We start from the raw sequence: 54,867 nt of genomic DNA on the forward strand, positions 1-54,867 counted from the left end.
CACGCCGAGGTCCTCACCCTCGCAGGCGAGTCCTACCGCACCAAAGCCCGCCGAGAACTCCTCGCGAAAGACCGCGACAAGTAGGACAAACGACCCCCGGGGGGTCAATCCCAATCCGTCGCTAGGGGGTCAGTTCCAGTCCGCCGTTGACACCTTTCCTTCAAGACGGCGTTGCTGAGGGTGACGTGGTGCGCTTCACCGTGAGTCCGGACGGACTTTGCTGGGCAACCGGGCGGGTCGAGGCGTCGGGCAACTGCACCGTAAGGGTCCTGCCGAACCCCCGTGGCCCCCTCGGACCAAGCGCCCAAGCTGTCTACGACCGCCTGGCGCACTTCGGCTTCGGCGGCGAGACGTTCAGCAAGGAACTTCCTCTTGTCGCTTTCACCCTGCCGGCGGGTGCAGACCTCCCGGCCATCAAGGCGACCCTGCAACAAGGCGAGGTAGAGGGCTGGTGGAGCTTCGAGGTGGGTTGCGCGACCGACGAATGGGAAGCGGCCTGAACATCGGGCTTCTCCTGGCAGCGTGCCGTGGGCGTGGGCACATGGTGGGCGGCTGACCTATCGGTGTCGGTGAGACGGCAAGAAACAGCAGCTCAATGCCACTGACTCAGCCAAGATCACGAACGCCCTGTAAATCCGTCGCGAAAGCTTCAGAGGTTCGAATCCTCTACCCGCCACCAGGGAACGGCAAGGCCCTTGACCTGTGGAAACGCAAGTCAAGGGCCTTTGTTGTGTTCCCGCGCAACGGGCACGGCCAGCCATCTTCTGAACCGAGGGGCACGCCGAAGAGAGCGGCGGTCTGGTCGAGTGGGCAGCTATCCGACCAGTGCCTGGGTGCCGAGCACGGTGAGCAGGGCGAGGCGGTCGGCGTCGTCGGTGCCGGGCTCGGCTGTGTAGATCATGATGCGCAGGTCGCTGCCCGCGACGGTGAGCACGTCGCAGTCCAGCGTCAGGGGGCCGACGTGGGGATGGTCGATGGTCTTGCGGGCGGCCTCGTGACGGCCGACAGTGCCGGAATCCCACAACGTCGCGAACCGGTCGTTGTTCGCGCGTAGTTCCGTGACCAGTTGCCGTAGCTGCTGGTCGGCCGGATAGCTGCCCGCGGCCGTACGCAGGTCGGCGACCAGCGCCGTCTCGAACGCTCGCAGGGACTGCGGGGTGTGCCGGGCTCGGGTACCCGGGCCGAGGAAATGCCGCCACACCGCGTTGCGTTGGTTGCCACGCCATCCGGACGGATCGCCCATCAACGCGGCGTACGGCGGATTGGCCACCAGCAGCGTCCAGGACGCGTCGTAGACGCCGACGGGTGTCCCGGTCAGCCTGTCCAGCAGCCGCTGGACGCTCGGGGTGATGTGGGCGGGCACCGTTTCCGGGCCCGGCGGTGCCAGCCCGGCCAGCCGGAACAGGTGTGCGCGCTCGGTTGCCGACAGCCGTAGGGCCCTGGCCAGGGCTTCGACGACCTGCGCCGACGGATGGGACGCGCGGCCCTGTTCGAGGCGGGTGACGTAGTCGACGGAGACTCCGGCCAGCAGGGCAAGCTCCTCACGGCGCAGTCCGGCCGTACGCCGGTTCCCGCCAGCGGGCAGCCCGACGGCCTCGGGTGAGATCCGGTCGCGCCAGCGGTGCACCGCCTGCCCGAATTCCGTCGCCGTCATGCTCACCAGTGTGCGCCGTTCAGTTGTGGTGTTTCCTGGTACTGGCAGTCCCAGGAAAACGGGACGACTGGGCGACCGCACCGCCCGGCCGCAGCATGGAGGCATGACAACAACGCTGATCACCGGAGCGAACAAGGGACTCGGCTTCGAGGCCGCCCGTCGACTCATCGCCGCAGGTCACACCGTCTACGTCGGCAGCCGGGATGCGGAACGCGGGCGCCGCGCCGCCGAGCAGTTGGGCGCGCGGGCCGTCCAGCTCGACGTCACCGACGACGCGTCCGTGCAGGCCGCGGCGAATGCCATCGAGGCTGATGGAGGGCTGGACGTACTGATCAACAATGCGGGCATCGAGGGAAGGGGTGCCGGCAATGTCGTGATCGGCGCTGCGGACGTGACTGCCGACATGATGCGGGAGACGTTCGAGACGAACCTCTTCGGCACGGTCCGTGTCACCCACGCGTTCCTGCCGCTGCTGCGGCGTTCGGCCGCCCCGGTCATCGTCAATCTCAGCAGCGGCCTGGCCTCGCTGGCCCGGGTCACCGACGCGGGCACCCCTACGTACGCCTACCCAGGGGTCGCCTACCCGGCGTCGAAGACCGCGGTCAACATGATCACCGTGCAGTACGCGAAGGCGTTCCCGAACATGCGGATCAACGCGGTCGAGCCCGGCTTCACGAAGACCGACCTGAACGGAAACACCGGTATCCAGACTGTTGAGCAGGGCGCCGAGATCATCGTCCGCATGGCGCAGGTGGACCCCGACGGCCCCACCGGTGGCTACTTCGACGCCGAGGGTCACCTCCCCTGGTAGGAGGAGGGGCAACCAGGTGGAGAAAACCGGCCTGGCCGGCCCGCGCACGTGGGGCCGGCCAGACCGCGAAGCTCTGCGGACACCGCCAGTGTCCGCCGTCGCTCAGGCGGCCGGGATACGCACGCCCGCGACGAGACGCCGGACAGCCTCGGGATCGCCGATGATGGCGGCGCCGGCCGCGGCGAGTCCGGCCAGGTCGTCGCTGCCGAAGGCGGTGAGGAGCGCGTCGGTCGTGGTGGCCAGGGCGGCGTCCGGCTGCTCGGGGGGTTCGTGGGCGATGTCGGCGCCGGCCGATGTGAGGTGGACACCGAACACCCCGGCGGGTCCGTGGTCGCGGAGTTCGATCCGGAGCGCCACCGAGGGCTGCTGCGGGGTTGGCACGTAGAAGCTGCGGATGCTCAGCATGGCGCTGTCGGCGCTGACGAAGCGTTGTTCCGCGGTGGGCGGGGCGGCCAGTGCCCAGGTGCCGAGCGCGACCACTATCGGTTCGAGGCCGCGACCCCAGGTGGTCAGCTCGTAGACCCGAGTGTTGCCGGGCGGCGGCAGCTGCCGGCGGCGTAGGACGCCCGCGTCGGTCAGCTCGCGTAGCCGGTCGGACAGCGCGTTCGGGCTGGCGTGGGGGAGCGCTTGCTGGAGGTCGGTGAACCGTTTGGGCCCGAGCAGCAGTTCGCGCACGACAAGCAGCGACCACCGTTCGCCCACGATGTCGAGGCCGCGCGCGACTCCGCAGGCCTGCCGATAGCCCCGCTGGATTGGCATCTGACATCTTCCCTTTCTGCTTGCTCGACCCTAGCAGCCACTATTAGGCTCATAGCTTCCTATGCGAGGAGGAGCCCGATGGCCGCGCCTGCGACACCCCCGCTCACCGACCGCGAAACCTGGCAGAAGCAGCTCGACGAGCTCGGGCTCCGGGAGCGGGCGCACACGCGTGAGGGTGACGCCATCGCCGCGGCCCGCCGGCGGCTGCCGATGGTCGAGGTCGATCCGAGCGCTGTTCTGACCGGTGTCGACGGTCCGGTGCCCCTGCTCGACGTCTTCGAGGGGAGGCCCCAACTGCTCGCGACGTACCACATGTGGCACTCGGGAAGGTCGGCCGCCGACCAGTGCGAGGGCTGCACGTTCTTCACCGGCCATGTGCTCGAACTGTCCTACCTGCACTCGCGCGGCGTCACGTTCGCGGTCTTCTGTCAGGGGCCGATCGGGGCGACGTTGCGCTACCGGGATTTCATGGGCTGGCAGGCACCGTGGTATTCGGTGCCCGAGGAGTCGCTCGACTCCCTCGTCGCCGGGCGTGGCTTCGGGATGAACGTGTGTTACCTGCGCCAGGGCGACCGGGTGTTCGAGACGTACTGGACCACAGGTCGGGGCGTCGAGGCGATGGCGCCGTCGTACGGCCTGCTCGATATGACCGTCTACGGCCGTCAGGAGGTCTGGGAGGACTCGCCGGAGGGTTGGCCGCAGCCCTTCCGGACCGACGGCGATCAGTTCCGGCTCGACGGACGCCCCACGTCGCAGTGGTCGCGCCTCGCGGCCGGTCGTGACGACGACCTTGGCGTGACCGGGCCCGCCAGCGGCGAGCACCACTGCCACTGAGCCACCGTGGCAGAGACGGGCGTCTTCCCGCCGTCATCTGCCGCTGCCGCCATCTACGTCCCCTGGCCGAACCGTTGTCGCTCGGCTTCTTGTGCCGAGCCCTCTAGAAGGTATGGTGGTCGATGTCTGGGCTCCCGTCGGGGCGTTTCCAGCCCGTCATGACAGCTACGGAGAGTGACCCGGCCCAATCAGGCTGGCGAGCGCCTCAGTGGTGCGGGCGAATTGTGCCGAAGGTCGCATCAAGCGCTCTGCGAAGCACTGATGTCGCAGGAAGGGGCCCTGATCTGGTCCAGCTTGTCGAGGCGGAGTGGGCCGAAGGTCGCAACCTCGCAAACGCTCGGACCGGTCCCGCCCTCGCGGCTTTTCTGCGTACCGACCGTGTGGCACGATCGTGGAATCTCCACCATCCCTGTGACACTTCCCCGACAGGAGCAAACATGTCTGGTCGAAGGCTGGGCCGACTGGTCGGCTCGCTCCTCTTGCTCGCCGCTGTCCTCGGTGGACTGAGCGGCGCCGGTTCGCTGGCCGGCGGCAAGGCGCAGCTGGCTGATGTCGTCTGGGGCGCGAGCCAGGGCGACGTCGTCTGGGGCTCAGCCCAGGGCGATGTCGTCTGGGGCACGAGCGAGGGCGACGTCGTCTGGGGCGTCGAAGTCCCTCGGTAACCCGCGAGGTCGTCGCCCGTGAGGGCAGCACCTACGGGCGGCGTCTCTTCGAGGGAGCGGTATGGCCAGGCGTGACCAACGACGTAAGTCCACGGACCACGCTTGGCTCATCACTGGCCCGCTGGCTCTGATCGCCATCCTCTGCTGCACCGCCATCAGCGTCATCGCCGAGCACCCGTTCGGTAAGTGGGGCTTGGCGTTCCTGATATTCCTGGCGATGGCGGGCATCAGCATTCCGGTGCTGAACTTCGTCGTCCGGCGGCAGTCCGTGGGCGTGACGCTCACCGAGATCCCGCTCGTGGTGGCGCTGTTCTTCCTGCCGCCGCTGACCGTCGTTCTGATCTACACGCTCGCCTCGTTGATCTGGAGCGCCTCGCAGCGCTTCCCACCGGCGAAGTTCTGGTTCAACGTCGCGAAGGCGGCAGCCGCCACGTCGCTGGCCAGTCTGCTGCTCCTGCGCCTGCCGCCGCTGCTCGACGTCGGGCCCGCGACGTGGGGCAGCCTCTTCCTCGCGGTCAACACCATCACCCTGGTCAGTCTCGTCTCGGTTGTTGGTGTCCATGTGCTCCTGCAGGGTTGGCAGGCGGGCCGGGAGGCTCTGCGGACGACGCCCTCGGTGTTTCTCACCACCTCGATCAACGCGTCCGTCGGCCTCCTCGTGCTTATCGCACTGCACAAGACGTGGTGGTCGGCGTTTCTGCTGGCAGCCCTCTTCGCCGCCCTCGCCCTGGTCTACCGGTCCTACGCCCAGTTCTTCCGGCAGCACCGCACCCTGACCGGGATGTACGACCTGGCCCGGCTGATCACGACCAGCGGTGCCGACGCGACGCTCGCCGACGTCCTGCTCGACCGGGTTCGTGCCCTCATGCAGGCGGAGTCCGCCACCCTCTGGCTGCCCGCCCAGGGCCGACATCCGGAGGTGCTGCTGACGGCCCGGGTCGACACGCCGGGCCTGCTGGACGTCGCCCCGACGCCGGCGATCCTCCGCATCCGCACGCGGGAGCTGGCGAAGACATTGTCGATGGGGCGCCTGCTCGGTGACGAGAGCGCCCTGCGCCGCGAGATCAGCGCCCGCGAGATCAAAGACGTGATCGTGGTGCCGCTGCGCTCCGGGCAGGCAGTGATCGGCACCCTGGAGGTGGCGAACCGCCTCAGCGACATCGGGCACTTCGCCCCCGGCGACATCCCCATCTTCGAGACCGTGGCGGCGCACGCGGCGGTCGCGCTGGAGAATTCCCGGCTCGTTGACCGGCTGCGGCACGACGCGTACCACGACGCGCTGACGCGCCTGCCCAACCGGCGGCGGATCATCGGGGCGCTCGACGAGTCGGTGAAGATCGGGGCGCCCGACGAGGTGGTGGCGCTTCTGCTGTTCGACGTCGACGGGCTGCGCCAGGTCAACGAGTCCCTCGGTCACGCGGCCGGTGACAAGGTCCTCATCGAGGTCGCCAACCGGTTGCGGGCCAGCGCGCCGTCGTCGGCCCTTGTCGGGAGGGTCGGCGGGGACGAATTCCTGGTGACGCTCCGGTTGGAGAGCGCCGACGCGGCACTGGAGCTGGCCGGCCAACTGCGCGACCAGATCCGCGACGAAATGGTCTTCGACGCGCTCACCCTCGACGTGAACACGGCCGTCGGGGTTGCCGTATACCCGGATCATGGCAGCGACGCCGCGACCCTGTTGCTGCGGGTCGACCTGGCGGCGACCGCCGCCAAGTCGGTGCCGGGCAGCGTGCAGCTGTTCAACCCTGCCCTGGAGTCCCGGTCGTTGCGCCGGCTGGGCCTCGCCGGCGACCTACGTCGGGCACTGGACCACGACGAGCTGGAGGTCTACTTCCAGCCCAAGGTGACCTTGCGGGACCGGCGACTGGTCGGTGTGGAGTGCCTGGCCCGGTGGGAGCATCCGACACACGGCACAGTCGCCCCCGAGGACTTCGTCGCGGTGGCCGAGCACACCGGCCAGTTGAGCCGGCTCACCGAGGTGGTGCTCCGCGAGGGGCTGCGGCGGAGCCGGGACTGGGCCCAGGCCGACCAGACGCTGCACATCGCGGTCAACCTCGCCGCCCGTACGCTCACCGACAAGCACTTCCCGGACCGGGTGCAGGAGCTGCTGACCGAGTACGGCGTGCCTGCGCAACGTCTCACCCTGGAGATCACCGAGGCGGGGGTGCTGGACGGCACCGACCGGCCCATCCCGACCCTGCACCGGCTGCGCGATCTCGGCATCCGGCTGTCGGTGGACGACTTCGGCACCGGTGACTCGTCGCTTGCCCACCTGCGCCGGCTGCCGGTGCACGAGGTGAAGGTCGACCGTTCCTTCGTGCAGGGCATGGCTACCGACCCGGGGGACCTGGCGATCGTCAACGCGGTGGTGACGCTCTCCCAGCAGTTCGGTCTGGCCGTGGTCGCCGAGGGCGTGGAGAGCGAGTTGACCCTGGAGCTTCTCCAGGACATCGGCTGTGAGATCGGTCAGGGCTTCCTGTTCAGTCGACCGCTGCCGTACGAGCGGCTGGCGGCCTGGTTCGGCGCACAGGCCGACCCGGAGGCGACCTCCGGGACGGAGCTTCCGCGCCTCCGTGTCGTGCCCTGAGCTGGGCGGAGAGGATCACCGGGGATCCGATTTCACCTGCCGGCGGGTGCCGTGTACTCTTACTTCTGCGCGCCCCACGGGGAGATCGCGCAGGCCCCCTTAGCTCAGTCGGCAGAGCGTCTCCATGGTAAGGAGAAGGTCTACGGTTCGATTCCGTAAGGGGGCTCGAGGGTTCAGCTGGACCCACCGCGGCGGTGTAGCTCAGATGGCAGAGCAAGCGGCTCATAATCGCTGTGTCGCCGGTTCAAGTCCGGCCACCGCTACTCTCGTCTTCCGGGCTCATTCCCGGTGGTCGTGGGATTGGGCGCCAATGGCGCCCACTTTGCATGTCCGCGCCGTCAGCGTCTAGGCTGACGCGTCGTAGTTGTTTCCGTTAGCGAGGAAGGCACTCCGCCGTGGCGAAGGCTACCGATGTCCGGCCGAAGATCACTTTGGCGTGTGTGGAGTGCAAGGAGCGCAACTACATCACGCGCAAGAACCGCCGGAACGACCCCGACCGCATCGAGCTGAAGAAGTTCTGCCCGCGCGACGGTCGGCACACCGTTCACCGCGAGACCCGCTGACCCGTGGCCGGCTCCGCGCCGGCCACCGTCGAAGCTTCCCGATCGCCGATCTGAGCGGTACGACGCGGCTCTGCCGCCGTCGACCGACCAGGTCGGCGATCGTGTTGTGCGTGTAGGTTCGCGGCATGTCTCTGGACCCTTCCTTCGTCGGCCGGACATATCCGCCGACGGCCCCCTATCAGGTGGGCCGAGAAAAGATCCGTGAGTTCGCCACGGCCATCGGCGCGACCGATCCGGCTCACCATGACCCGGCGGCGGCCCAGGCGCTGGGCCACCCGGACGTGGTCGCCCCGCCCACCTTCCCGGTGCTCATCACGATGGCGGCGAGTCAGCAGATCGTCGAGGACCCGGCGCTTGGCGTCGACTACAGCCGCGTGGTGCACGGTGACCAGCGTTTCGCGTACACCCGGCCGGTCGTGGCGGGCGACGAGCTGGTCTGCACGAGCACCATCGAGGACGTCACCACCCGGGGCGGGCACGGCTTCCTGACCACCCGCACCGACGTGAGCACCGTCGCCGGCGAGCCGGTGGTCGCCGTCTGGATGAAGATCGTCGTACGCGGGGAGGCCTGAGATGGATTTGCCAGCCAAGACGTTCCGGGTGACCCGCGCCGACCTGGTCCGCTACGCGGGTGCCTCGGGTGACTTCAACCCGATCCACTGGAGCGACCGGGTCGCCACGAAGGTGGGACTGCCCGGGGTGATCGCGCACGGCATGTTCACGATGGCCCTTGTCGGCCGGGCGGTCACCGAGTGGGCCGGCGCGCCCGACGCGGTGGTCGAGTACGGGGTGCGGTTCACCCGGCCGGTGGTGGTCCCCGACGACGACGAGGGGACCGAGATCGAGGTGACCGCTGTGGTCCGCGAGGTGACCGAGGACGGCCTCACCCGACTCGACGTGACGGCCACCTGCCTGGGGGACAAGGTGCTCTCGCAGGCACGCGCGACCATCCGGACGACACGCTGAATCCGGTCCGCCACGCGTGGCGGGCAGACCGGTTGGGAAAGTCGGGCGGCTACCCGTACACTGGTCCGCCGTGGGGCAAGTGACCCCTGCTCGGTCGTCTGTGACCGCGTGGGGCGAGTGTTGCCGCACAGGGGTGTAGCTCAATTGGCAGAGCAGCGGTCTCCAAAACCGCAGGCTGCAGGTTCAAGTCCTGTCACCCCTGCGCCTCAGGCCTGACCGTTCCCGTGGGTCGCGCCGCCGAGATGGCGGCGTCCGGCCCGTGGTGGTGGCATCGGCGGGGTGGTCCCGAGGCATTCGGGCCCTCCTGTTGATCCACCGGCCGCGGCCCGTCGCGGGACGGTTGGGCCCGGCTGGCGTGACCAGCGCCGCGTACGCCACCCGGCGTGCGACCCGAGATTCCGCGACGGAGGGCGAAGTGGCCGACAACAAGCGCCGCGGCGACGACGACGGCGACGATCGTCTTGACGACGAGATCGTCGACGAGGTTGCCGACGACGACGACTCCAGCGCGGACGAGCCTGTTTCCCGGGGGGGCACCGCTACGCGGTCCCGCGCCCGGGCCGAGTCGGCCGACAGCCGGCCGACCACCCGCTCGGAAACGTCCCGGGTGGGCGTGTTCGGTCGCATCGCCCGGTTTTTCCGCGAGGTCGTTGCCGAACTGCGTAAGGTCATCTGGCCGACGCGCAAGGAGTTGCTGACCTACACCGGGGTCGTGGTGACGTTCGTCGCGGTGATGCTGACGATCGTTGCCCTGCTGGATTACGGGTTCGCCAAGGTCGTGCTGTTTGTCTTCGGCAACTCGGACTGACCGGCTGCCTCCAGAGCCGATAGTGACGGAAGTGAGCGAGCGTGCCTGAGTACGACGAGACCGCCGGACCGGTGGACGAGCAGTCCACCGTCGCGACGGCGGCTGGTGACGAGTCGATTGAGGCCGCCAGCGAGCCGGAGTTCCCCACCACCGAGCCTGCGCCGGACGAGGAGTACGACCCGGTCGCCGAGCTGCGGCAGAAGCTGCGCTACGCGCCGGGTGACTGGTACGTGGTGCACTCGTACGCCGGTTACGAGAACAAGGTGAAGACCAACCTCGAGACCCGGATCACGAGCCTCGACATGGAGGACTTCATCTACCAGGTCGAGGTGCCGACCCGGGAAGAGGTCGAGGTCAAGAACGGCAAGCGTTCGCAGATCCAGGCCAAGGTCTTCCCCGGCTACATCCTCGTCCGGATGGAGCTGACCGCCGAGTCGTACTCGTGTGTCCGCAACACCCCCGGTGTGACCGGTTTCGTCGGCGCGACCGACCGGGCTGACCGGCCAGCGCCGCTCTCCCTCGACGAGGTGCTGAAGTGGCTGGCACCGGCCGTCGAGACCGAGCAGCAGAAGAAGTCGAAGCCGGAGATCAAGGTCCTCGACTTCGAGGTCGGCGACTCCGTCACCGTCACCGACGGCGCGTTCGCGTCGCTGCCGGCCACGATCAGCGAGATCAACGCTGACCAGCAGAAGCTCAAGGTGCTGGTGTCGATCTTCGGTCGGGAGACCCCGGTGGAGCTCAACTTCAACCAGGTCGCCAAGATCTGATCGGTCGTCGGCGGCGGGTCCGGCCCGCCGCCGACGTCGGCGTGCGCCCTCCCGCTCGACCTCGGCGGACGAGTGGGCTGCGGCCTGCGCTACTCTTGAACGTCGTCGCTGTGGCGCCGCGCTGACCGTGCGCGCCCGCCTGCGGTGACGTCAGCCGCATTTTCCCAGCTCCAAGCCCCAGGAAGTGACATGCCTCCGAAGAAGAAGCTCGTCAAGACGTTCACGCTTCAGTTGCCGGCGGGCCAGGCCACGCCGGCGCCGCCGGTCGGCCCCGCGCTCGGCCAGCACGGCGTGAACATCATGGAGTTCTGCAAGTCCTACAACGCGCAGACCGAGTCTCAGCGGGGCGACATCGTCCCCGCCGAGATCAGCGTGTACGAGGACCGGTCCTTCACCTTCGTGCTGAAGACCCCGCCCGCCGCCCGGCTGCTGATCAAGGCTGCCGGTGTGCAGAAGGGCTCGGGCGTTCCGCAGTCGGAGAAGGTCGGCTCGGTCAGCCGCGCCCAGCTGCGTGAGATCGCCGAGAAGAAGATGGCCGACCTCAACGCCAACGACCTGGCCCAGGCCGAGAAGATCATCGCCGGCACCGCCCGGTCGATGGGCATCACCGTCAACGACTGACGTCGGCCCCGCCGACGATCTGACCGTGGGAGGGCCCGCGCCGAGCGGCCCGCCAGAGACCACAGGAGTATTAAGCAATGCAGCGCAGCAAGAGCTACCGCAAGGCCGCCGACGTCATCGACCGGTCGAAGCTCTACACCCCCGCCGAGGCCGTGAAGCTGGCCAAGGAGACCACCAACGTCAAGTTCGACGCCACGGTCGAGGTCGCCATGCGCCTCGGCGTCGACCCGCGCAAGGCGGACCAGATGGTTCGCGGTGTGGTCAACCTTCCGCACGGCACCGGTAAGACCGCCCGCGTGATCGTGTTCGCCGGCGGCGCGAAGGCCGAGGAGGCCGTCGCGGCGGGCGCGGACGAGGTGGGCACCGACGAGCTGGTCGCCCGCATCCAGGGTGGTTGGCTCGACTTCGACGCGGCGATCGCCACGCCGGACCAGATGGCCAAGATCGGCCGGATCGCGCGGATCCTGGGCCCGCGCGGTCTCATGCCGAACCCGAAGACCGGCACGGTGACCATGGACGTCACCAAGGCGGTTCAGGACATCAAGGGCGGCAAGATCACCTTCCGGGTGGACAAGCACTCCAACCTGCACCTGATCATCGGCAAGGCCTCCTTCACGGAGACCCAGCTGGTCGACAACTACGCGGCGGTGCTCGACGAGGTGCTGCGCGCCAAGCCGTCGGCGGCGAAGGGTAAGTACCTCCGCAAGGTCATCCTCACCACCACGATGGGCCCGGGCGTTCCGGTCGACCCCAACCTGGTGAAGAACCTTCGTGAGGACGAGACCGACGCCTGATCCGACAGTTCGCTCGCGCCGGGGCGCCGCCACCACCGTGGCGGCGCCCCGGCGCGTTTGTGTTGTGGCAGTCTCGGCCCATGCGCTTGGAGAACGTCTGGTTGCGCTACCGCAGGCGTGGGCCGTGGGTGCTGCGACGCGTGGACGCGCGGATCGGTCCCGGCGAGGTCGCGGTCGTGCTGGGCCGCAACGGGGTGGGCAAGTCGACGCTGCTCCAGGTGGCCGCCGGGGTGCTCCGGCCGAGCCGTGGTCGCGTCGCCGACCGCCCCGCGCGGGTGGGCTGGGTGCCGGAGCGCTTCCCTGCCGACCAGCCCTTCACAGTGGCCCGCTACCTGACCGGCATGGCCCGGGCGGCCGGCCTTGGTCGGACGGCCGCCGCCGAGGCGGTGGCGGTCTGGACGGAGCGGCTCGGGCTGGGCGCGTTCCGCGCGGTGCGGCTTCCGGAGCTGTCCAAGGGCACCGCGCAGAAGGTGGGCCTCGCTCAGGCGATGCTGCGACCTCCGGGCCTGCTGGTCCTCGACGAACCGTGGGAGGGCCTGGACGCCGCGACCCGCGACCTGGTTCCCGAGCTGATCGACGAGGTGGTGGCCGGCGGCGGCGCCGTCCTGGTCAGTGACCACCGGGGCGAGACGGTCCGGCTGCCGGGCGCGCGTCGCTGGTCGGTAGCCGACGGCTCGCTTACCGAGGAGACGTCGCCGGGCGAGGCGATAGCGGTGGTCGAGGTCGCGGTGCCGGCCGCGCGGGTCGCCGGCACCGTCGCCCGGTTGCGGGCCGAGGGCCACCAGATCCTTCGAGTACGCGCCGACGCCTCCATCCCCGCACCCCAGGCGCAACGGCCCACCCCGTCGACAGTGACGGCGCGGCCGGCAGAGTCCGACGCGGTGGTCGAGCCGACCACGGGGGAGGGCCGATGAACGCCCTGGTGCGGCTGCGGTTGGCCGGTTTCCTGCGTACCGGGCGGGCGGTGGCGCCGCTGCTCGTCGGCCTCGTCGCGCTCGGCACGTTGTACGGCGGCGGCCGGGCCCAGCCGGCGGAGGCGTACGGCGTCTCCGCCGTGGCGCTCTTCCCGGTGCTCGCCTGGCAGACCAAGATCCTGCTGGACATCGAGCCGGACGTGCAGCGTCGGCTTGCCCAGGTGACGGTCGGGGTGGCCCGGGAACGGGCGGCGGGGCTGCTCGCCGCCGGCCTGGCGGCGGTGGTGGCGGTGGCCGTGGCGCTGCTATTTCCGTGGCTGGTCGGCGGGGTCACCGGCCCTGTCGATCCGGGGGACCGATCGGTGCCGGTCGGGCTCGCGCTGGGGCTCTGGGCGCACCTGCTTGTCGTACCCGCTGCTGTTGCCCTTGGCGCTCTCGCCAGCCGGGCATCGGTCGGCGGCGCCGGGTACGGCGTCGCGGTGCTGGCCGTCGGTGGCGTCGGCGCTGTGGTGCTCGGCCTGAGCGGTTCGGTGGCCCCCTGGCTGGCGCCGCCGATCATGGCAACGGCCCGGACGACCGCGGGCGACGCCGCCGCGCTCACACTTGTCGGGCTGACCGTGTGGGCGCTGGCCTGGAGTGCCGGGGCCGTCGGCGGTTACCTGTGGCGGCGGCGGGCACAGGGCTGACCTCGGGGGCAGCAGGTGACCTGGCTCACCGGGGGCGATTTGGTGCTGGTGGGAGGGGACGCGTACTCTTCAAACGTCATCCGTGTTGTCACGGATGAGGAACCACCCAGAGACCGCTGGTCACCGTGCTCCGGCACGGTCGAAGGTCCCGCGACACACGGGCGACCCGCGTAGGGCGGCAAGCGTAACTCGGCAGTGAGCATGGTCCGCCGACCATGTCGATCCGCCGGCCCTCGCCCCGTGCGCCCTGCGCCGGGGCTTTTTCGTTGTCGCGCTGCCCTCGCCTGACGTTCCGGCTTCGGCCGAGACGGGGACCAGCCTCGAGTAACGAGAGAGGAGGGACATGGCGGACAAGCCGATCCGGGCCGACAAGGCCACGGCCGTCGCTGAGCTGACCGAGAGCTTCCGTAGCGCGGGCGCCACCGTGCTGACCGAGTACCGCGGTCTGACGGTCTCCCAGCTCACCCAGCTGCGGCGCTCACTCGGCGCCGAGACCAGCTACACGGTCGCGAAGAACACGCTGGCGAAGCGTGCTGCGTCGGACGCGGGCATCACCGGCCTCGATGAGCTGTTCTCCGGTCCTACCGCGCTGACTTTCGTTTCGGGCGACGTCGTCGAGGCGGCGAAGGGGCTTCGCGACTTCGCGAAGGCCAACCCGAAGCTCGTCATCAAGGGCGGTGTCTTCGAGGGCAAGGCCATTTCCGCGGCCGAGGTCACGAAGCTCGCCGACCTGGAGTCCCGTGAGGTGCTGCTGGCCAAGCTGGCCGGCGCGATGAAGGGCAACCTGAGCAAGGCCGCGGCCCTGTTCCAGGCTCCGCTCTCCAAGGCCGCCCGTGCGGCGGCCGCCCTGGCGGACAAGAAGCGCGAGCAGGAGGGCGCCGAGGCGGCCTGAGGCCGCGCGGCGCACCCACGTTCTTAAACAACCTTTAGAAAGGACGCCAGATATGGCGAAGCTCAGCACCGACGAGCTGCTCGACGCGTTCAAGGAGATGACGCTGATCGAGCTCTCCGAGTTCGTGAAGCAGTTCGAGGAGACCTTCGAGGTCACCGCCGCGGCTCCGGTCGCGATCGCCGGCCCGGGTGGCGGTGGCGGCGGCGCTGCTGCTCCGGTCGAGGAGGAGAAGGACGAGTTCGACGTCATCCTCGAGGCCGACGGCGGCAAGAAGATCCAGGTCATCAAGGTCGTGCGTGAGCTGACCGGCCTGGGCCTCAAGGAGGCCAAGGACGCGGTTGAGTCCGCGCCGAAGGCCATCCTGGAGAAGGTCAACAAGGAGACCGCCGACAAGGCGAAGGCCAAGCTCGAGGGCGAAGGCGCCAAGGTCACCCTCAAGTGACCTGAGCTCCACAAGCGCTGTGTCCGGCTCGTGAGCCGCGACACGAATCGCGTCACGGCGGGGGGGGGGGCCCCCCCCCTCTCCCCCCCCCCCCCCGGCGGGGGCCGGGGGGGGGGGGGGGGGGGGGGGGGGGCCCGCGGGGGGGGGGGGGGGGGGGGGGTCCCCCCCCGGGCCCCCCCCCCCGCCGTGTTTGTGGATCGGGTGGCAGCCGTCCTGAGCTGCGCCGATGAGTGACGCCCGACCACCCGGACGAGCGTCGCGGGTCGCCCCCAGGTGGGAAAGAAGTGACGACCCGGATACCGGGCCTTGACGCGGCCCCGGCCTGCCAGGCACGCTGACACCAGCAAGACACCGCGCTTGCGACGGCCACGATGCGGGTATGACAACGGCGGCTCCATCGCCGCAGCATCCCCGCGCGGCCCGGCGGGAACGTTGCGTTCCGAGCGGCCCGGCAGCCCCGGTTAACGGGGGCCGAGGCGCGTTCCGCAACGACCTGCGGGTTGGGCTGGACAGCGGTTAGCCTCTCGGCTACACTGCTAGTTTGCGCTGCCTTCCGACTAGACCCCTGCTCGGAAATGTCCGGTTACGGATATTTCTGGTGGGGTCATTGGAGTGCACGCGTACCAGCCGTTCTGCAGCACCGGTCCTCGGAAGGACGCATCTTGGCAGCTTCCCGCCCTGCGAAGACCAGTCGTACGTCGAGCGCATTCGCTCCCCGCCGAGTTTCATTCGGCAGGATCACCGAACACCTCGAGGTCCCCAACCTCCTCGCCATTCAGAACGAGTCCTTCGACTGGCTCGTCGGCAACGAGGGTTGGCAGGGCCGGTCGGCGGACGACCCGCACGCACGCTCGGGTCTCGCGGAGATCCTCGAAGAGATCAGTCCCATTGAGGACTTCTCCGGCACCATGTCACTCTCCTTCTCGGCGCCGCGCTTCGACGAGGTCAAGGCCTCGATCGAGGAGTGCAAGGAAAAGGACCTGACCTACTGCGCTCCGCTCTTCGTGACCGCGGAGTTCACCAACAACACCACTGGCGAGATCAAGAGCCAGACGGTGTTCATGGGCGACTTCCCGATGATGACGCCCAAGGGCACCTTCGTCATCAACGGCACCGAGCGCGTCGTGGTCAGCCAGCTCGTCCGGTCCCCGGGCGTGTACTTCTCCAAGGAGCCGGACAAGACCTCCGACCGCGACCTCTCCAGCGTCAAGGTCATCCCGAGTCGGGGTGCCTGGCTGGAGTTCGACATCGACAAGCGCGACACGGTCGGCGTACGCATCGACCGCAAGCGTCGGCAGGCCGTCACCGTCCTGCTCAAGGCCATCGGATGGTCGGCTGAGCGGATCCGTGAGCGGTTCGGCTGGTCCGAGCTGATGATGACCACGCTCGAGAAGGACCACATCGCCGGCCAGGACGAGGCCCTGCTCGACATCTACCGCAAGCTCCGCCCTGGCGAGCCGCCGACGCGCGAGAACGCCCAGACCCTGCTCGACAACCTCTTCTTCAACCCGAAGAGGTACGACGTCGCCAAGGTCGGGCGCTACAAGTTCAACAAGAAGCTCGAAGTCAACGTGCCGATCACCACCGGCACGCTGACCGAGGACGACATCGTCGCCACCGTGGAGTACCTGTGCCGGCTGCACGCCGGTGAGGACGGCTACGAGGCCGACGACATCGACCACTTCGGCAACCGGCGCCTGCGGACCGTGGGTGAGCTGATCCAGAACCAGGTTCGGGTCGGCCTGTCCCGCATGGAGCGGGTCGTCCGCGAGCGGATGACCACGCAGGACGTCGAGGCGATCACCCCGCAGACCCTGATCAACATCCGCCCGGTGGTGGCGGCGATCAAGGAGTTCTTCGGGACGTCGCAGCTGTCCCAGTTCATGGACCAGACCAACCCGCTGGCGGGTCTCACCCACCGGCGTCGGCTGAGCGCGCTCGGCCCGGGTGGTCTGTCCCGGGAGCGGGCCGGCTTCGAGGTCCGCGACGTGCACCCGTCCCACTACGGCCGGATGTGCCCGATCGAGACGCCGGAAGGCCCGAACATCGGCCTGATCGGCGCGCTGTCCACATTCGCCCGGGTCAACCCGTTCGGCTTCATCGAGACGCCGTACCGGAAGGTCGTCGAGGGTCGGGTCACCGACCAGATCGACTACCTGACCGCGGACGAGGAGGACCGGTTCGTCAAGGCCCAGGCCAACGCGCCGCTGCAGGCTGACGGCACGTTCGCCGAGGAGCGGGTGCTGTGTCGTCGTAAGGGCGGCGAGACCGAGGACGTCGTCCCCGGTGCCGTCGACTACATGGACGTCTCGCCCCGGCAGATGACCTCGGTCGCGACCGCCATGATCCCGTTCCTCGAGCACGACGACGCCAACCGGGCACTGATGGGCGCGAACATGCAGCGCCAGGCGGTGCCGCTGGTCAAGGCCGAGGCGCCGCTGGTGGGCACGGGCATGGAATACCGGGCCGCGGTCGACGCTGGCGACGTGGTGGTCGCCGAGGTCGGCGGTGTGATCGAGGATCTCTGCGCCGACTACGTCACCATCCACCAGGACGACGGCCACCGCCGGACGTACCTGCTGCACAAGTTCCGCCGCTCCAACGCCGGCTCCTGCGTCAACCAGAAGCCGGTCGTCTTCGAGGGCGACCGCGTCGAGGCCGGTCAGGTCATCGCCGACGGGCCGTGCACGGACGAAGGCGAGATGGCGCTCGGGCGCAATCTGCTCGTGGCGTTCATGTGCTGGGAGGGCCACAACTACGAGGACGCGATCATCCTGTCGCAGCGCCTCGTGCAGCAGGACGTGCTCACCTCGATCCACATCGAGGAGCACGAGGTCGACGCTCGGGACACCAAGCTCGGCCCGGAGGAGATCACCCGCGACATCCCGAACGTCAGCGAGGAAATGCTCGCGGACCTCGACGAGCGCGGCATCATCCGGATCGGCGCCGAGGTCGTCCCCGGCGACATCCTGGTCGGCAAGGTCACGCCCAAGGGCGAGACCGAGCTGACCCCGGAGGAGCGTCTGCTCCGCGCGATCTTCGGTGAGAAGGCGCGCGAGGTTCGGGACACCTCGCTGAAGGTGCCGCACGGCGAGACCGGCACGGTCATCGGTGTGCGCACGTTCTCCCGCGAGGACGGCGACGAGTTGCCGCCGGGTGTCAACGAGCTGGTCCGGGTCTACGTCGCCCAGAAGCGCAAGATCCAGGACGGCGACAAGCTCGCCGGCCGCCACGGCAACAAGGGCGTCATCTCGAAGATCCTGCCGATCGAGGACATGCCGTTCCTGGAGGACGGCACCCCCGTCGACATCGTGCTCAACCCGCTGGGTGTGCCGAGCCGGATGAACATCGGCCAGGTGCTGGAGACGCACCTCGGCTGGGTGGCCAAGACCGGTTGGAAGGTCGAGGGCGACGACGCGGACTGGAAGCGGCAGCTGCGCTCGATCGACGCGCACGAGTCCGAGGGGGACACGAACGTGGCCACCCCGGTCTTCGACGGTGCCCGCGAGGCCGAGATCTCCGGCCTGCTGGCGTCGACGCTGCCGAACCGTGACGGCAACCAGCTGATCGGTTCCAGTGGCAAGGCGCAGCTGTTCGACGGTCGCTCCGGCGAGCCGCTGCCGGACCCGATCGCGGTCGGCTACATCTACATCCTGAAGCTCAACCACCTGGTCGACGACAAGATCCACGCTCGTTCGACCGGCCCGTACTCGATGATCACGCAGCAGCCGCTGGGTGGTAAGGCGCAGTTCGGTGGTCAGCGTTTCGGTGAGATGGAGTGCTGGGCGATGCAGGCGTACGGCGCCGCGTACGCCCTGCAGGAGCTGCTCACGATCAAGTCCGACGACGTTCTTGGCCGGGTGAAGGTCTACGAGGCCATCGTCAAGGGCGAGAACATCCCGGAGCCGGGCATCCCGGAGTCGTTCAAGGTGCTGCTCAAGGAGCTGCAGTCGCTGTGCCTCAATGTTGAGGTGCTGTCCAGCGACGGTGTGGCCCTGGAAATGCGCGAGACCGACGACGAGGTGTTCCGGGCCGCTGAGGAGCTGGGCATCGACCTGTCCCGGCGCGAGCCGAGCTCGGTCGAAGAGGTCTGAGGTGAGCGGTCGGGGGCCGGTACGCCGGCCCCCGACCCCGCCCGAGAATTAGCAGTACAGACGACGACATAGGGGACATAGTGCTCGACGTCAACTTCTTCGACGAGCTGCGCATTGGTCTCGCCACCGCCGACGACATCCGTCAGTGGTCGCACGGCGAGGTCAAGAAGCCTGAGACGATCAACTACCGCACCCTGAAGCCGGAGAAGGACGGGCTCTTCTGCGAGAAGATCTTCGGCCCCCAGCGGGACTGGGAGTGCTACTGCGGTAAGTACAAGCGCGTCCGATTCAAGGGCATCATCTGTGAGCGCTGCGGCGTCGAGGTGACTCGCTCCAAGGTCCGTCGTGAGCGGATGGGGCACATCGAGCTCGCCGCTCCGGTGACCCACATCTGGTACTTCAAGGGCGTGCCGAGCCGGCTGGGTTACCTGCTGGACCTCGCCCCCAAGGACCTCGAAAAGATCATCTACTTCGCCTCGTACGTCGTGACGAGCGTTGACGCGGAGTCGCGTCACCGTGACCTCTCGACGATCGAGAACGAGATCCTCGCCGAGAAGCGGCAGTCCGAGAACAGCCGCGACTCGGAGATCGAGAAGCGGGCCGCCAAGCTCGAGGCCGACCTGGCCGAGCTGGAGGCCGAGGGTGCCAAGGCGGACGTCCGGCGCAAGGTCAAGGAGGGCGGAGAGCGCGAAATGCGCCAGATCCGCGACCGGGCCCAGCGCGAGATCGACCGCCTGGACGAGGTGCTGGACACCTTCCGCAAGCTGGAGCCGAAGCAGCTGGTCACCGACGAGCTGCTCTACCGCGAGCTGCGCGACCGGTTCGGTGAGTACTTCACCGGCTCGATGGGCGCCGAGGCGATCAAGGCGCTGGTCCAGAACATGGACCTCGACGCCGAGGCCGAGAGCCTGCGGGAGACCATCCGGTCCGGCAAGGGTCAGCGGAAGATCCGGGCGCTCAAGCGGCTCAAGGTCGTGGCGGCGTTCCTGAACACCCGCAACTCGCCGCTCGGCATGGTGCTGGACTGCGTCCCGGTCATCCCGCCGGACCTGCGCCCGATGGTGCAGCTCGACGGTGGCCGGTTCGCGACCTCGGACCTGAACGACCTGTACCGCCGCGTGATCAACCGGAACAACCGCCTCAAGCGGCTGATCGACCTCGGCGCTCCCGAGATCATCGTCAACAACGAGAAGCGGATGCTCCAGGAGGCCGTCGACGCGCTGTTCGACAACGGCCGTCGCGGCCGGCCGGTCACCGGTCCGGGTAACCGTCCGCTCAAGTCGCTGTCCGACATGCTCAAGGGCAAGCAGGGCCGGTTCCGCCAGAACCTGCTGGGCAAGCGCGTCGACTACTCCGGCCGTTCGGTCATCGTGGTCGGCCCGAAGCTCAAGCTGCACCAGTGCGGTCTGCCCAAGCAGATGGCGCTGGAGCTGTTCAAGCCGTTCGTGATGAAGCGGCTGGTCGACCTCAACCACGCGCAGAACATCAAGTCCGCCAAGCGGATGGTCGAGCGTCAGCGCCCGGTCGTGTGGGACGTGCTGGAAGAGGTCATCGGCGAGCACCCGGTGCTGCTCAACCGTGCACCGACCCTGCACCGTCTGGGCATCCAGGCCTTCGAGCCGCAGCTGGTCGAGGGCAAGGCCATCCAGATCCACCCGCTGGTCTGCACCGCGTTCAACGCGGACTTCGACGGTGACCAGATGGCGGTGCACGTGCCGCTGTCCGCCGAGGCCCAGGCCGAGGCGCGGATCCTGATGCTGTCGTCGAACAACATCCTCAAGCCGGCCGACGGCAAGCCGGTCACCATGCCCACCCAGGACATGGTCATCGGTCTCTACCACCTCACCCACCGCACCGCCGGTGAGAAGCAGGGTGAGGGCCGGGCGTTCAGTTCGGACGCCGAGGCGCGGATGGCCTTCGACAACGGTGAACTGCACCTGCAGGCGCTCGTGAAGATCCGCCTGCGCGGCGTGGTCGGTGTCGACAACGGCGCCGGCGCCGAGCCGTGGACCGCCCCGGAGGGCTGGGTCGAGGGTGACCCGCTGACCGTGGAGACCACTCTGGGTCGGGTGCTGTTCAACGAGACGCTGCCGCAGGGCTACCGCTTCGTGAACTACGAGATCCGCAAGGGTCAGCTCTCCGCGATCGTCAACGACCTCGCCGAGCGCTTCCCCAAGGTGGCCCTCGCGGCCACCCTGGACGGGCTCAAGGAGGCCGGCTTCCACTGGGCCACCTGGTCCGGCGTGACGATCGGCATGGAGGACGTCATCGCTCCGCCGCGCAAGGCGGAGATCCTGGCGAAGTACGAGAAGGAAGCCGACCGGATCGACAAGCAGTACCAGCGTGGTCTGATGACCGCCGAGGAGCGTCGCGGCGAACTCATCGAGATCTGGACCAAGGCGACCAACGAGGTCGCCAAGGAGATGGACACCGCGCTGCCGCAGGAGAACCCACTGTGGAAGATGATCAACTCGGGTGCCCGCGGTAACCTGCTCCAGCTCCGGCAGATCGCGGCGATCCGTGGTCTGGTGGCCAACCCCAAGGGTGAGATCATCCCGCGGCCGATCAAGGCCAGCTACCGGGAGGGTCTGTCCGTGCTGGAGTACTTCATCTCCACGCACGGTGCCCGTAAGGGTCTCGCCGACACCGCGCTGCGGACCGCCGACTCGGGTTACCTGACCCGTCGTCTGGTGGACGTCTCGCAGGACGTGATCATCCGCGAGGAGGACTGCGGCACCGACCGGGCGATCCCGATGCAGATCGCCGAGCGTCTGGAGGGCGGCAAGCTGGTCGTGCACGAGCACGCCGAGACCAGCGTGCACGCCCGTACCCTGGCCGACGACATCAAGGGGCCGGACGGCACCGTCGTTGCCGAGCGGGGTCAGGACATCAACTCCATCGGTGTCGACAAGATCGTCGCGGCCGGGGTGGAGACGGTCCGGGTGCGCAGCGTGCTCACCTGCGAGTCGAAGCTGGGCGTCTGCGGTGCCTGCTACGGGCGTTCGCTGCCGACCGGCAAGACCGTGGACGTCGGCGAGGCGGTCGGCATCATCGCCGCCCAGTCGATCGGTGAGCCCGGTACGCAGCTGACGATGCGTACCTTCCACACCGGTGGTGTCGCGGGTGAGGACATCACCCAGGGTCTGCCGCGTGTGCAGGAAATCTTCGAGGCCCGGGTCCCGAAGGGTAAGGCGCCCATCGCCGACACCCCCGGCCGGATCCGCATCGAGGACGGCGAGCGCTCGCGGAAGATCATCGTGGTGCCGGACGACGGCAGCGAGGAGATCGTCTACGACAAGATCTCCAAGCGCGTGCGGCTGCGTACCCACGACGGCGGTCACGTCGCGGTCGGCGAGAAGCTGACCGAGGGCACCATCGACCCGCACGAGCTTCTGCGGATCATGGGTCCGCGGGCGGTCCAGGTCCACCTGACCAGTGAGGTCCAGGAGGTCTACCGCTCGCAGGGTGTGCTCATCCACGACAAGCACATCGAGATCATCATTCGCCAGATGCTCAAGCGCGTGACGGTCATCGACTCCGGCTCGACCGAGTTCCTGCCGGGTGTGCTCGTCGACCGGGCGCTGTTCGAGTCGGAGAACCGCCGGCTCGTGTCGGAGGGCGGCGAGCCCGCCGCCGGCCGTCCGGTGCTGATGGGTATCACCAAGGCCTCGCTGGCCACCGACTCCTGGCTCTCCGCGGCCTCCTTCCAGGAGACCACCCGGGTGCTGACCGACGCTGCGATCAACTCGCGCAGCGACTCGCTTGTCGGCCTCAAGGAGAACGTGATCATCGGTAAGCTCATCCCGGCCGGTACGGGCATCAGCAAGTACCGCAACGTCCGGGTGGAGCCGACCGAGGAGGCCAAGGCCAAGGTCTACTCGATGACCGGTTACCCGGAGACCGACTACGGGTTCGGGCCGGCCAGCGGACAGGCTGTGCCGCTGGACGACTTCGACTTCGGGTCGTACCGCTAAGCACCGACAACGACGAGGCCCCCGGCACCTGCCGGGGGCCTCGTCGCGTCCGGACCGCCCCGGCCGGGGACCGGGTTCGGCATGATGGAGGCATGACGACCGCACCCGGGCAGGTGTCCGTCGCGCAGCATGGCCTGCGCCACCCGCTGGATCCCGATCCGGCCCGCGCCACGAAGGCACGGGCGGTATTCGCGTTGGGGCTGCTCGGCATGCTCACCGGCCTGTTCATCGGCGGGGTGGTGCCGGCGACTGTGGCGCTCCAGTTGGCGCGGCAGGCCCGCCGGGAGGCGTACGCCTCGGGCGGCTTCCTGACCGGCGGCGCCTGGCTGCGGCGCGGTGAGCAGTTGGCGTGGGCCGGCTTGGTGCTGGTCGCGGTCAGCCTGGTTGTCGCGGTGGTGATCGGCGTGGTCCGGTTGTCCGGCTCGCCGTTCGGCCATGACTACCCGACGAACATGGACTGACCCAGCCGTGGTTGCGCCGGTCGTGGGCGGCGTCGCGCCCGACGGTAGCCTGGCCGGTGTCCGCCGCGCGGCGTTGGCGGCCCTGTCGACAGGAGGACCTCGTGACGGAACCGGCGCGGCCCCCGGCGGATGAGCCGGCCGGGCATCCTGGCGCGCCGGCCTCAGGCCCGGCCCGCTCCGAGCCGAGCGGCTGGGCGCGACCCTCGGCCGTCCCCGATCCGGGTACGTCGCCGGCGTCCCCGCCCGGCCAGACCACGCCAGCGGCATCGTCGCCCACCTGGGGTGAACCTCCCCGTTCGGCGCCCCCGTCCGATTGGGGTGCGCCTTCGGCCGGTTGGGGTACGCCCCAAGCGCCCCACTCCGGCCACCCCCATCCGGTTTCCGCCGCGTCGGCCCCGCAGGGGTGGGGGGAGCCTCAGCCCGGTCCGGGTGGGCCGGGTTGGGGGCAGCCGCACTCCGCGCCCGGTGGGCCGCAGGGGTGGGGGCAGCAGCCGTCGTCGGGTCAGGCTCCGGGGTGGGGGATGGCGGCGCGGCCCGTGCCGCCGCCGAGTGACGATCAGCGCCGGCCGCCGAAGCGGGTGGAGCCGGTGCCCGGCACACCGTTCGGCGTGGTGCACCTGGATGTGCCGCCGGTCACCTCCGGCCTGGCCATCGGTGCGCTTGTGGCGGGGATCGCCTCGATCCTTGTCGCACTGCTGGTGATCTGTTTCGGGGTGGCCTTCGCGGGCAACGGTGGGGCCTGGGCGTCGGGTGCGTTCACGGTGCTGGGCGTGCTGGCGGGGGTCGCCGCGACCGTGGCAGGCCTGCTCGGCCAGCGGCAGATCCGCCGGCCGGCCGCACCGCCGGCGGTGCTGTTCACAGGTCGAGGGCTGGCGGTGGCCGGGATCAGCTGTGGGGCGGCGGGGGCGCTACTCAGCCTCGTGGGGCTGGGCCTGGCGCTGCTGTTCACCATCGCGTGAGGCAGGTCACCGGCGGGAGCCCGTCGGAGTGACTCGCGCACCGGGTCAGCGGTGCCCGCTCCGGGGGCGACGGGTGGTCCGGCGGGGGAAGCCGGTACACTTGTATTCGTAGGTGCCCATCGCGGGCGACGAGGCAGGGCGAGATCCGGCCGGCGAGTGTGAGACGGTCGCCGGGCCATTCCGTTTTGACCTGGGCGGCTGTGGTAGGTACTCTTTCCCCTTGTGCCCGGGCGTGCCCGGGCAACTCGTGCGTGCGCTGGTTCCGGAGTCCGGACGGCGGCACGACAAAGCCAGAGATCCGGGGCGGGGCGACCCGCGTGCCGGTGACAGAAAACCCCGGTGCGCCTGCGAAAGCGTCCGCACCGGGACCGTGAGCTGGGCGACACGCCCGACCGCGGGTGCCGGGGCCTCCGGAAGGTGGCCCTGGTCGGAATGTAGGAGAGCCGGTCATCAGGCCGGCTAACGAGCAGACGGCGCGGCCGCTACAGAGCGGCCGAAGGGAGCGGAGAAACCCGGTGCCCACGATCCAGCAGCTGGTCCGAAAGGGCCGCCAGGCAAAGACGAGTAAGACCAAGACCCCGGCGCTGAAGGGTTCCCCTCAGCGGCGCGGCGTGTGCACCCGTGTGTACACCACTACCCCCAAGAAGCCGAACTCGGCGCTGCGCAAGGTCGCTCGTGTGAAGCTCAGCAGCCAGATCGAGGTGACCGCCTACATCCCGGGCGTCGGTCACAACCTGCAGGAGCACTCGATCGTGCTCGTTCGCGGCGGCCGGGTGAAGGACCTCCCCGGCGTGCGTTACAAGATCGTCCGCGGTTCGCTGGACACCCAGGGTGTCCGCAACCGCAAGCAGGCGCGCAGCCGTTACGGCGCCAAGAAGGAGAAGAGCTGACATGCCGCGTAAGGGACCCGCTCCGCGGCGGCCGCTGGTCGCTGACCCGGTGTACAACTCGCCGCTGGTCACCCAGCTGGTGAACAAGATTCTGCTCCGCGGCAAGCGTCAGCTCGCCGAGTCCATCGTGTATGCGGCCCTCGAGGGCTGCCGCGAGAAGTCCGGCACCGACCCGGTCGTCACCCTCAAGCGGGCGATGGACAACGTCAAGCCGACCCTCGAGGTGCGCAGCCGTCGTGTCGGTGGCGCCACCTACCAGGTGCCGGTCGAGGTTCGTCCGACCCGGGCGACCACGCTGGGCCTGCGCTGGCTTGTCACGTACTCCCGCGCCCGTCGCGAGAAGACGATGGTCGAGCGGCTGATGAACGAGCTGCTGGACGCGAGCAACGGCCTCGGTGCCGCCGTCAAGCGGCGCGAGGACACGCACAAGATGGCCGAGTCCAACAAGGCCTTCGCGCACTACCGCTGGTAACACCCTGGTTCCGGCGCCCGCACGGGCGCCGGAACCGCCACCAGTTGAGTCGAGACGACGATAAGTAGGGATTGAAGTGGCCGCCGCAGACGCGCTCGCCAACGTACGCAACATCGGCATCATGGCGCACATCGATGCCGGTAAGACCACGACCACCGAGCGAATCCTCTTCTACACCGGCATCACGTACAAGATCGGTGAGGTCCACGAGGGCGCTGCCGTCATGGACTGGATGGAGCAGGAGCAGGAGCGTGGTATCACGATCACCTCTGCTGCTACCAAGTGTGAGTGGAAGGGCCACACGATCCAGATCATCGACACGCCCGGTCACGTCGACTTCACGGTCGAGGTCGAGCGGTCGCTGCGGGTGCTGGATGGTGCGGTAGCGGTCTACGACGGTGTCGCCGGCGTGGAGCCGCAGACGGAGAACGTCTGGCGGCAGGCCGACAAGTACAACGTCCCGCGTATGTGCTTCGTCAACAAGCTCGACCGGACCGGCGCCGACTTCTTCCGCTGCGTGCAGATGATGATCGACCGGCTGAACGCCACCCCGCTGGTGCTCCAGATCCCGATCGGGCTCGAGGGCGACCACATCGGTGTCGTCGACCTGATCGGCATGCGTGCGCTCACCTGGCGTGGGGAGACCCAGAAGGGTGACGACTACGCGGTCGAGGAGATCCCGGCCGAGCTGGCCGACTCCGCCGCCGAGTGGCGCGAGAAGCTGATGGAGACCCTCGCCGACGTCGACGACGCGGTGATGGAGAAGTACCTGGAAGGCGAAGAGGTCTCCGTCGAGGAGATCAAGGCCGCCATCCGGCGTGCCACAATCGCTGGCAAGGCCAACCCGGTGCTGTGCGGCTCGGCGTTCAAGAACAAGGGCGTCCAGCCCATGCTCGACGCCGTTGTCGACTTCCTGCCGTCGCCGCTGGACGTTCCGGCGATCGAGGGTACGGCCACCGACGGCGAGACCCCGCTGGTGCGGAAGCCGTCCAAGAACGAGCCCTTCGCCGGCCTGGCCTTCAAGATCCAGACGGACAAGCACCTCGGCAAGCTCACCTACGTCCGGGTCTACTCCGGCACGCTCGATTCCGGCTCCCAGGTGGTCAACTCCACCAAGGACCGCAAGGAGCGGATCGGCAAGATCTACCAGATGCACGCCAACAAGCGGGAAGAGCGTCCGTCGGCGCAGGCCGGCGACATCATCGCGGTGCAGGGTCTCAAGCAGACCACCACCGGCGACACGCTCTCCGACCCGGCGAACCCGGTGATCCTGGAGTCGATGACGTTCCCGGAGCCGGTCATCTCGGTGGCGATCGAGCCGAAGACCAAGTCCGACCAGGAGAAGCTGGGCACCGCGATCCAGCGCCTGGCCGAGGAGGACCCGACCTTCCGCGTCCGCCTGGACGAGGAGACCGGTCAGACGGTCATCTCCGGCATGGGCGAGCTGCACCTGGACATCCTGGTCGACCGGATGCGCCGCGAGTTCAACGTCGAGGCCAACGTCGGCAAGCCGCAGGTGGCGTACCGCGAGACGATCCGCCGCAAGGTGGAGAAGATCGAGTACACCCACAAGAAGCAGACCGGTGGTTCCGGCCAGTACGCCCGCGTGATCGTGAGCGTCGAGCCGCTGCCGCTGGACAACGAGTCGCCGACGTACGAGTTCGCCAACGCCGTCACCGGTGGTCGCATCCCGCGGGAGTTCATCCCGTCCGTCGACGCCGGTGCCCAGGACGCCCTGCAGTACGGCATCCTGGCGGGCTTCCCGCTCGTCGGCGTGAAGTTGACGCTGCTGGACGGCCAGTACCACGAGGTTGACTCCTCGGAAATGGCATTCAAGATCGCCGGCTCGATGGTGATGAAGGAGGCGGCTCGCAAGGCCGACCCCGCACTGCTCGAGCCGATGATGGCCGTTGAGGTCACCACTCCTGAGGAGAACATGGGTGACGTCATCGGCGACCTCAACTCCCGCCGCGGCATCATCCAGGCGATGGAGGAGCGCAGCGGCGCCCGCATCGTGAGGGCTCTGGTGCCGTTGTCGGAGATGTTCGGCTACGTCGGCGACCTGCGGTCGAAGACCCAGGGCCGGGCTAGCTACAGCATGCAGTTCGACTCCTACGCCGAGGTTCCGCAGAACGTCGCGAAGGAGATCATCGCCAAGGCTACGGGCGAGTAACTTCCCCGAGCAGGTGATTCGTGGTCGGTCGCGGGTGGTTTTCACCCACCTGCGGCCACCACGATCGGATCGCGTGAGACCGGGCCTGTAGGCTTCATCGCCGCAGAACCCACAAAAGCTCTCCGGCCGTCAGGCCGGAAAGGCTGTCGACAGAGTCCTAAGCGCCGACCTGGCGCGCCGGGCGCACGAACCAAGAAGTCCACAGGAGGACACCAGTGGCGAAGGCTAAGTTCGAGCGGACTAAGCCGCACGTCAACATCGGCACCATTGGTCACATCGACCACGGTAAGACGACGCTGACGGCGGCCATCACCAAGGTCCTGCACGACCAGTACCCCGACCTGAACCCTTACACGCCGTTCGACGAGATCGACAAGGCGCCGGAGGAGAAGGCCCGCGGTATCACGATCTCGATCGCGCACGTCGAGTACCAGACCGAGTCGCGGCACTACGCGCACGTCGACTGCCCCGGCCACGCGGACTACATCAAGAACATGATCACCGGTGCCGCGCAGATGGACGGCGCGATCCTGGTGGTCGCGGCGACCGACGGCCCGATGCCGCAGACCCGCGAGCACGTGCTGCTGGCGCGTCAGGTTGGCGTGCCGTACATCGTCGTGGCGCTCAACAAGAGCGACATGGTCGATGACGAGGAGCTCCTGGAGCTCGTCGAGCTCGAGGTGCGCGAGCTGCTCTCCTCGCAGGAGTACCCGGGTGACGACCTGCCGGTCGTTCGGGTTTCGGCGCTGAAGGCCCTCGAGGGTGACCCCGAGTGGACCGGCAAGCTGCTGGACCTGATGACCGCTGTCGACACCTCGATCCCGCAGCCGGAGCGCGATGTCGACAAGCCGTTCCTGATGCCGGTCGAGGACGTGTTCACGATCACCGGTCGTGGCACCGTCGTCACCGGTCGTGTCGAGCGCGGCGTTCTCCTGCCGAACGAGGATGTTGAGCTCGTCGGTATCCGGGAGAAGAGCTTCAAGACCAAGGTCACCGCGATCGAGATGTTCCGGAAGACCCTGGACGACGCCCGCGCAGGCGAGAACGTCGGCCTGCTGCTGCGTGGCACCAAGCGCGACGAGGTCGAGCGCGGCATGGTCGTCGTGAAGCCGGGCTCGAACACCCCGCACACGGAGTTCGAGGCGACGGTCTACATCCTCTCCAAGGAGGAGGGCGGCCGGCACACCCCGTTCTTCCAGAACTACCGCCCGCAGTTCTACTTCCGGACCACGGACGTCACCGGTGTCGTCACCCTCCCCGAGGGCACCGAGATGGTCATGCCGGGTGACAACACCACCATGTCGGTGAAGCTGATCCAGCCCATCGCCATGGAGGAGAACCTCAAGTTCGCGATCCGCGAGGGTGGCCGCACCGTCGGCGCCGGGTTCGTCACCAAGATCATGAAGTGAACTAGGTAACCCCGATTAGACCCGCCGCCGGTCGTGCGGCATACTAGTCAGGTTGCGTAACGACAGTTCGTCGCCTGTGTTCGGCTTTCACTGAACCTCCGGGTGGCGAGGCAGTCGAGCGTAGGGTGGTTGGCGACCCAGTCGTCAACCACCCTCGCACGGCGTTCAGGTCGCGGTAATGCGATCGGCGCCTTGACCCACCGCGCGGTCAGCACCACTCCGGAACCACGGGGCGGAGCTCGGCCCGAGGGCGCGACACGCCCGACCGCGGGGGTCGGCGAAGTGGGCCTGTGCCAGCCGGTACAGGCGCCCGCAACACAGCGGCATCGAGAGAAGGAACAGAAGCCACCATGGCGGGACAGAAGATCCGCATCCGGCTCAAGGCCTATGACCACGAGGTCGTCGACTCCTCGGCTCGGAAGATCGTCGAGACGGTGACGCGCACCGGGGCGCAGGTCGCGGGCCCGGTGCCGCTGCCCACGGAGATCAACCGTTTCTGCGTTATCCGCTCGCCGCACAAGTACAAGGACTCGCGCGAGCACTTCGAGATGCGCACGCACAAGCGGCTGATCGACATCATCGACCCGACCCCGAAGACGGTCGACTCGCTCATGCGCCTCGACCTGCCGGCTGGCGTCGACATCGAGATCAAGCTGTAGGGACCGGACAAATGGACAGGCAAGTCAAGGGGATCCTGGGCGCCAAGCTCGGCATGACCCAGGTCTGGGACAACAACAAGGTTGTTCCCGTGACCGTGGTCGAGGCCGGCCCGTGCGTCATCAGCCAGGTTCGTAGCGCCGAGAAGGACGGTTACTCCGCGGTCCAGCTGGCGTACGGCACGATCAACCCGCGCAAGGTCAAGAAGCCGATCAGCGGGCACTACGCGAAGGCGGACGTGGCGCCGCGCCGGCACATCGTCGAGCTGCGCACCACCGACGCCGGGGAATACTCGCTCGGCCAGGAAGTCACGGTCGGGGAGTTCCCGGTGGGCCTCACCATCGACGTCACTGGCAAGACCAAGGGCAAGGGCTTCGCCGGCGCCATGAAGCGGCACGGCTTCCACGGTCTGGGCAGCAGCCACGGTGTCGAGCGCAAGCACCGCTCGCCCGGTTCCATCGGCGCCTGCGCCACCCCGGGTCGTGTCTTCAAGGGCACCCGGATGGCCGGCCGGATGGGTGGCGTGCGGTACACCGTGCAGAACCTCACCGTCCAGGCGGTCGACACCGAGAACAACCTGCTGCTCGTCCGGGGTGCCATTCCTGGTCCCAAGGGCGCGCTGGTTCTGGTCCGTACCGCGGCCAAGATCAAGGCGAAGAAGGGCGGTGCGGCCAAGTGACCACCGTTGACGTGCGCACCGTCGAAGGCGCCACCAGCAGCTCTGTAGAGCTGCCGGCGGACATCTTCGACGTGCAGGCCAACGTCGCGCTGATGCACCAGGTCGTGGTGGCCCAGCTCGCGGCGGCCCGACAGGGCACGCACAAGACCAAGACCCGCGCCGAGGTATCCGGCGGCGGCAAGAAGCCGTACAAGCAGAAGGGCACCGGTCGCGCCCGGCAGGGCTCGATCCGCGCGCCGCAGTTCGCCGGCGGTGGCGTGGTGCACGGTCCCGTGCCGCGCGACTACAGCCAGCGGACCCCGAAGAAGATGAAGGCCGCCGCTCTGCGGGGTGCCCTCTCCGACCGGGCCCGCGCCGGGCAGGTGCACGTCGTCGAGGCGTTCGTCTCGGGCGAGAAGCCGTCGACCAAGGCGGCTCTGGCCACGCTGACCAAGCTCACCGAGGCCCGTCGGGTCCTGGTCGTGCTGAGCAGCACCGACGAACTGAACTGGGTGTCGCTGCGCAACGAGCCGCGGGTGCACCTGATCGAGTCCGGCCAGCTGAACACGTACGACGTGCTGGTGGCCGACGACGTGGTCTTCACCAAGGACGCCCTGGACGAGTTCCTGGGCGTGCCCGCCGAGACCACCGAGGAGGGTGGCAAGTGAGCACGATCGCCGACCCGCGCGACATCATCGTGGCGCCGGTCGTCTCGGAGAAGAGCTACAGCGAGCTGAACCGGAACTGGTACACCTTCCTGGTGCACCCGGACGCGAATAAGACCGAGATCAAGATCGCTATCCAGCAGATCTTCAACGTCCGCGTCCTGACGGTCAACACGCTCAACCGCCAAGGGAAGCGCAAGCGCACCAAGACCGGCTTCGGTCAGCGCAAGGCGACCAAGCGGGCGATCGTGAAGCTGGCTGACGGTGACCGTATCGAGGCCTTCGGCGGCCCGGTCAGCTGAGGGGTGTAGACAATGGCTATCCGTAAGTACAAGCCGACGACGCCGGGCCGACGCGGCTCCAGCGTTGCCGACTTCGCCGAGATCACCCGGTCCACGCCGGAAAAGTCGCTGCTGGTTCCGTTGCCGAAGAAGGGCGGGCGTAACGCCCACGGCCGGATCACCACGCGGCACCACGGTGGCGGTCACAAGCGTCAGTACCGTCTGATCGACTTCAAGCGGGTCGACAAGGACGGCGTGCCGGCGAAGGTCGCTCACATCGAGTACGACCCGAACCGCACGGCGCGTATCGCGCTGCTGCACTACGCCGACGGCGAGAAGCGGTACATCATCGCGCCGAAGGACATGAAGCAGGGCGACCGCGTCGAGTCCGGTCCGGGCGCCGACATCAAGCCGGGTAACAACCTGCCGCTGCGCAACATCCCGGTCGGTACCACGATCCACAACGTGGAGCTGCGTCCGGGTGGCGGGGCCAAGCTGGCCCGTTCCGCGGGCGTCGGCATCCAGCTGCTCGGCCGCGAGGGCGCGTACGCGACCCTTCGTATGCCGTCCGGCGAGATCCGGCGTGTGGACGTGCGCTGCCGCGCCAGCGTCGGCGAGATCGGCAACGCCGACCAGTCGAACATCAACTGGGGCAAGGCCGGCCGTATGCGGTGGAAGGGCAAGCGCCCGACCGTCCGCGGTGTCGCCATGAACCCGGTCGACCACCCGCACGGTGGTGGTGAGGGTAAGACCTCTGGTGGTCGCCACCCGGTCAACCCGCAGGGTAAGCCCGAGGGCCGCACCCGCCGTAAGGGCCAGCCGAGTGACCGGCTGATCGTCCGCCGCCGCTACGCCACGCGTAAGCGCGGCTGAGGGAGATAAGACATGCCTCGCAGCCTGAAGAAGGGCCCGTTCGTAGACGACCACCTGCTCAAGAAGGTGGAAGTACAGAACGACAAGGGCTCGAAGAACGTGATCAAGACCTGGTCGCGGCGCTCGACGATCATCCCTGAGATGCTGGGGCACACGATCGCCGTGCACGACGGACGCAAGCACGTCCCGGTGTTCGTGACCGAGGCGATGGTCGGGCACAAGCTCGGCGAGTTCGCGCTGACCCGCACGTTCAAGGGTCACGAGAAGGACGACCGGAAGAGCCGTCGGCGCTGACGCCGCGGGCATACGGATAGAGGGAACAAGGGGTTACAGCGATGCCAGGAAAGGGCGACGCTCCGGTGCTTCCGGGCGCGCGGGCGGTTGCGCGGCACGTGCGCATCTCGCCGATGAAGGCGCGCCGGGTGGTCAACCTCGTCCGCGGCCTGCCCGCGAAGGAGGCTCTCACGGTGCTGCAGTTCGCGCCGCAGGCTGCGAGCGAGCAGGTGTACAAGGTGCTCGCTAGCGCGATCGCCAACGCGGAGAACAACGAGCGGCTGGACCCCGGCGCGCTGCTCGTCAGCGAGGCGTTCGTGGACGAGGGCCCGACGATGAAGCGGTTCCAGCCGCGGGCGCAGGGTCGGGCATACCGGATCCGCAAGCGCACCTGCCACATCACCGTGGTGGTCGAGGCTGTCGCGCCGGCAGCGCCGAGGAAGGCCGCGGCGAAGAAGGCCGCCCCGGCCACGGAGGCCGCACCGGCCGAAGCGCAGAGCAAGACGGAGGACGCCGAGTAATGGGTCAGAAGGTTCACCCCACTGGGTTCCGGCTCGGCATCTCGACCGACTGGAAGTCCCGCTGGTTCGCGGACAAGCTCTACAAGGACTACATCGGCGAGGATGTCAAGATCCGCCGCATGATGTCCAAGGGCCTCGAGCGTGCCGGCATCTCCAAGGTCGACATCGAGCGCACCCGCGACCGCGTCCGGGTCGACATCCACACCGCCCGGCCGGGCATCGTCATCGGCCGTAAGGGTGCGGAGGCCGACCGGATCCGCGGCGAGCTCGAGAAGCTCACCGGCAAGCAGGTGCAGCTGAACATCATCGAGGTGAAGAACCCCGAGTCGGACGCACAGCTCGTCGCGCAGGGCGTGGCCGAGCAGCTGTCCAGCCGGGTCAGCTTCCGTCGGGCGATGCGCAAGGCCATGCAGTCGGCCATGAAGAACCCGGTCTGCAAGGGCATCCGGGTTCAGGTCTCGGGTCGCCTCGGCGGCGCCGAGATGAGCCGGACCGAGTTCTACCGTGAGGGCCGGGTTCCGCTGCACACGCTGCGGGCCAACATCGAGTACGGCTTCTTCGAGGCCCGTACCACGTTCGGTCGGATCGGTGTGAAGGTCTGGATCTACAAGGGTGACGCCGTCCCGGGCCGGGAGGCTCCGGCCGAGGCCGGTCCGTCCCGCCCGCGTCGTGGTGAGCGCGGCGACCGTCCCGAGCGTCCGCGCCGTGGCCGGTCGGGTTCGTCCGGCACCACGGCTGGTGGCACCGAGGCCGGTCGGGCTGCTGCGACCACCATCGCGCAGCAGGCCGAGACGCCGAGCGGCGAGCCGGTCGACAGCGCTGCTGTCGCCGCCGCTGCTGCTCCGGCAGAAACGCAGCAGGAGGGCTGACAGATGCTGATGCCGCGCAAGCCCCCGAAGGGCTTCCGCAAGCCGCACCACCCGGACCGCAGTGGCGCGTCCAAGGGTGGCAACCGGGTGGTGTTCGGCGAGTTCGGGATCCAGGCTCTCGAGCCGGCGTACGTGACGAACCGACAGATCGAGTCGGCACGTATCGCGATGACTCGCCACATCAAGCGTGGTGGCAAGGTCTGGATCACGATCTTCCCGGACCAGGCCCTCACCAAGAAGCCCGCCGAGACCCGGATGGGTTCCGGTAAGGGCTCGCCCGAGTGGTGGGTCGCCAACGTCAAGCCGGGGCGGGTTCTCTTCGAGATGTCCTTCCCCAACGAGCAGACCGCGCGAGAGGCCATGCGTCGCGCGATCCACAAGCTCCCGATGAAGTGCCGCATTGTTACGCGCGAAGTGGGTGAATCCTGATGGCAGCGGGCGTTAAGGCGACCGAGCTGCGTGAGCTCTCCGAAGAGGAGCTGGTCACGAAGCTGCGGGAGGCCAAGGCGGAGCTGTTCAACCTCCGCGTGCAGGCCGCAACCGGGCAGCTGGACAACAACCGGCGGCTGCAGGTCATCCGTCGGGAGATCGCCCGGATCTACACGATCATGCGCGAGCGCGAGCTGGGGCTCTCGGCCGCGCCGACTGAGGTGACTGCATCATGACCGAGAACACCACCACTGACGCCACCCGCGCGCGCCGTAAGGTTCGTGAGGGCCTGGTGGTCAGCGACAAGATGGACAAGACCGTCGTGGTCGAGGTCGAGGACCGGGTTCGGCACGCGCTGTACGGCAAGATCATGCGTCGTACGAGCAAGCTGAAGGTGCACGACGAGCAGAACGCCGCTGGCACCGGCGACCGGGTCCTGATCATGGAGACCCGGCCGCTGAGCGCCACCAAGCGTTGGCGGATCGTGGAGATCCTGGAAAAGGCCAAGTAGCGAAGGCTCGAGCTCGCCCGGCGTTGCGTCGGGCGTTGGTTCCGCCAGGCTCCGGCCGCCACGGCGGCCGGAGAACCGGCAGACATAGGAGATAGACGTGATTCAGCAGGAGTCGCGACTGCGCGTCGCCGACAACACGGGTGCTCGGGAGATCCTGTGCATCCGGGTTCTCGGTGGCTCCGGTCGGCGCTACGCGAGTATCGGCGACGTCATCGTGGCCACCGTCAAGGACGCGATCCCGGGTGCCGGTGTCAAGAAGGGCGACGTCGTCAAGGCGGTCATCGTCCGCACCGCCAAGGAGAAGCGGCGTCCGGACGGCTCGTACATCCGCTTCGACGAGAACGCCGCCGTCATCATCAAGGACGGCGGGGACCCGCGTGGTACCCGTATCTTCGGCCCGGTGGGCCGGGAGCTGCGGGACAAGCGGTTCATGAAGATTATTTCCCTCGCGCCGGAGGTGTTGTGACCGTGAAGGTCAAGAAGGGCGACACGGTCGTCGTCATCGCCGGCAAGGACAAGGGTGCCAAGGGCAAGGTCATTCAGGCCTACCCTCGGCAGGACAAGGTCCTGGTCGAGGGCGTGAACCGGGTCAAGAAGCACACCCGCATCAGCACCACCCAGCGTGGCGCCAAGACCGGCGGCATCGTCACTCAGGAGGCCCCGATCCACGTCTCGAACGTGCAGGTCCTGGACTCCGACGGCAAGCCGACCCGCGTCGGTTACCGGATCGACGACAACGGCCAGAAGGTCCGCATCGCGCGTAGCACCGGTAAGGACCTGTGATGACCACGGCTACCGAAAAGACTCTGCCGCGCCTCAAGGAGCGGTACCGCAACGAGATCGTGGCCCAGCTGCGTGAGCAGCACAGCTACGGCAACCCCATGCAGGTGCCGCGGCTGGTCAAGATCGTCGTCAACATGGGTGTCGGCGAGGCTGCTCGCGACGCCAAGCTGATCGACGGCGCGGTCCGCGACCTCGCCACGATCACCGGCCAGAAGCCGCAGGTGCGGCGGGCGACCAAGTCCATCGCGCAGTTCAAGCTCCGCGAGGGCATGCCGATCGGCGCGAAGGTGACCCTTCGCGGTGACCGGATGTGGGAGTTCCTGGACCGGCTGCTGTCCATCTCGCTGCCGCGTATCCGCGACTTCCGCGGTCTGGACGGGCGCAAGCTCGACGGGCACGGCAACTACACGTTCGGTCTGACCGAGCAGTCGGTGTTCCACGAGATCGACCAGGACCGGATCGATCGCCAGCGGGGCATGGACATCACGGTGGTCACGACCGCCACGACCGACGACGAGGGCCGGGCGCTGCTCAAGCTCCTGGGCTTCCCGTTCAAGGAGAACTGAGATGGCCAAGAAGGCGCTGATCATCAAGGCGGCCGCGAAGCCGAAGTTCTCGGTTCGCGCGTACACCCGCTGCCAGCGGTGCGGGCGTCCGAAGGCGGTCTACCGCAAGTTCGGGCTGTGCCGGATCTGCATCCGGGAAATGGCCCACCGCGGTGAGCTGCCGGGTGTGTCCAAGGCTTCCTGGTAAGGGCGACTGCGTCCCGGCTGTCAGCCGGGAACTCCTGCACCGATTAGGTATTGCTCTTCGCCGTAGGCCCGGGGCTGGTGCCCCGGGAACCCCGGCGAGAAAGGCTGACGAAATCCATGACGATGACCGACCCGATCGCAGACATGCTCACGCGTCTGCGTAACGCCAACCAGGCGTACCACGATCAGGTGAAGATGCCCTACTCCAAGATCAAGGCGAACATCGCCGAGGTCTTGAAGGCCGAGGGTTACATCGCCACCTGGTCGGTCGAGGAGCCCGAGGAGGGCGCCGTCGGCAAGCGACTGGTCGTCGAGCTGAAGTACGGCCAGAACCGCGAGCGGAGCCTGGCCGGCATCAAGCGCGTGTCCAAGCCCGGTCTCCGGGTGTACGCCAAGTCGGACGGGCTCCCGCGGGTGCTCGGTGGGCTGGGCGTGGCGATCATTTCGACGTCCCAGGGACTGCTGACCGACCGGCAGGCCCGCAAGCGGAGTGTTGGCGGGGAAGTCCTCGCCTTCGTCTGGTAACGGGAGACAGGTAGAAATGTCGCGAATTGGACGTAAGTCGATCCCGGTACCAGCCGGCGTCGACATCACGATCGACGGGCAGACCGTCAAGGTCAAGGGCCCCAAGGGCCAGCTCCAGCACACCCTCGCCGAGCCGATCACGATCGAGCGGGCCGAGGATGGGCAGCTGAGCGTCAACCGGCCGAACGACGAGCGCAAGGCCAAGGAACTCCACGGCCTGAGCCGTACGCTGGTTGCCAACATGATCGTCGGGGTCACCGAGGGCTACCGCAAGAGCCTGGAGATCGCCGGCACCGGTTACCGGGTCACCGCCAAGGGTTCGGACCTCGAGTTCGCGCTCGGGTTCTCGCACCCGGTGGTCGTCCCCGCCCCGGCGGGCATCACCTTCACGGTGGAGCGGCCGACCCTGTTCCACGTGGCTGGCATCGACAAGCAGCAGGTCGGTGAGGTCGCCGCCAACATCCGGAAGATCCGCCCGCCGGAGCCCTACAAGGGCAAGGGCGTGAAGTACCAGGGCGAGGTCATCCGCCGCAAGGCCGGAAAGGCAGGTAAGAAGTGAGCGCCACGCTGCTCAAGCGCCGCCGCGGCGTCGCCGCCAAGCGCGCCGTTGGGCGTGCGCGTCGGCACTTCCGCGTCCGCAAGAACGTCAGCGGTACGGCCGAGCGTCCGCGCCTGGTCGTCACCCGCTCGCTGCGGCACATGGTCGCCCAGATCGTCGACGACACCAAGGGTCACACCCTGGCGTCGGCGTCGACCCTGGACGCCTCGCTGCGCGGTGCCGAGGGCGACAAGAGCGCCCTCGCCGGCAAGGTGGGCGCGCTGCTCGCCGAGCGGGCCAAGGCCGCCGGCGTCTCCAAGGTCGTCTTCGACCGCGGTGGCAACCGGTACGCGGGGCGAGTCGCCGCGCTTGCCGACGCCGCCCGCGAAGCCGGGCTCGAGTTCTAACAACCCCGTCACGAGAGATAAGGAAGGCTGCTGATGCCAGGTCAACAGCGCCGTGGCGGCGGGTCCGGTGGCAACGAGGGTGGTCGCCGCGACAACCGCCGTGAGGGCGGCCGCGGAAACGCGCCCGTCGAGAAGACCCCGCACCTTGAGCGGGTCGTCGCGATCAACCGCGTCGCCAAGGTCGTGAAGGGTGGTCGTCGCTTCAGCTTCACCGCCCTGGTGATCGTGGGCGACGGCGACGGCACGGTCGGCGTGGGCTACGGAAAGGCCAAGGAGGTGCCCGCGGCTATCGCCAAGGGTGTCGAGGAGGCCAAGAAGCACTTCTTCAAGGTTCCGCGTATCGGCCAGTCGATCCCGCACCCGGTGACGGGTGAGGACGCCGCTGGCGTGGTGCTGCTCAAGCCGGCCTCGGCCGGTACGGGTGTCATCGCCGGTGGTCCGGTGCGTGCCGTGCTGGAGTGCGCCGGGATCCACGACGTGCTCTCCAAGAGCCTCGGCTCGTCGAACCCGATCAACATCGTGCACGCCACCGTGGCGGCCCTGAAGGGGCTTGAGTCCCCCGAGCAGGTCGCGGCGCGTCGTGGCCTGCCGGTGGAGGACGTCGCGCCGGCCGCCATGCTGGCCTCGCGTGCGGGGGTGGCGCGCTGATGGCACGTCTGAAGGTCACCCAGCTCCGGTCCGGCATCGGGACCAAGCAGAACCAGCGCGACTCGCTGCGTTCGCTCGGTCTCAAGCGGATCAACGACGTGGTGGTCAAGGAAGACCGGCCCGAGATCCGCGGCATGATCTTCACGGTCAACCACCTCGTGAAGGTCGAGGAGGTTGAGTAATGACGATCAAGGTGCATCACCTGCGCCCAGCGCCCGGTTCCAAGACCGCTAAGACCCGTGTGGGTCGCGGTGAGGGTTCCAAGGGCAAGACCGCTGGTCGCGGTACCAAGGGCTCCAAGGCCCGTAAGAACATCTCGGCGGCGTTCGAGGGTGGGCAGATGCCCATCCACATGCGCCTGCCGAAGATGAAGGGCTTCAAGAACAAGTTCAAGGTGGTCTTCCAGGTGGTCAACCTGGACCGTCTCGCCGAGCTGTTCCCCAACGGCGGCCAGGTTGGCCCGCTCGAGCTGGTCGAGGCTGGGGCGGTCCGCAAGGGCCACCCGGTCAAGGTCCTCGGCACCGGGGATCTCGGTGGGGTGGCGCTCCAGGTGTCGGCGCACGCGTTCAGCGCGTCGGCCAAGGAGAAGATCGCCGCTGCCGGTGGCTCCGCCACCGAGCTGTAAGGACGTACGACCCATGGCGCCCGTCCGGTTGTGAGCAACTGGGCGGGCGCCATGGTCTGCCTGGGGCGTATGCGCCCGGTAACATCGGAATCGGTATATGTAGCCGGGCGCATCTGCCCGGACGGGGATAGGGCTGTTAGAGTCCCATCCCAGCCATGGATTCCGGGCACTCGCCCGGGGTCCACCCCGACCCGCCAGCGATCACCGGCGGCCCGCCTCGCGCAGGAGGAAGAAGTTGCTGTCCGCCTTTCTCAGTGCGTTCCGTACGCCTGACCTGCGCAAGAAGCTGCTGTTCACAGTAGGCATCATCGCGGTCTACCGGATGGGTGCCACGCTGCCCAGTCCGGGCGTCTCGTACGGCAACGTGCAGAAGTGCCTCGACACTCTCCAGGGTGAGACGACGGGTGTGCTGAATCTGCTCAACCTGTTCTCTGGTGGAGCGCTACTACAGCTCTCGGTCTTCGCGCTGGGCATCATGCCCTACATCACAGCGTCGATCATCCTGCAGCTGCTTACCGTCGTGATCCCGCGCCTGGAGCAGCTCCGCAAGGAGGGCCAGGCCGGCCAGGCGAAGATCACCCAGTACACCCGCTACCTGACTCTTGGTCTCGGCGTGCTGCAGGCCTCGGCGTTCGTGGCCCTGGCCCGTTCCGGCCAGCTCTTCCAGAACCGCTGTGACCAGTTCCCGATCATCCCCACCGGCACCGGCATCCCGGACTGGCTGACCCTGACCATCCTGGTGATGACGATGACCGCCGGCACCGGCATGGTCATGTGGCTCGGTGAGCTCATCACCGACCGCGGCGTCGGCAACGGCATGTCGGTCCTGATCTTCACCTCGATCGCGGCTCGGCTGCCCAGCGAGGGCTGGCAGATCAAGACCAGCAAGGGCTGGGACATGTTCGCCCTGGTCATCGCGCTGGTCCTGGTGGTCATCACCGCGGTCACGTTCATCGAGCAGGCACAGCGCCGGATCCCGGTGCAGTACGCCAAGCGGATGATCGGCCGGCGGATGTACGGCGGCACCTCGACCTACATCCCGCTCAAGGTCAACCAGGCTGGTGTGATCCCGGTCATCTTCGGCTCGTCGCTGCTCTACCTGCCGCAGTTGGCCCTGCAGTTCTTCGACCAGACCGACCCGGGCAAGACCCAGGCGTGGATCCAGAACAACCTGGTCGCTCCGGACAGCCCGATCTACATCTCGGTCTACTTCCTGCTGATCATCTTCTTCACGTACTTCTACGTCTCGATCACGTTCAACCCGACCGAGGTCGCGGACAACATGAAGAAGTACGGCGGGTTCGTGCCGGGCATCCGCCCGGGCAAGCCGACCGCCGACTACCTGGACTTCATCCTCAGTCGGATCACCCTGCCGGGCGCGCTCTACCTGGGTGTCATCTCGATCCTGCCGAACTTCTTCTTCATCTGGCTGGACAACCAGCAGTACCAGAACTTCCCGTTCGGCGGCACCGCTGTGCTCATCATGGTCGGCGTCGGTCTGGAGACCGTGAAGCAGATCGAGAGCCAACTCATGCAGCGGAACTACGAAGGGTTCCTGCGGTAGATGAGACTCGTTCTGGTTGGCCCGCCGGGCGCGGGCAAGGGCACGCAGGCCGAGTTCATCGCCGCCCACCTCTCGGTGCCGAAGATCTCGACCGGTGACATCTTCCGGTCGAACGTCACCCAGGGCACGCCACTCGGTGTCGAGGCGAAGCGGTACATGGACGCAGGCGAGCTGGTTCCGGACGAGGTGACCATCAACATGGTCCGGGACCGGCTCGCCGAGCCCGACGCCAGCGAGGGTTTCCTGCTCGACGGCTTCCCGCGGACGACTCCGCAGGCCGCCGCCCTGGACAAGCTCCTCGCCGACCTGGGCACCGCGCTGGATCTGGTCCTGGAGCTTGTGGTCGACGACGACGAGGTGATCCGGCGGCTGTCCGGCCGGCGTACCTGCCGGGGCTGCGGCAAGATCTGGCACGTCGAGTTCGACGCCACTACCCGGCAGGGCATCTGCGACCGGTGCGGCGCCGAGCTGTTCCAGCGGGACGACGACAAGCCGGAGACCATCGCCACCCGTCTGCGGGAATACAGCGAGAAGACCGCGCCCCTGGTCGACTACTACGGCGCCCAGGGCAAGCTGGTCGGGATCGACGCCACCGGCCCGGTGGAGGACGTCACCACGCGGGCTATCGACGCCCTGCGGTCGTACGGCGGCTGAGGTCCGGCCGGACCACGGCGGATAGAGTGCGAACAGCGGGGTACGCGTGACGTGCCCCGCTGAACGTCCACGAAAGGTAATCGCTCCATGCGTCGTCCCCAGCTGGATATCCAGCTGAAGACCCCTGACCAGATCGAGAAGATGCGGGCCGCCGGGTTGGTGGTCGCCGAGGCCCTGCGTCGCATGCGCGAGGCGGTGGCGCCCGGGGTGAGCACCGCCGATCTGGACGCCATCGCTGAGTCGACGATCCGCGAGGCGGGCGGTGTCCCGTCGTTCAAGGGCTACCACGGCTTTCCGGCGTCGATCTGTTCCTCGGTCAACGAGCAGATCGTGCACGCCATCCCCTCGCCCAACCAGGTGCTCGCCGACGGCGATCTCATCTCGATCGACTGCGGTGCGGTGCTGGACGGGTGGCATGGCGACTCCGCCATCACCGTCGGCGTCGGCGACGTCGACCCGGCGCTGCTGAAGATGGCCGAGGTGGCCGAAGACGCGATGTGGGCAGGTATCGCCGCCGCCGCGCGGGGTGCGGCAAGCGGCAAGGGGCGCCTCACGGACATCTCGCACGCCGTGGAGACCGCTGTCCGCAAGGGCGGCCGGTACGGCATCGTCGACGGCTACGGCGGGCACGGCATCGGCACCGAGATGCACCAGGACCCGCACGTGCTCAACCACGGCCGGCCCGGCAAGGGCCCCCGACTGGTCGCCGGCATGGCGTTGGCGATCGAGCCGATGATCACCATGGCGTCGCCGCGTACGGTCGAACTGGCCGACGGTTGGACGGTCGTCACCCGGGACGGCTCGGTCGCAGCGCATGTCGAGCATTCGATGGCCCTGCTGCCGGACGGCGTATGGGTGCTCACGGCCTTCGACGGCGGCCGGGCCCGCCTCGGCGACCTGGTGACCGCCCGCGAACCCGCCGCCTCAACCGCACCCTGACCGGCCCGGCCGCCTCAACCCGGCCCTGACGGGCCCGCGTTGATCGACTCCATATCGCCGATCCGGCTGTATCCGGCTCGTCTGATGCACCGATATCGGCGACATGGAGTGGATCGAGGGCAATCGCCGCGAGTGGATCATGGCGGCTCGGTGGGCCGGACGCGACGGGCGCGCGGGTGGCATGCTTGCCGGCATGGACGGGCGCGACGGGATGCGAGCGGCAGACGCGGATCGCGAGGCAGTGGCCGACCGGTTGCGTATTGCTCTCGGCGAAGGTCGGCTGGACCTGCACGAGTACGACGAGCGTGTGCAGAACGCGTACGCGGCGCGCACGTACGCCGAGTTGGACGCACTGCTTGCCGACCTGCCCCCGGTGGCGCCCGCGCAGCGTTCGGCGCTGGCACCGACCAACCCGTCGGCCAGCCCCGAGGCCGGGCCGCTGAGCGGGGTGGTGGACGGCCAACCGGTCCGGGCGGGCCGTGGCGTCACCTTCCGGTGGATGGCTGAGGTGTGGCAGCCGTACCTGCAGGTGATCGGCATCGTGGTGGCCATCTGGGCGGTGACGTCGCTACTCAGCGGGGAGTTTCTCTATTTCTGGCCGGCCTGGGTGGGCGGGCCGTGGGGTGCGGTGCTTGCGGTTCGCACGGTCACGGGGTTGGCCGGGGGAGAGCCCAAGCGCCGGGCGATCGAGCGGGAGCGCCGGCGGCAGCGTAAGCGGGCGAAGCGGGAGCGTCAGCGCGAGTTGCGCGCGAGCAAGGGCCAACTGGACAAACCCGATGAACGGGATGAACCGCGACCGGCAGGCTGACCCGCCGCGAGGCAGTCCGGCTCCCGTCGCCGCGGTCCCGGGAAGATCATCGGGTGTCCGGCGGATGGGCCTGCGGCCGACACGGTGGTCGGGTGCCCGGCCGGTTTGGCGGCGACGCGCAGGCCGGCGTACACTTTCTGTTCGGCGCACAGCGTCCACTCCGGCATGCCCACCCTGCGCTTCGGTGGGAGCTGGAGCCGCGGCTGGCGCGGGCATCTGATCTTGGTCAGTTCCCCGTGTAAGGCGTTGTGGGCCGCCCGGAGCAATCGACGTCAGGACAGCGGAGGACATGCCGAAAAAAGACGGAGCCATCGAGATCGAGGGTCGAGTCATCGAGCCCCTGCCGAACGCTATGTTCCGCGTGGAGCTCGCGAACGGCCACAAGGTGCTGGCTCACATCAGCGGCAAGATGCGGCAGCACTACATCCGTATCCTGCCGGAGGACCGGGTCGTCGTCGAACTCTCGCCGTACGACCTGACCCGCGGGCGCATCGTCTACCGCTACAAGTAGTCCTGACGGCGGCCGGGAAGTCCCGTGTCCGTCTTCGACGTCCGGTCTCGCGTCTCGCGCGTTCCCGGGCCAGATGGGAAGTAAGGCAACCGTGAAGGTCAAGCCGAGCGTCAAGAGGATCTGCAACAAGTGCCGGGTTATCCGACGGCACGGCCGGGTCATGGTCATCTGCACCGACCCGCGCCACAAGCAGCGCCAGGGCTGATCTCAGCCCGTCCGGCCGGACACGGTCGGGTGGCGTTGTGTCGGGCAGATCCTTAGCGACACACACAACACACATGCTCGTCCCAGCCGCGAGCGGTACGTGAAGACGTACTCCTTCGTGGCTGACCCCCGGTCGGAGGCCGGGGCCCGCTCGGGCAGCGACCGATCCCGGTCGCCGACGCTTATCGCGTCGGAAAGACGGGACGGCCGGTAGCGGGATGGGACGGGTCCACACCTCCGCCACACATCACGAGGAGTACGCCCGCACATGGCACGTCTAGTCGGCGTGGATCTCCCCCGCGAGAAGCGGATGGAAATCGCGCTCACCTACATCTTCGGGGTCGGTCGCACCCGCGCCCTGGAGACACTCGCCGCTACCGGCATCTCGCCGGACAAGCGCGCTCGGGACCTCACGGACGAGGAGCTCGTTCAGCTCCGCGACCACATCGAGGGCAACTACAAGGTTGAAGGCGACCTGCGCCGCGAGGTCGCCGCTGACATCCGCCGCAAGGTCGAGATCGGCTGCTACGCCGGCATCCGGCACCGCCGGGGCCTGCCCGTGCGTGGCCAGCGGACCAAGACCAATGCACGGACCCGCAAGGGCCCGAAGCGGACCGTCGCCGGCAAGAAGAAGCCCGGCAAGAAGTAATAGGAGCGCACAGACTTATGCCACCGAAGGCTCGTGCCGGAGCCGCTGTAAAGAAGGTCCGGCGCAAGGAACGCAAGAACGTCGCCCACGGGCAGGCGCACATCAAGAGCACGTTCAACAACACCATCGTGTCCATCACGGACCCGACCGGTGCGGTCATCTCCTGGGCCTCCGCTGGCCAGGTGGGCTTCAAGGGCTCCCGCAAGTCGACTCCGTTCGCCGCGCAGCTGGCCGCCGAGGCCGCCGCGCGTCGCGCCATGGAGCACGGCATGCGCAAGGTCGACGTGTTTGTCAAGGGCCCCGGCTCCGGCCGGGAGACCGCTATCCGTTCGCTGCAGGCCGTCGGGCTGGAGGTCGGCCAGATCGCCGACGTCACCCCGCAGCCGCACAACGGATGCCGTCCGCCTAAGCGTCGTCGGGTCTGAGAGGTAGAGAGAGATGGCTCGTTACACCGGTGCTGACTGCCGCCGTTGCCGGCGGGAGAAGATGAAGCTGTTCCTCAAGGGCAGCAAGTGCGATGGTCCGAAGTGCCCGTTCGAGTCCCGGCCGTTCCCGCCCGGGCAGCACGGCCGCGGCCGCACGAAGGAGACGGAGTACCTGCTCCAGCTCCGCGAGAAGCAGAAGGCCCGCCGTGTCTACGGCGTGCTGGAGAAGCAGTTCCGCGGTTACTACGAGGAAGCCGTTGGCAAGCAGGCCAAGACCGGTGAGGTCCTCCTGCAGATCCTCGAGTCGCGGCTGGACAACGTCGTTTACCGGGCCGGCTACGCCCACTCGCGGGACATGGCCCGCCAGCTGGTCAAGCACGGTCACTTCACGGTGAACGGCAAGAAGGTCGACATCCCGTCGTACCGCGTCAAGGAGCACGACATCATCGAGGTTCGGGCCAAGAGCAAGGAGCTCACCCCGTTCATCGTCGCGCAGGCTCAGGCCGGCTCGAAGACGGTGCCGGCGTGGCTTGAGGCCATCCCGAGCCAGATGAAGGTGCTCGTGCACTCCCTCCCGGCCCGGCAGGTCATCGACACGCAGGTCCAGGAGCAGTTGATCGTCGAGCTCTACTCCAAGTAGTCGGGCTCGTTGCGGTGGCCCGTCCTTCGGGGCGGGCCACCGGAACAGTTTGTGTCGTGGACGTCAAATAGCGGGCGTCCCGGAAGAGAAGAGACAAGATGCTCATCAGTCAGCGACCCTCCCTCTCCGAGGAGTCGATCAACGAGACCCGGTCGCGGTTCGCCATCGAGCCGCTCGAGCCGGGCTTCGGCTACACCCTGGGCAACTCGCTGCGGCGCACCCTGCTGTCGTCGATCCCGGGTGCGGCGGTCACCTCGATCAAGATCGACGGTGTGCTGCACGAGTTCACCACGATCCCCGGTGTCAAGGAGGACGTGGTCGAGCTCGTCATGAACATCAAGGAGCTGTGCGTCAGCTCCGAGCACGACGAGCCGGTCAGCATGTACCTGCGCAAGCAGGGCCCGGGCGACGTGACCGCGGGCGACATCCAGCCCCCGGCCGGTGTCTCGGTGCACAACCCGGACCTGAAGCTCGCCACCCTGAACGGCAAGGGCCGGCTCGACATGGAGCTGACCGTCGAGCGGGGCCGGGGCTATGTGACGGCGGCGCAGAACAAGCAGTCCGGCGCCGAGATCGGCCGCATCCCGGTCGACTCGATCTACTCGCCGGTGCTGAAGGTGACCTACCGCGTCGAGGCGACCCGTGTCGAGCAGCGGACCGACTTCGACCGGCTGATCATCGACGTCGAGACCAAGCCGTCGATGGGTCCGCGTACCGCGCTGGCCTCCGCCGGTTCGACGCTCGTGGAGCTGTTCGGGCTTGCCCGTGAGCTGGACGAGACCGCCGAGGGCATCGACATCGGGCCGTCCCCGCAGGACGCTCAGCTGGCGGCGGACCTCGCCCTGCCGATCGAGGAGCTGGACCTCACCGTCCGTTCCTACAACTGCCTCAAGCGCGAGGGCATCAACTCCGTTGGTGAGCTCATCGGGCGCACCGAGGCCGACCTCCTCGACATCCGCAACTTCGGTCAGAAGTCGATCGACGAGGTCAAGATGAAGCTCGCCGGGATGGGTCTGGGGCTGAAGGACTCTGCCCCGAACTTCGACCCGGCGCACGTCGTGGACACCTTCGGCGAGGCCGACTACGACACCGACGACTACCGCGAGACCGAGCAGCTCTAGTCCGCGCTGCCGCCACAACTGAGGAGCACCAAAAATGCCCACGCCCACCAAGGGCCCCCGCCTCGGCGGCAGCCCCTCGCACGAGCGGCTGATGCTGGCGAACCTGGCCACCGCGCTGTTCCAGCACGGCAAGATCCAGACCACCGAGACGAAGGCCCGGCGGCTGCGCCCGTTGGCCGAGCAGCTCATCACCAAGGCCAAGCGCGGTGACCTCGCCTCGCGGCGTCGGGTGCTGGGTGTCGTCAAGGACAAGGACGTTGTCTACGCCCTGTTCGACCAGATCGCGCCCCGGTACTCCAACCGCCCCGGCGGTTACACCCGGATCGTGAAGACCGGTCCCCGCAAGGGTGACAACGCGCCGATGGCGATCATCGAGCTGGTCGAGGAGCTTCAGGTCGCCGAGCCCAAGGTGAACAAGAAGACCGCGGCCCGCAAGGCGGCGCAGCAGGACAAGGTCGAGGCGCTCGCCCCGGCTGACGAGGCCCCGCAGTCGGCCCCGGCCGACCAGGACTCCGAGGCGCCGGTGTCGGCGTCCGGTGACACCGCCGCCGCCCGCGAGGACAGCGACGAGGCCACCGAGAACAAGGCCTGATCAAGGGCAACGTCGGGCCCGGCACCCCCATCGGGGTGCCGGGCCCGACCCATGACAGGAGGTACGAGGTGGACGAGCGCATCCGGCTCCGGCTGGACGTCTCGTACGACGGCGCCGGTTTCTCCGGCTGGGCCGCCCAGCCGACGCGGCGCACCGTCGCCGGGGTGCTCGTCGAGACCCTGGACCTGGTCCTCGGTGCCGGCACGGCCACCGGATTGACAGTGGCGGGACGGACCGACGCCGGCGTGCACGCCACAGGTCAGGTCTGCCACCTGGATCTCCCCGTCGACGTGTGGCGTCAGCACGAGGGACGGCTGCTGCGTCGGCTGGCCCGGCTGCTCCCCACCGACGTGCGCGTACGGGCGATGACCGCGGTGCCGGCAGACTTCGACGCACGCTTCTCGGCCACTTTCCGGCGCTACGAGTATCGGGTCACCGACGCGCCCTTCGGCGCGGAGCCGCTGCGCCGGCACGAGGTGCTGGCCTGGCCGAAGCCGCTGGACCTGGCCGCGCTGAACGCCGCCGCGACCGGCCTGGTGGGGGAGCACGACTTCGCCGCGTACTGCCGGCGCAAGGAACACGCGACGACGCTGCGCGAGGTGACCCGGCTGGACTGGCGTCGCGACCCGGACGGCATCCTTGTCGCCACCGTGCAGGCGGACGCGTTCTGCCAGGCGATGGTGCGCAGCCTGGTGGGGGCCATGCTGGTGGCCGGCGACGGCCGCCGCCCGGTCGAGTGGCCGGGCAGCCTGCTCACCCGCAGGGAACGGTCCAGCGAGGTCACGGTGGCCCCGGCGCACGGGCTGACCCTTGTCGAGGTCGGTTATCCGGCCGACCCGGCCGAGTACGCCCGCCGCGCCGACCTCACCCGCCGCCTGCGCGTCCCGGCCGACGACGCAGTGTCGATCGAGGGCTGACGGTCAGTCGCCCGGCAACTCGTCGTCGTTGCTGCCGCTCTGGGTTCCGCTGCGCTCGGTCGGCTCCGCCGTCGGCTGTGCTGCGATTGCGGTGTCGGCCCGGCGTTGCAGGACGCCCCGGCTGAGATGCACCTCGATCATGTCGAACAGGATCTCGCGGATCTTGGCGTCGCCGGACTTCACAGCGGTGCCGTCCGCGCGGACCACAAGCGCGTACGCCAGGTAGTGCCCGCGGACCTGCCAGCCGACCCGCGCCGGTGCGCTTGTCAGCACGTCGGTGCCGTCATCGTCGCCGGCGGTCAGGCCTCGGAAGCGGCCCTGCCGTTCGTCGAGCAGTTGCCGGAGCCGGTCCCGGGTCCGTTCCGCGCTCACCTTGTCGGTGAGGTTGAACAGGCCTGTGGTGACCAGGTGGTCGCCGCCCGGGGCGCGCAGCGTGGCCCGGACGACCTGGTTGCAGCCGAGCCGGACCAGCAGGTCGGCCACCTCGCCGGTGGCGGCGACCGCGCAACTGCCACTGGAGTGCGTCTTGAGCACCTGGTAGGCGGGCTGCCCGTCGGTGAGCTTCAGTTCCTTGGCGGGGAAGAGTTCCTTGGCGGTGAGCGGGGACTGGTCGGTGTCCCGGGAGTCGAGGTCCTGCCGCTGCGGGGAAGGGTTCGGGGCGGCGTTCGGCTGGAGGGTCGGAGTGGTTTGCGGCTCCTGGTTGCGGTCCGCAAGCAGAGCGGCGGCGCCCAGGCCGCAGAGGGCGAGCAGCACCAGGACGGCGGCACCGCCGATCACCGCCTGCCAGAGCCGTCCGCCACCGCGCCGGGTGGTCGGTTCCACCGGATGCGCGGAGGTGTAGACCTGACCGAGGGGGGTGGCCTCCGGAGCGGCGGCACGGGCGACCGGTGGCGGCTGGGCCGAGGGCAGCATCAGCTGGTTCGCCCGGGGCAGCGACGGGGCGGGGAAGCGCGAGGGGGAGGGCCCGGCGGGCGGGGGCGACCCGGCGCCGGGTGCGGGCAGGTCGGACCCAGGCCCCGGGTACTCCTCGAATGCGTCCTCATCGGACTCGTACCGATACACCATGTCGCCCAGAGTAGGAGCCCTTGTCCCTTTAGGGGGTAATAATGGAGAAATGTATGTGTGGCCCGTGTCGTGGAGCCACCTGAGCCGGTGCGAGAATTGCCTGCGTGACCGGCGACCATTACTTCACCGCTCAACCCGCCAGCGACGCCCCGGCGCGCGAGGTCGAGTTCACTGTCGCCGACCGCGACTACCGGCTCGTCTCGGCCGGCGGGGTCTTCTCCGCCAGCCGCCTCGACCCCGGCACTGCCGTACTCCTGCGCAAGGCCGACCTGCCCGCAGAAGACGCCACGGGCGACCTGCTCGACCTCGGGTGCGGATTCGGGCCGATCGCGTGCGTGCTGGCCGACCTGGCACCTGCGAGCACCGTCTGGGCGGTCGACGTCAACGCCCGCGCCCGCGAGCTGACCGAAGCCAACGCGGCCCGGGTGAACGCCGCCGACCGGATCCTGGTCCGCGCGCCGGACGAGGTGCCGGAAGACCTACGGTTCGCCCAACTCTGGTCCAACCCACCCATCCGGATCGGCAAGGACGGCCTGCACGAGCTCTTGCTGCGCTGGCTGCCCCGGCTCGCCCCGGAGGGCGTCGGCTGGCTGGTCGTCGCCCGCCACCTCGGCGGCGACTCGCTGCACCGATGGCTCGTTGACCAGGGCTGGCAGGTCGAGCGGCACGCCAGCCAGAAGGGGTTCCGGGTGCTGCGGGTCACCCGGTAATTGGATGTCCCCCCGGCCGTTGCTGGGGCAGGATCCCGGCGTGGGATACGTGGACGTGGCAGCGGTCGGGCACATCCTGCCCGACGGTCGGGAACTCTTCGCCGACGTGTCGTTCCGGGTCGGCGAGGGCAGCAAGGTCGCCCTGGTCGGGCCGAACGGCGCGGGAAAGACGACGCTGCTGCGGATGGTCGCCGGTGACCTGCCGGTGCGCACCGGCGCCGTCGCGCGGGCCGGCGGTCTCGGCGTGATGCGCCAGTTCATCGGCATGATCGGCGACGAGACGACACTCGCCGACCTGGCGCTGTCGCTGGCACCGCCGCCGCTGCGTGAGGCTGGCAGGCGGCTTGCCGAGACCGAGGCGGCCATGCGGGCGGCCGAGGTCCGCGGCAAGTTCAGCAACGCGGCCGGCAAGGCCCAGTTGGCGTACGCCGATGCGCTGGGCGCCTGGGGCGAAGCCGGCGGGTACGACGCCGAGGTGCTCTTCGACACCGTCGCCACAATCGTGCTCGACAAGCCCTGGGACGCCGTCCGGGACCGGCCGGTGCGCACCCTCTCCGGTGGGCAGCAGAAGCGCTTCGCGTTGGAGTTGCTGCTGCGTGGCCCGGACGAGGTGCTGCTGCTCGACGAGCCGGACAACTTCCTCGACGTGCCCGGGAAACGCTGGCTGGAGGCGCGGCTGCGCGAGTCGGCCAAGTCGGTGCTCTACGTCTCGCACGATCGTGAGCTGCTGGCACAGACCGCCGACCGGGTGGTCGCAGTGGAGGGCGGCAGCGCCTGGGTGCACCCGGGTGGCTTCGCGAGCTGGCACGAGGCGCGGACGAACCGGCACGCACGCCTCGACGAGCTGCGTCGACGGTGGGACGAGGAGCACCAGAAGCTGCGTGAGCTGATGCTGATGTACAAGCAGAAGGCGGCGTACAACGACGGGTTGGCCTCGCGTTACCAGGCCGCGCAGACCCGGCTGCGCAAGTTCGAGGAGGCCGGGCCGCCGCCCGTACCCCCGAAGGACCAGGACATCCGGATGCGGCTGACCGGCGGGCGGACCGGCAAGCGCGCCGTCGTCTGCGACAAGCTTGAGCTCGACGGCCTGACATTCCCCTTCGACCTGGAGATCTGGTACGGCGACCGGGTGGCGGTGCTCGGTGCCAACGGCACCGGCAAGTCGCACTTCCTGCGGCTGCTGGCCCGCGGCGGCACCGACCCCGACCCGGCGAACGGGCCCGTCGACGGCGCGGGCGCGCTCGCCCCGGTGGCACACGACGGCACGGCCCGGCTCGGTGCCCGGGTCCGACCCGGGCACTTCTCCCAGACGCACGACCGGCCGGAGTTGATGGCGAAGACGCTTGTCGAGATCCTCTGGCGGGGCGACGAGCACCGCACCGGGATGGACCGGCACGCGGCGATGGGTGTGCTCAGCCGGTACGAGCTGGCCGCGCAGGGTGACCAGCGGTTCGGCACGCTCTCCGGCGGGCAGCAGGCCCGGTTCCTGGTGCTGCTGCTGGAGCTGTCCGGGGCGACCCTGCTGCTGCTCGACGAGCCCACCGACAACCTCGACCTGGCCAGCGCCGAGGCCCTGGAGGCGGGCCTGAACGCGTTCGAGGGGACGGTGGTGGCTGTCACCCACGACCGGTGGTTCACGCGCTCGTTCGACCGGTTCGTGCTGTTCCGGGGCGACAGCGAGGTGGTGGAAACCCCGGAGCCGGTCTGGGACGTGGGCTGAGCGCGAAGGAAGGGCCTCTTACTAACGCCAGGCGTTAGTAAGAGGCCCTTCCTTCGCTGGGCATAGGGTGGATCTCGTGACTGATATGACCTATCGCCGGCTGGGCGACTCCGGGCTCGTTGTTTCCGTGGTCGGCATCGGCTGCAACAACTTCGGCCGCAAGCTCGACCTGGACGGCACCCGCGCGGTTGTCGACGCCGCCCTGGACGCCGGTATCACCCTGTTCGACACCGCCGACATCTACGGTGAGCCGCAGGGTGGCTCGGAGGAGCTGCTCGGGCAGGCGCTCAAGGGCCGCCGCGACGACGTGGTGGTGGCCACCAAGTTCGGCATGGACATGAACGGCCTCAACGGGCCGGACTTCGGCGCCCGGGGCGCGCGGCGCTACATCGCCCGCGCGGTGGAGGCGTCGCTGCGCCGGCTCGGCACCGACCACATCGACCTGTACCAGATGCACGAGCCCGACCCGGGCACCCCGATCGACGAGACCCTCGCCGCCCTCGACGATCTGGTGCGTGACGGCAAGGTGCGCTACCTGGGCAACTCCAACTTCGCCGGCTGGCAGATCGCCGACGCCGACTGGGTGGCCTCGTCCAACGGTCGGGCCCGCTTCATCAGCGCGCAGAACCACTACAACCTGCTGGAGCGGTCCGTGGAGACCGAGGTGATCCCGGCGTGTGAGCGGTTCGGCCTCGGCATGCTGCCGTTCTTCCCGCTCGCCAACGGTCTGCTCACCGGCAAGTACAAGCGCAGCGAGCAGCCCCCGGCGGGCAGCCGGCTCTCCGGCGGCGGCCGGTACGCCGAGCGGCTCGCGGCGGCCGACTGGGACACCATCGAGGCGATCGAGGCGTACGCCGCCGAGCGGGGTCTGACGGTGCTCCAGGTGGCGATCGGTGGGCTGGCCGCCCAGCCGGCGGTGACCTCGGTGATCGCCGGTGCCACCACGCCCGAGCAGGTGCACGCCAACGCCGCTGCCGGCACCTGGGAGCCGAGCGACGAGGACCTGGCGGCGCTGCGCGCCATCCTCTGAACCGAGGGTCCGTACGAGTGCGGGCCGGGCCGCTCGTCGCGGCCCGGCCCGGTCGTCGTCTGGGCGCCGCAGCGCCCGTCGGTCAGCTGGCTCGGCGGCGACCGAACAGCATCGCCACACCCATCGCGGCGGCGGTGAGCACCAGGCCCGCGGCCGCGATCGGCCACCAACCGCCGCCCACCCCGCGCCCACGGGGCGTGTCCGCCGCGGCAGTCATCGCCACCGGCGCGGGAGCCGGTGCCGTCTGCGCGACAGTCGCCTGAATCTCGGCGGCCGCCTTACCCGGGTTGGGCGCCGGCGCGGTCACCGTCACCCGCCACCGGCCCGGGGAGAGCACGGGACCGCTGCTGTAGAAGCCCTGCCCTTCGGGTGCCGGTTCCAGTTGCAGCGGGCCGAGCTTCTGCCCGTCCGGGCCGGTGCCGGTGAGGACCAACCGCACCGGCTTGTCCAGCCGGTGCCCGTCACCGTAGGTGGCCTGGATGGTGACCCCCTCGGCACCGTCACCGGCGACTTCCAGCTTGAGCTTGCCGCCGTGCGCCGCCGCCGGGCCCGTGGAGAGCAGGGCCAGGACCAGCCCGACGAGTACGGCGGTGACCACCGCGCGGATACGTGTCACGGACGTCTCCTCACTGAAACTGAGGGAGGCCCCTCCCCGGCACCGAGGTGTCGGGGAGGGGCCTCGGATGGATCAGAGCTGGCGGCCCGGTGCGAGTCGGGTGACGTCCTCACCCAGTCGCCCGGCGCCCTTGACGGGCTTGCCCTTGTTCGCCTTGACCCCGGCGTTGCTGGCCGGCGTTCCGCCCAGCCGCACCGTCATGGCATCGGCGTCGCGGACCAGCACGTCCCGGATCTCCGCCTCGGTCACCAACTTGGTGTCCGCGGCGAGCTTCCGGAAGGCGTCAAGCTCCTTGAGCGCCTTGTTGTCGTTGCCGGCCGCCTCAGCCTTGCGGACGGCGTCGAGCTTCTTCGTCAGATCCTTGTGGGCCTTGGCCGAGAGCCGCCCCGTCGCCTTGAACCGGTCCAGCAGGTTCTGCATGTCCCGGAACGAGGTGGTGACGAAGAACCGGACCGCTGAGGTGGTCTTGTTGCCCGCCTTGTCGGTAGCGGTGACGGTCAGCTCGTGCAGGCCGAGCGGCAGCTCGTACATGGCCTGCAAGGTGCCGCTGGCGTACGCCTTGCCGTCCAGCGTGCCGACCACTGACGCGATGCCCGAGGTCGGGTCGACGGCCTGCCAGGACACCCGTACGTCCTGGCTGTCCCCGTAGAGCTGGCCGTCGGCGATGCCGGACACCAGCAGCGTCGGCTTGGTGCCGTCGATGCGCAGCACCGCCGACTTGAGCGTCTCGGCGTTGCCAGCCTTGTCGGTCGAGCGGAACAGCAGCTCGTGCTGCCCGTCACCGGTCACCTCGATCGGCTCCGAGTACGGCGTCCACGCGCCACCGTCGAGCGACCACTCCACCGACTTGACCCCGGAACCGGCGTCGGTCGAGGTCAGCACGACCGGGATGGTCCCGTTGTGCCAGCCTTCGTCGTTCGCCGGAGCGAACGTCGCCGAGGTCACCGGTGCCGTGGCGTCGATCTTGACCGCAACGGTCTTGGTCGACTCCACGTTGCCCGCCTGGTCCGTCGAGCGGAACCGCAGCTCGTGCTCGCCGTCACCGCTTACCGTCACCGGCTCGGTGTAGGGCGTCCACGCGGTGGCACCGTCCAGCTGGTACGACGTACCGGCCAGGCCGCTGCCACCGGCCTCGTCGGCGGCGGTAAGCGTGACCGTCACCGGCCCGGTGTACCACCCCTCGGTGGGAGTGCCCGACACCGCCGCCGTCGTCACCGGCGCGGTCTCGTCGACCGCCCTGGTGCTGAGCCGGAAGTAGTCGAACGAGGCCGTCTTCGACGCCGTCTGGTTGGCGCCGAGGGTGAACAGACCCACCTTCGGGGTGGCCCCGACCGCGCTGTTGGTCAACGGCTCCAACGCCGTCCAGGTCGTCCCGTCGGCCGAGTACGACGCGGTGAACGTGTCGCCGCTGCGGGCCAGCCGCAGGTGCCACACCGCATCGGTCAGGTTGCCCGCCTCCGGCTGCGGATTCTGGACCGTACCGCCGATCTCGCTG

At 68.7% G+C, this 54,867-nt stretch carries 65 protein-coding genes and 3 tRNA genes (1 of these 68 only partly in view); 63 read left to right on the plus strand and 5 right to left on the minus strand.

Features of this window, described 5'->3' with window-relative positions; all coding sequences use genetic code 11:
* Positions 1-146: 146 nt before the first annotated feature.
* Entirely contained in the window at positions 147-500 is a 354-nt protein-coding gene (locus ACFY2Q_RS26690; protein WP_387134839.1) for a DUF4265 domain-containing protein, read from the plus strand.
* A 314-nt stretch (positions 501-814) separates the two neighbouring features.
* Here ACFY2Q_RS26690 and ACFY2Q_RS26695 read toward each other — a convergent pair whose 3' ends face one another.
* Positions 815-1,654: a helix-turn-helix transcriptional regulator gene (locus tag ACFY2Q_RS26695; RefSeq protein WP_387134842.1), complete on the minus strand. Its 840-nt coding sequence runs from the start codon at positions 1,652-1,654 to the stop codon at positions 815-817.
* Between the two features lie 103 nt (positions 1,655-1,757).
* Between ACFY2Q_RS26695 and ACFY2Q_RS26700 the strand changes: the two genes are divergently transcribed.
* Complete coding sequence (locus tag ACFY2Q_RS26700; RefSeq protein WP_387134845.1) at positions 1,758-2,465, plus strand: SDR family NAD(P)-dependent oxidoreductase; 708 nt, start codon at positions 1,758-1,760, stop codon at positions 2,463-2,465.
* 102 nt (positions 2,466-2,567) lie between these two features.
* Here the strand turns inward: ACFY2Q_RS26700 and ACFY2Q_RS26705 are convergent, their stop codons facing one another.
* Positions 2,568-3,224, minus strand: coding sequence for a winged helix-turn-helix transcriptional regulator (locus ACFY2Q_RS26705; protein WP_387134848.1), 657 nt, complete (start codon positions 3,222-3,224; stop codon positions 2,568-2,570).
* A 78-nt stretch (positions 3,225-3,302) separates the two neighbouring features.
* Between ACFY2Q_RS26705 and ACFY2Q_RS26710 the strand changes: the two genes are divergently transcribed.
* The 58 genes from ACFY2Q_RS26710 to truA all read left to right on the plus strand — a co-directional run bounded on the left by ACFY2Q_RS26710 (position 3,303) and on the right by truA (position 48,231).
* The gene (locus ACFY2Q_RS26710; protein ID WP_387134850.1) at positions 3,303-4,058 is read left to right on the plus strand and encodes a DUF899 family protein; all 756 of its coding nucleotides are present in this window, start codon (positions 3,303-3,305) and stop codon (positions 4,056-4,058) included.
* A 437-nt stretch (positions 4,059-4,495) separates the two neighbouring features.
* The gene (locus ACFY2Q_RS26715) at positions 4,496-4,720 is read left to right on the plus strand and encodes a hypothetical protein (RefSeq protein WP_387134853.1); all 225 of its coding nucleotides are present in this window, start codon (positions 4,496-4,498) and stop codon (positions 4,718-4,720) included.
* 61 nt (positions 4,721-4,781) lie between these two features.
* Entirely contained in the window at positions 4,782-7,307 is a 2,526-nt protein-coding gene (locus tag ACFY2Q_RS26720; protein WP_387134856.1) for a putative bifunctional diguanylate cyclase/phosphodiesterase, read from the plus strand.
* 93 nt (positions 7,308-7,400) lie between these two features.
* Positions 7,401-7,473 (plus strand) — tRNA-Thr (locus tag ACFY2Q_RS26725).
* Between the two features lie 24 nt (positions 7,474-7,497).
* Positions 7,498-7,570: transfer RNA gene (locus ACFY2Q_RS26730), tRNA-Met, on the plus strand.
* A gap of 132 nt (positions 7,571-7,702) precedes the next feature.
* Positions 7,703-7,870, plus strand: a complete 168-nt coding sequence (rpmG, locus tag ACFY2Q_RS26735) for a 50S ribosomal protein L33 (protein WP_007073056.1) — start codon at positions 7,703-7,705, stop codon at positions 7,868-7,870.
* A gap of 125 nt (positions 7,871-7,995) precedes the next feature.
* Positions 7,996-8,442, plus strand: coding sequence for a MaoC family dehydratase N-terminal domain-containing protein (locus ACFY2Q_RS26740; RefSeq protein WP_387134859.1), 447 nt, complete (start codon positions 7,996-7,998; stop codon positions 8,440-8,442).
* Position 8,443: 1 nt separating this feature from the next.
* Positions 8,444-8,836: a MaoC family dehydratase gene (locus tag ACFY2Q_RS26745; protein WP_387134861.1), complete on the plus strand. Its 393-nt coding sequence runs from the start codon at positions 8,444-8,446 to the stop codon at positions 8,834-8,836.
* Between the two features lie 129 nt (positions 8,837-8,965).
* A tRNA-Trp gene (locus ACFY2Q_RS26750) sits at positions 8,966-9,038 on the plus strand.
* 213 nt (positions 9,039-9,251) lie between these two features.
* Positions 9,252-9,644 (plus strand): preprotein translocase subunit SecE, encoded by a 393-nt coding sequence (secE, locus tag ACFY2Q_RS26755; protein ID WP_377666935.1) that lies wholly within the window; start codon positions 9,252-9,254, stop codon positions 9,642-9,644.
* Between the two features lie 41 nt (positions 9,645-9,685).
* Positions 9,686-10,411 carry a transcription termination/antitermination protein NusG gene (gene nusG / locus ACFY2Q_RS26760; protein ID WP_387134864.1) on the plus strand — a complete coding sequence of 242 codons (726 nt, stop codon included), beginning with the start codon at positions 9,686-9,688 and terminating at the stop codon, positions 10,409-10,411.
* A 189-nt stretch (positions 10,412-10,600) separates the two neighbouring features.
* Positions 10,601-11,032: a 50S ribosomal protein L11 gene (gene rplK / locus ACFY2Q_RS26765; RefSeq protein WP_354964806.1), complete on the plus strand. Its 432-nt coding sequence runs from the start codon at positions 10,601-10,603 to the stop codon at positions 11,030-11,032.
* Positions 11,033-11,109: 77 nt separating this feature from the next.
* On the plus strand, positions 11,110-11,826 hold the full coding sequence (rplA, locus tag ACFY2Q_RS26770; protein WP_387134867.1) for a 50S ribosomal protein L1: 717 nt from the start codon (positions 11,110-11,112) through the stop codon (positions 11,824-11,826).
* An 80-nt stretch (positions 11,827-11,906) separates the two neighbouring features.
* Complete coding sequence (locus tag ACFY2Q_RS26775) at positions 11,907-12,740, plus strand: ATP-binding cassette domain-containing protein (protein ID WP_387134870.1); 834 nt, start codon at positions 11,907-11,909, stop codon at positions 12,738-12,740.
* Positions 12,737-13,426 carry a hypothetical protein gene (locus ACFY2Q_RS26780; protein WP_387134872.1) on the plus strand — a complete coding sequence of 230 codons (690 nt, stop codon included), beginning with the start codon at positions 12,737-12,739 and terminating at the stop codon, positions 13,424-13,426. Before ACFY2Q_RS26775 ends, ACFY2Q_RS26780 begins: the two co-directional genes overlap by 4 nt.
* A gap of 343 nt (positions 13,427-13,769) precedes the next feature.
* Positions 13,770-14,318, plus strand: a complete 549-nt coding sequence (rplJ, locus tag ACFY2Q_RS26785) for a 50S ribosomal protein L10 (protein ID WP_387134875.1) — start codon at positions 13,770-13,772, stop codon at positions 14,316-14,318.
* A gap of 52 nt (positions 14,319-14,370) precedes the next feature.
* Positions 14,371-14,760, plus strand: a complete 390-nt coding sequence (rplL, locus tag ACFY2Q_RS26790) for a 50S ribosomal protein L7/L12 (protein WP_387134878.1) — start codon at positions 14,371-14,373, stop codon at positions 14,758-14,760.
* A gap of 662 nt (positions 14,761-15,422) precedes the next feature.
* Entirely contained in the window at positions 15,423-18,854 is a 3,432-nt protein-coding gene (locus ACFY2Q_RS26795) for a DNA-directed RNA polymerase subunit beta (RefSeq protein ID WP_387134880.1), read from the plus strand.
* Positions 18,855-18,934: 80 nt separating this feature from the next.
* On the plus strand, positions 18,935-22,828 hold the full coding sequence (locus tag ACFY2Q_RS26800; protein ID WP_387134883.1) for a DNA-directed RNA polymerase subunit beta': 3,894 nt from the start codon (positions 18,935-18,937) through the stop codon (positions 22,826-22,828).
* Between the two features lie 92 nt (positions 22,829-22,920).
* Positions 22,921-23,289 carry a hypothetical protein gene (locus ACFY2Q_RS26805; RefSeq protein WP_387134885.1) on the plus strand — a complete coding sequence of 123 codons (369 nt, stop codon included), beginning with the start codon at positions 22,921-22,923 and terminating at the stop codon, positions 23,287-23,289.
* 578 nt (positions 23,290-23,867) lie between these two features.
* Entirely contained in the window at positions 23,868-24,248 is a 381-nt protein-coding gene (locus ACFY2Q_RS26810; RefSeq protein WP_387134967.1) for a hypothetical protein, read from the plus strand.
* 515 nt (positions 24,249-24,763) lie between these two features.
* Complete coding sequence (gene rpsL / locus ACFY2Q_RS26815) at positions 24,764-25,138, plus strand: 30S ribosomal protein S12 (RefSeq protein WP_014440718.1); 375 nt, start codon at positions 24,764-24,766, stop codon at positions 25,136-25,138.
* 1 nt (position 25,139) lies between these two features.
* Positions 25,140-25,610 carry a 30S ribosomal protein S7 gene (gene rpsG, locus ACFY2Q_RS26820; protein WP_007465317.1) on the plus strand — a complete coding sequence of 157 codons (471 nt, stop codon included), beginning with the start codon at positions 25,140-25,142 and terminating at the stop codon, positions 25,608-25,610.
* Between the two features lie 76 nt (positions 25,611-25,686).
* Entirely contained in the window at positions 25,687-27,783 is a 2,097-nt protein-coding gene (gene fusA / locus ACFY2Q_RS26825; protein WP_387134887.1) for an elongation factor G, read from the plus strand.
* Positions 27,784-27,998: 215 nt separating this feature from the next.
* Positions 27,999-29,192: an elongation factor Tu gene (gene tuf / locus ACFY2Q_RS26830; RefSeq protein ID WP_387134890.1), complete on the plus strand. Its 1,194-nt coding sequence runs from the start codon at positions 27,999-28,001 to the stop codon at positions 29,190-29,192.
* Positions 29,193-29,542: 350 nt separating this feature from the next.
* The gene (gene rpsJ / locus ACFY2Q_RS26835) at positions 29,543-29,851 is read left to right on the plus strand and encodes a 30S ribosomal protein S10 (protein WP_007073037.1); all 309 of its coding nucleotides are present in this window, start codon (positions 29,543-29,545) and stop codon (positions 29,849-29,851) included.
* An 11-nt stretch (positions 29,852-29,862) separates the two neighbouring features.
* On the plus strand, positions 29,863-30,528 hold the full coding sequence (gene rplC / locus ACFY2Q_RS26840; RefSeq protein ID WP_387134893.1) for a 50S ribosomal protein L3: 666 nt from the start codon (positions 29,863-29,865) through the stop codon (positions 30,526-30,528).
* Positions 30,525-31,175, plus strand: a complete 651-nt coding sequence (gene rplD / locus ACFY2Q_RS26845; protein ID WP_387134895.1) for a 50S ribosomal protein L4 — start codon at positions 30,525-30,527, stop codon at positions 31,173-31,175. Before rplC ends, rplD begins: the two co-directional genes overlap by 4 nt.
* Positions 31,172-31,474 (plus strand): 50S ribosomal protein L23, encoded by a 303-nt coding sequence (gene rplW / locus ACFY2Q_RS26850; protein ID WP_007465304.1) that lies wholly within the window; start codon positions 31,172-31,174, stop codon positions 31,472-31,474. Before rplD ends, rplW begins: the two co-directional genes overlap by 4 nt.
* 12 nt (positions 31,475-31,486) lie before the next feature.
* Positions 31,487-32,326, plus strand: a complete 840-nt coding sequence (gene rplB, locus ACFY2Q_RS26855) for a 50S ribosomal protein L2 (RefSeq protein WP_387134898.1) — start codon at positions 31,487-31,489, stop codon at positions 32,324-32,326.
* A 12-nt stretch (positions 32,327-32,338) separates the two neighbouring features.
* Positions 32,339-32,620 (plus strand): 30S ribosomal protein S19, encoded by a 282-nt coding sequence (rpsS, locus tag ACFY2Q_RS26860; RefSeq protein WP_007465299.1) that lies wholly within the window; start codon positions 32,339-32,341, stop codon positions 32,618-32,620.
* Positions 32,621-32,661: 41 nt separating this feature from the next.
* Complete coding sequence (rplV, locus tag ACFY2Q_RS26865; protein WP_053653942.1) at positions 32,662-33,120, plus strand: 50S ribosomal protein L22; 459 nt, start codon at positions 32,662-32,664, stop codon at positions 33,118-33,120.
* Positions 33,120-33,989, plus strand: coding sequence for a 30S ribosomal protein S3 (rpsC, locus tag ACFY2Q_RS26870; protein WP_007465294.1), 870 nt, complete (start codon positions 33,120-33,122; stop codon positions 33,987-33,989). The genes rplV and rpsC overlap by 1 nt, the downstream gene beginning before the upstream one ends.
* Before the next feature lie 3 nt (positions 33,990-33,992).
* Positions 33,993-34,418: a 50S ribosomal protein L16 gene (gene rplP / locus ACFY2Q_RS26875; RefSeq protein WP_053653940.1), complete on the plus strand. Its 426-nt coding sequence runs from the start codon at positions 33,993-33,995 to the stop codon at positions 34,416-34,418.
* The gene (gene rpmC / locus ACFY2Q_RS26880; protein ID WP_007465283.1) at positions 34,418-34,654 is read left to right on the plus strand and encodes a 50S ribosomal protein L29; all 237 of its coding nucleotides are present in this window, start codon (positions 34,418-34,420) and stop codon (positions 34,652-34,654) included. The genes rplP and rpmC overlap by 1 nt, the downstream gene beginning before the upstream one ends.
* Positions 34,651-34,929, plus strand: coding sequence for a 30S ribosomal protein S17 (rpsQ, locus tag ACFY2Q_RS26885; protein ID WP_053653938.1), 279 nt, complete (start codon positions 34,651-34,653; stop codon positions 34,927-34,929). The genes rpmC and rpsQ overlap by 4 nt, the downstream gene beginning before the upstream one ends.
* Before the next feature lie 97 nt (positions 34,930-35,026).
* On the plus strand, positions 35,027-35,395 hold the full coding sequence (gene rplN / locus ACFY2Q_RS26890) for a 50S ribosomal protein L14 (protein WP_015619002.1): 369 nt from the start codon (positions 35,027-35,029) through the stop codon (positions 35,393-35,395).
* Entirely contained in the window at positions 35,392-35,712 is a 321-nt protein-coding gene (gene rplX / locus ACFY2Q_RS26895) for a 50S ribosomal protein L24 (RefSeq protein WP_172899047.1), read from the plus strand. Before rplN ends, rplX begins: the two co-directional genes overlap by 4 nt.
* On the plus strand, positions 35,712-36,278 hold the full coding sequence (gene rplE / locus ACFY2Q_RS26900; protein WP_354944330.1) for a 50S ribosomal protein L5: 567 nt from the start codon (positions 35,712-35,714) through the stop codon (positions 36,276-36,278). Before rplX ends, rplE begins: the two co-directional genes overlap by 1 nt.
* 1 nt (position 36,279) lies before the next feature.
* Positions 36,280-36,465 carry a type Z 30S ribosomal protein S14 gene (locus tag ACFY2Q_RS26905; RefSeq protein ID WP_272613587.1) on the plus strand — a complete coding sequence of 62 codons (186 nt, stop codon included), beginning with the start codon at positions 36,280-36,282 and terminating at the stop codon, positions 36,463-36,465.
* A 116-nt stretch (positions 36,466-36,581) separates the two neighbouring features.
* Positions 36,582-36,989, plus strand: a complete 408-nt coding sequence (gene rpsH / locus ACFY2Q_RS26910) for a 30S ribosomal protein S8 (protein ID WP_007465270.1) — start codon at positions 36,582-36,584, stop codon at positions 36,987-36,989.
* 16 nt (positions 36,990-37,005) lie between these two features.
* Positions 37,006-37,548: a 50S ribosomal protein L6 gene (rplF, locus tag ACFY2Q_RS26915; protein ID WP_124860508.1), complete on the plus strand. Its 543-nt coding sequence runs from the start codon at positions 37,006-37,008 to the stop codon at positions 37,546-37,548.
* Positions 37,545-37,934: a 50S ribosomal protein L18 gene (gene rplR / locus ACFY2Q_RS26920; protein ID WP_030329901.1), complete on the plus strand. Its 390-nt coding sequence runs from the start codon at positions 37,545-37,547 to the stop codon at positions 37,932-37,934. The genes rplF and rplR overlap by 4 nt, the downstream gene beginning before the upstream one ends.
* A 33-nt stretch (positions 37,935-37,967) precedes the next feature.
* Positions 37,968-38,582, plus strand: coding sequence for a 30S ribosomal protein S5 (gene rpsE, locus ACFY2Q_RS26925; protein ID WP_007465263.1), 615 nt, complete (start codon positions 37,968-37,970; stop codon positions 38,580-38,582).
* The gene (gene rpmD, locus ACFY2Q_RS26930) at positions 38,582-38,764 is read left to right on the plus strand and encodes a 50S ribosomal protein L30 (RefSeq protein WP_030329904.1); all 183 of its coding nucleotides are present in this window, start codon (positions 38,582-38,584) and stop codon (positions 38,762-38,764) included. The genes rpsE and rpmD overlap by 1 nt, the downstream gene beginning before the upstream one ends.
* The gene (gene rplO / locus ACFY2Q_RS26935) at positions 38,764-39,207 is read left to right on the plus strand and encodes a 50S ribosomal protein L15 (RefSeq protein ID WP_053653930.1); all 444 of its coding nucleotides are present in this window, start codon (positions 38,764-38,766) and stop codon (positions 39,205-39,207) included. Before rpmD ends, rplO begins: the two co-directional genes overlap by 1 nt.
* A 235-nt stretch (positions 39,208-39,442) precedes the next feature.
* Positions 39,443-40,771, plus strand: a complete 1,329-nt coding sequence (gene secY / locus ACFY2Q_RS26940) for a preprotein translocase subunit SecY (RefSeq protein ID WP_357006886.1) — start codon at positions 39,443-39,445, stop codon at positions 40,769-40,771.
* Entirely contained in the window at positions 40,772-41,425 is a 654-nt protein-coding gene (locus tag ACFY2Q_RS26945; protein WP_357006888.1) for an adenylate kinase, read from the plus strand. It abuts the gene before it with no gap.
* 87 nt (positions 41,426-41,512) lie between these two features.
* The gene (gene map, locus ACFY2Q_RS26950; protein ID WP_387134905.1) at positions 41,513-42,364 is read left to right on the plus strand and encodes a type I methionyl aminopeptidase; all 852 of its coding nucleotides are present in this window, start codon (positions 41,513-41,515) and stop codon (positions 42,362-42,364) included.
* 193 nt (positions 42,365-42,557) lie between these two features.
* Positions 42,558-43,172, plus strand: coding sequence for a DUF1707 domain-containing protein (locus ACFY2Q_RS26955; RefSeq protein WP_387134970.1), 615 nt, complete (start codon positions 42,558-42,560; stop codon positions 43,170-43,172).
* Positions 43,173-43,461: 289 nt separating this feature from the next.
* Complete coding sequence (gene infA / locus ACFY2Q_RS26960; protein ID WP_007073013.1) at positions 43,462-43,683, plus strand: translation initiation factor IF-1; 222 nt, start codon at positions 43,462-43,464, stop codon at positions 43,681-43,683.
* Positions 43,684-43,774: 91 nt separating this feature from the next.
* Positions 43,775-43,888: a 50S ribosomal protein L36 gene (gene rpmJ / locus ACFY2Q_RS26965; protein ID WP_012184307.1), complete on the plus strand. Its 114-nt coding sequence runs from the start codon at positions 43,775-43,777 to the stop codon at positions 43,886-43,888.
* Between the two features lie 267 nt (positions 43,889-44,155).
* Positions 44,156-44,536: a 30S ribosomal protein S13 gene (gene rpsM / locus ACFY2Q_RS26970; RefSeq protein ID WP_007465236.1), complete on the plus strand. Its 381-nt coding sequence runs from the start codon at positions 44,156-44,158 to the stop codon at positions 44,534-44,536.
* 17 nt (positions 44,537-44,553) lie between these two features.
* Positions 44,554-44,961, plus strand: coding sequence for a 30S ribosomal protein S11 (gene rpsK / locus ACFY2Q_RS26975; protein ID WP_030329919.1), 408 nt, complete (start codon positions 44,554-44,556; stop codon positions 44,959-44,961).
* A gap of 13 nt (positions 44,962-44,974) precedes the next feature.
* A complete protein-coding gene (rpsD, locus tag ACFY2Q_RS26980) occupies positions 44,975-45,601 on the plus strand; it encodes a 30S ribosomal protein S4 (RefSeq protein WP_357006894.1) in 627 nt (208 codons plus the stop codon).
* Positions 45,602-45,699: 98 nt separating this feature from the next.
* Positions 45,700-46,722, plus strand: a complete 1,023-nt coding sequence (locus tag ACFY2Q_RS26985) for a DNA-directed RNA polymerase subunit alpha (protein ID WP_007465227.1) — start codon at positions 45,700-45,702, stop codon at positions 46,720-46,722.
* Between the two features lie 34 nt (positions 46,723-46,756).
* Positions 46,757-47,314 carry a 50S ribosomal protein L17 gene (gene rplQ, locus ACFY2Q_RS26990; RefSeq protein ID WP_387134908.1) on the plus strand — a complete coding sequence of 186 codons (558 nt, stop codon included), beginning with the start codon at positions 46,757-46,759 and terminating at the stop codon, positions 47,312-47,314.
* Between the two features lie 68 nt (positions 47,315-47,382).
* Complete coding sequence (truA, locus tag ACFY2Q_RS26995; protein WP_387134910.1) at positions 47,383-48,231, plus strand: tRNA pseudouridine(38-40) synthase TruA; 849 nt, start codon at positions 47,383-47,385, stop codon at positions 48,229-48,231.
* Between the two features lie 3 nt (positions 48,232-48,234).
* Here truA and ACFY2Q_RS27000 read toward each other — a convergent pair whose 3' ends face one another.
* Complete coding sequence (locus ACFY2Q_RS27000; RefSeq protein ID WP_387134913.1) at positions 48,235-49,296, minus strand: hypothetical protein; 1,062 nt, start codon at positions 49,294-49,296, stop codon at positions 48,235-48,237.
* Positions 49,297-49,400: 104 nt separating this feature from the next.
* On the opposite strand from ACFY2Q_RS27000, the gene ACFY2Q_RS27005 reads away from it, so the two are divergent.
* From ACFY2Q_RS27005 to ACFY2Q_RS27015, 3 genes are all read left to right on the plus strand, one after another.
* Positions 49,401-50,006 (plus strand): class I SAM-dependent methyltransferase, encoded by a 606-nt coding sequence (locus tag ACFY2Q_RS27005; protein WP_387134915.1) that lies wholly within the window; start codon positions 49,401-49,403, stop codon positions 50,004-50,006.
* Positions 50,007-50,046: 40 nt separating this feature from the next.
* Positions 50,047-51,726 (plus strand): ABC-F family ATP-binding cassette domain-containing protein, encoded by a 1,680-nt coding sequence (locus tag ACFY2Q_RS27010; RefSeq protein WP_387134917.1) that lies wholly within the window; start codon positions 50,047-50,049, stop codon positions 51,724-51,726.
* Positions 51,727-51,793: 67 nt separating this feature from the next.
* Complete coding sequence (locus ACFY2Q_RS27015; protein ID WP_387134920.1) at positions 51,794-52,756, plus strand: aldo/keto reductase; 963 nt, start codon at positions 51,794-51,796, stop codon at positions 52,754-52,756.
* 82 nt (positions 52,757-52,838) lie between these two features.
* Here the strand turns inward: ACFY2Q_RS27015 and ACFY2Q_RS27020 are convergent, their stop codons facing one another.
* Both ACFY2Q_RS27020 and ACFY2Q_RS27025 read right to left on the minus strand, forming a co-directional pair.
* A complete protein-coding gene (locus ACFY2Q_RS27020) occupies positions 52,839-53,372 on the minus strand; it encodes a hypothetical protein (protein ID WP_387134922.1) in 534 nt (177 codons plus the stop codon).
* A gap of 72 nt (positions 53,373-53,444) precedes the next feature.
* Positions 53,445-54,867, minus strand: the final stretch of a protein-coding gene (locus tag ACFY2Q_RS27025; RefSeq protein WP_387134924.1) for a ThuA domain-containing protein. 4,424 nt of this gene lie beyond the right edge of the window; only the last 1,423 of its 5,847 coding nucleotides appear in the window; its start codon lies off the right edge, out of view; it ends in the stop codon at positions 53,445-53,447.

The sequence above is a fragment of the Micromonospora sp. NPDC000316 genome (genome assembly GCF_042898885.1).
Taxonomy (GTDB): Bacteria; Actinomycetota; Actinomycetes; order Mycobacteriales; family Micromonosporaceae; genus Micromonospora.

What these genes read in the sequence shown, in the direction of transcription:
- ACFY2Q_RS26695 (WP_387134842.1), bottom strand. Translation starts at nt 1,654, where the DNA reads ATGACGGCGACGGAATTCGGGCAGGCGGTGCACCGCTGGCGCGACCGG.
- ACFY2Q_RS26700 (WP_387134845.1), top strand. Translation starts at nt 1,758, where the DNA reads ATGACAACAACGCTGATCACCGGAGCGAACAAGGGACTCGGCTTCGAG.
- ACFY2Q_RS26705 (WP_387134848.1), bottom strand. Translation starts at nt 3,224, where the DNA reads ATGCCAATCCAGCGGGGCTATCGGCAGGCCTGCGGAGTCGCGCGCGGC.
- ACFY2Q_RS26710 (WP_387134850.1), top strand. Translation starts at nt 3,303, where the DNA reads ATGGCCGCGCCTGCGACACCCCCGCTCACCGACCGCGAAACCTGGCAG.
- ACFY2Q_RS26715 (WP_387134853.1), top strand. Translation starts at nt 4,496, where the DNA reads ATGTCTGGTCGAAGGCTGGGCCGACTGGTCGGCTCGCTCCTCTTGCTC.
- ACFY2Q_RS26720 (WP_387134856.1), top strand. Translation starts at nt 4,782, where the DNA reads ATGGCCAGGCGTGACCAACGACGTAAGTCCACGGACCACGCTTGGCTC.
- ACFY2Q_RS26740 (WP_387134859.1), top strand. Translation starts at nt 7,996, where the DNA reads ATGTCTCTGGACCCTTCCTTCGTCGGCCGGACATATCCGCCGACGGCC.
- ACFY2Q_RS26745 (WP_387134861.1), top strand. Translation starts at nt 8,444, where the DNA reads ATGGATTTGCCAGCCAAGACGTTCCGGGTGACCCGCGCCGACCTGGTC.
- rplK (WP_354964806.1), top strand. Translation starts at nt 10,601, where the DNA reads ATGCCTCCGAAGAAGAAGCTCGTCAAGACGTTCACGCTTCAGTTGCCG.
- rplA (WP_387134867.1), top strand. Translation starts at nt 11,110, where the DNA reads ATGCAGCGCAGCAAGAGCTACCGCAAGGCCGCCGACGTCATCGACCGG.
- ACFY2Q_RS26775 (WP_387134870.1), top strand. Translation starts at nt 11,907, where the DNA reads ATGCGCTTGGAGAACGTCTGGTTGCGCTACCGCAGGCGTGGGCCGTGG.
- ACFY2Q_RS26780 (WP_387134872.1), top strand. Translation starts at nt 12,737, where the DNA reads ATGAACGCCCTGGTGCGGCTGCGGTTGGCCGGTTTCCTGCGTACCGGG.
- rplJ (WP_387134875.1), top strand. Translation starts at nt 13,770, where the DNA reads ATGGCGGACAAGCCGATCCGGGCCGACAAGGCCACGGCCGTCGCTGAG.
- rplL (WP_387134878.1), top strand. Translation starts at nt 14,371, where the DNA reads ATGGCGAAGCTCAGCACCGACGAGCTGCTCGACGCGTTCAAGGAGATG.
- ACFY2Q_RS26805 (WP_387134885.1), top strand. Translation starts at nt 22,921, where the DNA reads ATGACGACCGCACCCGGGCAGGTGTCCGTCGCGCAGCATGGCCTGCGC.
- rpsG (WP_007465317.1), top strand. Translation starts at nt 25,140, where the DNA reads ATGCCGCGTAAGGGACCCGCTCCGCGGCGGCCGCTGGTCGCTGACCCG.
- rpsJ (WP_007073037.1), top strand. Translation starts at nt 29,543, where the DNA reads ATGGCGGGACAGAAGATCCGCATCCGGCTCAAGGCCTATGACCACGAG.
- rplC (WP_387134893.1), top strand. Translation starts at nt 29,863, where the DNA reads ATGGACAGGCAAGTCAAGGGGATCCTGGGCGCCAAGCTCGGCATGACC.
- rplB (WP_387134898.1), top strand. Translation starts at nt 31,487, where the DNA reads ATGGCTATCCGTAAGTACAAGCCGACGACGCCGGGCCGACGCGGCTCC.
- rpsS (WP_007465299.1), top strand. Translation starts at nt 32,339, where the DNA reads ATGCCTCGCAGCCTGAAGAAGGGCCCGTTCGTAGACGACCACCTGCTC.
- rplV (WP_053653942.1), top strand. Translation starts at nt 32,662, where the DNA reads ATGCCAGGAAAGGGCGACGCTCCGGTGCTTCCGGGCGCGCGGGCGGTT.
- rpsC (WP_007465294.1), top strand. Translation starts at nt 33,120, where the DNA reads ATGGGTCAGAAGGTTCACCCCACTGGGTTCCGGCTCGGCATCTCGACC.
- rplP (WP_053653940.1), top strand. Translation starts at nt 33,993, where the DNA reads ATGCTGATGCCGCGCAAGCCCCCGAAGGGCTTCCGCAAGCCGCACCAC.
- rpmC (WP_007465283.1), top strand. Translation starts at nt 34,418, where the DNA reads ATGGCAGCGGGCGTTAAGGCGACCGAGCTGCGTGAGCTCTCCGAAGAG.
- rpsQ (WP_053653938.1), top strand. Translation starts at nt 34,651, where the DNA reads ATGACCGAGAACACCACCACTGACGCCACCCGCGCGCGCCGTAAGGTT.
- rplE (WP_354944330.1), top strand. Translation starts at nt 35,712, where the DNA reads ATGACCACGGCTACCGAAAAGACTCTGCCGCGCCTCAAGGAGCGGTAC.
- ACFY2Q_RS26905 (WP_272613587.1), top strand. Translation starts at nt 36,280, where the DNA reads ATGGCCAAGAAGGCGCTGATCATCAAGGCGGCCGCGAAGCCGAAGTTC.
- rpsH (WP_007465270.1), top strand. Translation starts at nt 36,582, where the DNA reads ATGACGATGACCGACCCGATCGCAGACATGCTCACGCGTCTGCGTAAC.
- rplF (WP_124860508.1), top strand. Translation starts at nt 37,006, where the DNA reads ATGTCGCGAATTGGACGTAAGTCGATCCCGGTACCAGCCGGCGTCGAC.
- rpsE (WP_007465263.1), top strand. Translation starts at nt 37,968, where the DNA reads ATGCCAGGTCAACAGCGCCGTGGCGGCGGGTCCGGTGGCAACGAGGGT.
- rpmD (WP_030329904.1), top strand. Translation starts at nt 38,582, where the DNA reads ATGGCACGTCTGAAGGTCACCCAGCTCCGGTCCGGCATCGGGACCAAG.
- rplO (WP_053653930.1), top strand. Translation starts at nt 38,764, where the DNA reads ATGACGATCAAGGTGCATCACCTGCGCCCAGCGCCCGGTTCCAAGACC.
- ACFY2Q_RS26945 (WP_357006888.1), top strand. Translation starts at nt 40,772, where the DNA reads ATGAGACTCGTTCTGGTTGGCCCGCCGGGCGCGGGCAAGGGCACGCAG.
- map (WP_387134905.1), top strand. Translation starts at nt 41,513, where the DNA reads ATGCGTCGTCCCCAGCTGGATATCCAGCTGAAGACCCCTGACCAGATC.
- ACFY2Q_RS26955 (WP_387134970.1), top strand. Translation starts at nt 42,558, where the DNA reads ATGGACGGGCGCGACGGGATGCGAGCGGCAGACGCGGATCGCGAGGCA.
- infA (WP_007073013.1), top strand. Translation starts at nt 43,462, where the DNA reads ATGCCGAAAAAAGACGGAGCCATCGAGATCGAGGGTCGAGTCATCGAG.
- rpsM (WP_007465236.1), top strand. Translation starts at nt 44,156, where the DNA reads ATGGCACGTCTAGTCGGCGTGGATCTCCCCCGCGAGAAGCGGATGGAA.
- rpsK (WP_030329919.1), top strand. Translation starts at nt 44,554, where the DNA reads ATGCCACCGAAGGCTCGTGCCGGAGCCGCTGTAAAGAAGGTCCGGCGC.
- rpsD (WP_357006894.1), top strand. Translation starts at nt 44,975, where the DNA reads ATGGCTCGTTACACCGGTGCTGACTGCCGCCGTTGCCGGCGGGAGAAG.
- ACFY2Q_RS26985 (WP_007465227.1), top strand. Translation starts at nt 45,700, where the DNA reads ATGCTCATCAGTCAGCGACCCTCCCTCTCCGAGGAGTCGATCAACGAG.
- rplQ (WP_387134908.1), top strand. Translation starts at nt 46,757, where the DNA reads ATGCCCACGCCCACCAAGGGCCCCCGCCTCGGCGGCAGCCCCTCGCAC.
- ACFY2Q_RS27000 (WP_387134913.1), bottom strand. Translation starts at nt 49,296, where the DNA reads ATGGTGTATCGGTACGAGTCCGATGAGGACGCATTCGAGGAGTACCCG.